Origin of the sequence: Aromatoleum toluclasticum ATCC 700605 (genome assembly GCF_000378245.1) — a bacterium.
Classification (GTDB): domain Bacteria; phylum Pseudomonadota; class Gammaproteobacteria; order Burkholderiales; family Rhodocyclaceae; genus Aromatoleum; species Aromatoleum toluclasticum.
This window is the reverse complement of the sequence record NZ_KB899496.1, coordinates 226614-283174: the sequence shown is the minus strand read 5'-3', so window position 1 is coordinate 283174 and position 56561 is coordinate 226614. Positions and strand designations below refer to the sequence as shown.

The following is a 56561-nucleotide window of genomic DNA, read 5'->3' as shown; positions in this document are numbered from 1 at the left end:
CCCGTGGCGACGATGCTCAGGGCACGGGTGGTCGGGATACCCAGGTGATGCATCGCCTCGCTGCACAGGAACTCGCGGATGGACGAACGCAGCACCGCACGGCCGTCCGCGCGGCGCGAGTAGGGCGTCGGCCCGGCGCCCTTCAGCTGGAGCTCCCAGCGCTCGCCATGCGGATTGATCGCTTCGCCGAGCGTGATTGCGCGTCCGTCGCCGAGTTGCCCCGCCCAGTTGCCGAACTGGTGCCCGCCGTAGCAGGCGGCGTAGGGCTCCATGCCGGGCAGCAGCGCGTTGCCGCCGAAGACCTGCGCGAACTCTGCCGAGCGGACATCGGCCTCATCGAAGCCGAGCAGCCCGGCAACCTCGGGCGACCAGGCGATCAGGCGCGGCGCCGCGACCGGCGTCGGCATCACGCGGGAGTAGCAGGCGCCATGCACCTGGCGGACATGCGGCGACGCTTCCGGGTCACCCGGCAGTTCGCGCACGAAGCGGTTGTCGAAGTTGATCGTTTTCATTATGTGGTGATACGTGGGGTTGGGGGCTGCCCGTATGAGACGGCAGCGGCCGTGCTTGGTTCGCGGACACCGTCCGCGGCGCTCAGGAACGGCGCGGATCGAAGGCGTCGCGCACGACGTCGGCAAACAGGTTCGCGGAGAGCACCAGCACGAACATGAAGGCGAAGGCGGCCATCAGCGACCACCAAACCATGGGTTCGCGTGCGAGCTCGGCGCGCGCCGCGTTGATCATCGTGCCGAAGCTGATCGTGGTCGGATCGACACCGATGCCCACATAGGAAAGCACCGCTTCGGCCAGCACAAGACCGGAAAAGTCCATGACCAGCGCGATCATCACGATGTGCATCACGTTGGGCAACACGTGGCGGCGCAGGATGGCGGCGGTGCCGACCCCGAAGGCACGGGCCGCCTGCACGTATTCCAGTTCGCGCAGTTTCAGCGTCTCGCCGCGCAACAGCCGGCACAGCCCGGTCCAGCTCGTGATGCCCAGGATCAGGCACAAGGCCAGGAGCCGTGCGTCCGCACGCTCGGCTGCGGTCGCGAACCACTGCGGATGGGTGTCGATCACCACCTGCATCATCAGCACGGCGGCGGCGATCAGCAGCACGCCCGGAATGGCATTGAGCACCGTATAGATGTACTGGATCACGTCATCGACCCAGCCTCCGAGATACCCCGCCATGATGCCCAGCGCGACCGCGAACGGCAGCATCACGAGCGTCGTCAGCGTGCCGATGATCAGCGCGGTACGCACGCTCTTGAGCGACAGGTAAAGCACGTCCTGCCCGACCTTGTCGGTGCCGAAGACGTGGTAGTACGGCGCGAGCCTGATCGCCAGGATCGTCACCACGAGCACGCAGGCGAGCGTGAAGAGCGCAGCCCGCCACGCAAGCGCGGTCTCTCCCCGCCACAGGGCGCGCACCGCCTCGCTCATCCCATTCCCGCGCCTGCGGGCCAGCATGAGGACGAGGATCGCTGCCACGGCGATCCAGCCCCCCGCTGCTCCGGCAAGGCCGGTCGCGATCCGTCTTGCGACATCCGCATCGCGCTCGCCGGTCGCCTCACCCAGATGAGCCCCGCCCCACGCGAGCCGCGGATAGATGCGCGATTGCCCTCCCCCGGGAAGTTCGACGGTCTCGCGGGCGTACAAGGCCGTCGCGAAGGGGGCCGAATAGGTCTTCTCGACGCGTGTGCGCAAGGACGAGAGCAGGACATCCAGCGCGCTCAGCACCTCGGACGAGTGAGCGACCGGCGCACTCTCTGCCGCGCCGTTCGCAGCCGACAGCTGTGCGCGGAAATGGAGGCTGTCGGCGATGCCGATGACGAGGAAGGCGAGCAGGATCACTGCCGAAGCCATGCCGGCGGCGCGGCTCCCCACCCTGCCCCAGGCGGCGCGCAGCGGGGCCTCACGCCGGACATGGACGATTGTCGCGGCGCCGATCGCGAGCAGCACGAAAAACAGCGCATCGGTCCACAGCACAACGGGCAGGAATCCCATCGCCTACTCCAGCCTCACGCGCGGATCGACCAGCGTATAGGAAATGTCGGTCAGGATCAGGCCGACGATGTACAGCACCGAACCGATGAACACCATCGCCCGCACGACGGCGAAATCCTGCGCGTTGATGGCGTCGATCGTGTAGCTGCCCAGCCCCGGGATGCCGAAGAACGATTCGACCAGCAGGCTGCCCATGAACAGCAGCGGAATCACCACGACCACACCGGTCAGGATCGGGATCATCGCGTTCTTCAGCACGTGCCGGAACAGCACGACACGTTCGGACAAGCCCTTTGCGCGCGCCGTCCGCACGTAATCGCGCGAGATCTCCTCGAGGAAGATCGTCCGGTACCAGCGTGCATTCGAGCCCACGCCGGCGATCACGCTGATCACCACCGGCAGAACGAGGAAGCGCCACGCGTCGAGCCCCGGTGCGTAGCCCGAAATCGGCACCAGCGCCCACAGCTTGGAGATCAGCCACTGTCCGCCGATGATGTAGAAGAGGCTCGATATCGACATCATCGCCACGCACAGCACGACACCCCAGAAATCCAGGTAGCTCGCACGGAAGAACACGAGGATCAGCGCGAACGAGACCGATGCGAACAAGCCCAGCACGAAAGTCGGCAAGGCCAGAGCAAGCGATGGCCCCATGCGGTCGCGGATCTCCTGCGCGATGTCCCGTCCATCGTCCGCACGCCCGAAGTCGAAGGTGAACATCCGCAGGGACTTCCGGAAGAAGATCGTCTCCGTGACCTGCCCGCTCCCCTTCGCCGCGGTGTTGAAGAACAGCGGCCGATCGTACCCGCGCTCGACCTTCCAGCGCTCGATCGCTTCGGGCGTCACGCGCTTCACCCCGAGCTGCATGCGCGCCATGTCGTCGGGCGAATTGACGACAAAAAACAGCGCGAAGGTCACGAGATTGACGCCGATCAGGATCGGCACCGCATACAACAACCGGCGCAGCATGTAGGCGAACATCAGCGGCGCCCCCCCATTGCCGTCGCGCGCTCGCGCCGCCGGTAATGAATGAATGCCGGCGCAATCGCCGCCGCCATGAGCGCGCCAAGCAGCAGCAGCGGCCACACGACCGGCCGATTCCATTGCGCCCGCGCGGCGTCGCGCCGTTCGACATCGATGCGCTGGTACTTCAGCGTATTGCGCACCATGCTCCCCGTCTTGCGATTGAGCACCCAGCCGTGCTGCAGCGAATAGGCCTTCGGATGGAATCCGAAAATCCACGGCGCATCCTGCTGCAGGATCGCGATCATGCGATCGATGACCGCCTGTCGCTCGGGCCCGTCGGGCATGCTCTTCATCTTCTCGAACAGCCGGTCGTACTCCGCGTTCACGTAGTTGGCCGCGTTCTGGCCCGATTCCTTCACCTTCGCCTGCCCGCCATGCAGCAGGAACAGCATGTTCTCCGGATCCGGATAGTCGGCGTTCCAGCCGAAGAAGAACAACTGCGCGTTGCCCTCGCGGATCTTGTCCTGGAAGCGGTTGTAGTCGGTCGCGCGCACGACGAACTGCACGCCGAGTTCGCGGAACTGCTTCGCCAGCCAGTCGGAGCGCGCCTTGTCCCCCAGGCCGCCCGGCGTCGTGTCGAGGTTGAGGATCAGCGGCTCCCCGGTCTTCGCATCGCGCCCATCGGGGTATCCTGCCTCGGCGAGCAAGCGGCGCGCCTCGTCCTTGCTGCGCCGCACGGCATGGCCGTCCCGCCACTCATACACCACCGGATTGATGCCGGCTTCACCTTCCCGTGCGCCGAATATGCCCGGCGGAATCGGATGCATCGCCGTCACGCCGCGCCCGTTCAGAAAGATCGACACGAATTCGTCCATGTCCAGCGCGATCGAGATCGCCTGCCGCAGCTTGCGCGCCCGCGCCTGCCCCTCGGCACCGGTTCCGCCGCCGACGACACTGTCGAGCATGTTGAAGCCGAGGTAGAAGATCGACGGCGACACCGAGGTGAGCAGCACGATCCCCTGCTCGCGCATCTCGTCCGAAAGCGACACCTCGCCCTGGCTGGTCATCGTCACGGCTTGGTCGAAGTTGTCCGACGAAACGCCGGACGCATCGTAATAGCCCTGCAGGAACTTGTTCCAGTACGGGATGCCTTCGCGTTCGCGTGTGAACACGACCCTGTCGATGAAGGGCATCGTCTTGCCGCAATCTGCAAGCAGGCCTGCCTCCCGATCGCCCGCCTCGCCTTCGCACGGAAAGCTCTCGCCGCGGAAATTGGGATTCCGCGCGAGCACCATGCGTGCATTCGGATTGTTCTCCGACAGCATGTACGGGCCCGTCCCGATCGGCCACCAATCCAGCGTCAGGTTGCGCTCGGCCATGCCCGACTGGTCGTAGAAGCGATCGGCCTCGGGCGGCACCGGAGCGAAAAACGGCATCGACAGCCAGTACAGGAATTGCGGATAGGCGCCCTTCAGCGTGATCCGATACGTGTAGCGATCGACGATCTCGATGCCCGGAACTGCATGGCGTTCCAGATTGAGGGCGCCGGAGGTCCGGGCAGCCTCTTCGGCGAGCGCCTTCTGCAGGGTCTTCAAGCCCGGCAGGTACTCGGCGATCAGCTCGAAAATCGGCGAGTGCAGCCGTGGATGTGCGAGCCGCTTGATCTGATGAACGAAATCGCCGGCCTCCAGTTCGCGCGTGCCCGTTTCGGCAAAATCGTCGAGACCCCGGACGCCCTTGAGCTCGGCCGAGGACAAGGCCGCATAGCGCAAGGAGCCATCCGCCCGCCGCGCAAGCGCAGGATGCGGCTGGTAGAGGATTCCCGGCTGGATCCGGATCTCATAGACGCTCTTCGCAACCTGCGACGCCGGGGCGCTATCCGGGAGCTCGCGCCCGGCCTCGTCGAAGCGTCGCACCATCGGCATCGCCGCCGCGCTTCCCGGAACCAGCGTATAAGGCCGCTTCAGGTAATGATACTGAAGCGGCGGCTCATAGATCTGATAAAGGAAGGTCGCTTCGTCCTCACTGTACGACTGTACCGGATCGAGGTGCTTCGGACGATCCGTGAATGCCGAGTACATGAGATTGAGCCCCCGCTCCGACGCCGGATAGGGATCGTTCCACACCTGCCCGCAGGCGGCGAGGAAGGCGCAAAACACCAGCAGGGGCGGGAAACGGCGTAACATGGCAGTTGATTCTACCTGCAAGCCGGCACGCGTCGCGCCCCGAAGCAATACGATCGTGGTTGCGCACGTCGACCATCGGCGCCCATCGGCTATAATCCGCCGACCATCAAGACGGAGCACTACCGAAAATGGGCTTTCTCGCCGGAAAACGCATTCTGATCACCGGACTGCTCAGCAATCGCTCGATTTCGTACGGCATCGCCAAAGCCATGCACCGTGAAGGTGCTGAACTCGCCTTCACGTACCAGAACGAACGCTTCCAGGACCGCATAGCGAAGATGGCTGCCGAATTCGGTTCGGACCTTATCTTCGCGTGCGACGTGCAGAACGACGAGGAAATCACCTCGCTGTTCGACCAGTTGTCGCAGAAATGGGATGGCCTCGATGGTCTCGTCCATTCGATCGCCTTTGCCCCGGGTGACGCCCTGGAAGGCGACTTCCTCGAAGGCTTCTCGCGCGAAGCGTTCCGCATCTCCCAGGAAATCAGCGCCGGCAGCTTCCCGCTGCTCGCCAAGGGCGCACGCCCGCTGATGAAGGGCCGCAGGGGTGCACTCCTGACGATGTCCTACCTCGGCGCCGTACGCACGATGCCTAACTACAACATCATGGGCCTCGCCAAGGCCAGCCTCGAGGCCGCGGTGCGCTATCTCGCAGTCTGCCTCGGTCCGGAAGGCACCCGTGTGAACGCGATCTCCGCCGGTCCGATCAAGACGCTGGCCGCATCGGGCATCGGCAGCTTCAGCAAGCTGCTGTCGTTCAACGAGCACAACGCCCCGCTGCGTCGCAACGTCACGATCGAGGAAGTGGGCAACGCCGCGGCCTTCCTTTGTTCGGATCTCGCAAGCGGCGTTACCGGCGAGATCATGTACGTTGACGGCGGCTTCAACACCACCGCGCTCGGCAACTCGGAACAGCCCTGACGCCAGGTTCTCCGCAGGCCGCGCGATGCGCGGCGGTTGGAAGAAAAGAGAACGCCCGATGCGTGAGCATCGGGCGTTCTTGTTTTTGCCAGTGATGAGGGCCACGCCTCGGCGTGCCCTCGCGCGCGCTTACTGCTGCTGCGGCCGGACCGCGGCCGTATTGATGTTCACCGCGTAACGCCCACGCAGGGCGGTGAGGAAGGCATTGAAATCGCGTTCCGCAACCAGGCGCTGGTACTGACCTTCCAGGGTCTTGAGTCGCGGATCGTCCTTGGCGATGTCCATGCGGTTGACGCTCTCGATGCGGAAGACCGAATATCCGCTCCCCGCCATCGGTGCTCCGACGTAGGCAGGCAGCTTCGTGCTCGGCGCTCCGAATACTGCCGAAATTGCCGCCTGTGCCAGTTCCGGTTTCGCCCTCTGCACGGTGCGCACCGCGCTCCATTCGCCCGACACCGATTCCCCCTTCTGCAGCGACGCAAGGGCAGCTTCTCCACGCGCGACAGCCAGCTTTGCCGCCTGCTCCGTCTTGAGCTGCTGTTCGATGGACCCCTTCACCTGCTCGAACGGCGTCCGTTGAGCGGCCTGATGCTCCACGACGCGAGCGGACACCAGGGTTCCGCGCGACACTTCGACGGCCTCGACGTTACGCTGCTTCGTCATGGCCTCGTCCGAGAACAGCGCATTCAGCAATTTCTCGTTCGTGTAGTCGCCCACCGCACCGCCAACCCGCTCGATCCAGTCGGTGGTGCGAACCTGCAGTTTCAGCGCCTCCGCCACCGGTTTCAGGCTGTCCGCCTGCTCATACACTGTGTTCGAGAACACCTCGGCCTGCTCCGCAAACTTCTTGCTCGCCTCCTGACGCTTGAGCTCTTCGACAATCTCGCCCTTCACCTCGTCGAACGGGCGGGCGTGAGCCGGCTTGATGTCGGTGACTTCGATAATGTGGAAGCCGAAATCCGAACGCACGACTTCGCTGACCTGTCCCTTGCCGAGGCTGAACACTGCATCCTCGAAGGGCTTCACCATCGCGCCCCGCCCAAAGAATCCGAGGTCGCCCCCACGGGATGCCGAGCCGGGATCTTGTGATTCCGCCTTCGCCAGTTCAGCGAACCGCTTGGGATCGGCGCGCAGCTGCTTCAGGATCCCGGCAGCCTTTTCGTTCGCCTTGGTCACGGCATCGGCCGACGCATCCGCCGCGGCGGAGATCAGGATATGCCGCGCACTGCGTTCCTCGGGCTGGCTGAAACGTTCCGCATTCGTCTCATAGAACTTGCGAGCAGCCTCGTCCGACACGCTGACCTGACCGAGAACCGCGTCCTGGTTGAAGACCACATACTCCGCCCGCAGCCGGGCCGGACGCTCGAAGCGCTCTCCGTTCGCATCGTAGTACTGCTTCGCCGCGTCGTCCGCCAGTTTCACCTCTCCGATCAGGCGGTTCGCGGGAAACTGCAATTCGCTGATCTTCCGCTCCTCGAGCTGCGCCGTCAGGAAACGCCTGATCGACTCACGTGACGCGAACGCCGAATCACCGATGGCCTGTGCCACTTGCTGCATCCGCAAGTCCTGCGCGAGACGGGATTCGAACATGGCAGGCGTCATGCCTTGGGCACGCACCGCCGCCTCATAGCGCTCGATCGAAAAGCGCCCATCCTGCTGGAACGCGTCGACTCCCGCGATCACCTGCTGCAACTGCTGCGGCGTCACGATGAGCCGACTGTCGGCCGCATGCAGAGCCAGCAGACGCTGGTTCACGAGGTTTTCCACGACCGAGCGACGAATCGGCTCCGAATCGAGCAATGCCCGATCGACCTCCCCACCCATCGACTCCCGCAGCCGATCCTGCTGTTCACGCAATGCCTGATCGAACTCCGCTGTCGAAATCTTCGACTTGCCAACCGTAGCCACGTCCGTGCCCCCGGGACCATCCCGGAAATACGAATCCAGTCCGAAGAAAGCAAAGGGGACGATCAGCAGCGCAAGGATGATCTGCGCCGCGCGTTTGTTATTGCGAACTGATTCCAGCATCGTTGGCTTCCGTGTATTCCCTGGGGGTAAGCGAAGGCGGCGTCCGCCGCCTGCATAAGGCGAGGATTATCGCATCGCGCGGGCCGGCAGGCCAAACGCGATGCATCCCCGGCGTGCAGCCTACGCCATTCTCGATGCGCATCAAGGCCTTCCGATTGGCGCAGAACCGCGGGGAAGCCCTTGCCCCTCCCGCAGCGAGTGCGGAACCGGTCAGGCCTTTGCGAACGTGATACGCCCGCCCTCGACCCCGACCAGAATCTTGTCCTTCGCAGCAAACTGCCCTTCCAGGATAGCTCTGGCCAGCGGGTTTTCGATCCGCTCCTGAATCGCGCGCTTGAGCGGCCGCGCACCGAAAACCGGATCGAACCCGGCCTCCGCCATCTCCCCGAGAGCCTCGTCGGTGACCTCGAGCGCCATGTCCAGCCGCGCCAGGCGCTTCTCGAGATACTGAAGCTGGATGCGCGCGATGCTCGCGATATGGCGTGCGTCAAGGGCATGGAACACGACCACCTCGTCGATGCGATTGATGAACTCGGGCCTGAAGAACGTCTTCACCTCGGCCATGACGGCGAGCTTGATGACCTGATAGTCGTCGCCCGACATCTGCTGGATCATTTGGCTACCGAGATTGGAGGTCATCACGATCACGGTGTTCTTGAAATCGACGGTGCGCCCCTGCCCGTCGGTCATCCGCCCGTCGTCGAGCACCTGCAGCAGGACGTTGAAGACGTCCGGGTGGGCCTTTTCGACCTCGTCGAAAAGGATGACGCTGTAGGGCTTGCGACGTACCTGCTCCGTCAGGTAACCGCCTTCTTCGTAGCCCACGTAGCCCGGAGGTGCGCCGATCAGGCGGGCAACCGAATGCTTCTCCATGAATTCGCTCATGTCGATACGGACCAGATGCTCTTCCGAGTCGAACAGGAACTCGGCGAGGGTCTTGCAGAGCTCTGTCTTGCCCACGCCGGTGGGGCCGAGGAAGAGGAAGGATCCGTACGGGCGGTTTTCGTCGGACAAACCCGCACGCGAACGGCGGATTGCGTCCGACACGAGCCGTACTGCCTCGTCCTGACCGACCACCCGCGAATGCAGACGCTGTTCCATGTGCAGCAGCTTCTCGCGCTCACCCTGCATCATCTTGCTCACCGGGATTCCGGTTGCCCGCGACACGACTTCCGCGATCTCCTCGGTGCCGACCTGCGTCCTCAGCAGCTTGAATTTGCGCTCACCGCCGCCTGCGGTCTCGGCCGTCCTGAGTTGCGCTTCCAGTTGCGGAAGCTTGCCGTACTGCAGTTCCGCAAGCTTGTCGTACTGACCTTGGCGCTGCATCTCGGCCATCTGCGCGCGCAGCTTCTCGATCTCTTCCTTGATGTGCTGGCTGCCCTGGACGCTCGCCTTCTCCGCGCGCCAGATCTCGTCGAGGCTGGCGAAGTCGCGCCCGAGCTTGTCGATCTCGTCGCGGATGAGAAGGAGACGCTTCTGCGAGGCCTCGTCGGTTTCCTTCTTGACGGCCTCCTGCTCGATCTTGAGCTGAATGAGCCGGCGCTCGAGCTTGTCCATCGATTCGGGCTTCGAATCGATCTCCATCTTGATCCGTGCGGCGGCCTCGTCGATGAGGTCGATCGCCTTGTCGGGCAGGAAGCGGTCGGTGATGTAGCGATGCGAGAGTTCGGCCGCCGCGACGATCGCGGGGTCGGTGATATCGACCCCGTGATGGAGCTCATACTTTTCCTGCAAGCCGCGCAGGATCGCGATCGTGGACTCGACCGAAGGCTCGTCGACCAGCACCTTCTGGAAACGGCGTTCCAGGGCGGCGTCCTTCTCGATGTACTTGCGGTACTCGTCGAGGGTGGTGGCGCCGATGCAGTGCAGCTCGCCGCGCGCGAGCGCCGGCTTGAGCATGTTGCCCGCGTCGATGGCGCCCTCGGCCTTTCCGGCACCGACCATGGTGTGGATTTCGTCGATGAAGACGATGATGCGCCCCTCTTCCTGGGCGATCTCCTTGAGTACCGCCTTGAGGCGCTCCTCGAACTCGCCGCGGTACTTCGCCCCCGCGAGCAGTGCGGCCATGTCGAGCGACAGCACGCGCTTGCCCTTGAGCGTTTCCGGTACTTCACCGTTGACGATGCGCTGCGCCAGCCCTTCGACGATCGCCGTCTTGCCCACGCCCGGCTCGCCGATCAGGACCGGGTTGTTCTTCGTACGCCGCTGCAGGATCTGGATGGCGCGGCGGATCTCGTCGTCGCGGCCGATGACGGGGTCCAGCTTGCCGGCGCGTGCGCGATCGGTCAGGTCGAGGCAGTATTTCTTCAGCGACTCGCGCTGCCCCTCGGCGTCCTGGCTGCCCACGGACGCACCGCCTCGCACCGCCTCGATCGCCGCTTCAAGCGGCTTGCGCGAAAGTCCGTGTTCCTTGAGCAGGCGACCGGTATCGCCCTTGTCCTCGGACAAGGCGAGCAGGAACATCTCGCTCGCGATGAACTGATCCCCGCGCTTCTGCGCCTCGCGGTCTGCGAGGTTCAGCAGATTCGAGAGGTCGCGGCCGATCTGCACCTCTCCTCCGTGGCCCTCGACCCTGGGGAGGCGCGCGAGGAGCTTGTCGAGCGCAGTCTTGAGCGGCGGGACGTTGACGCCCGCTCGCTGGAGCAGCGAAACCGTTCCGCCATCTTCCTGGCCCAGCATCGCGACGAGCAGGTGGACCGGCTCGATGAACTGCTGATCGCCGCCGTTGGCGATGCTCTGGGCATCCGAAAGGGCCTGCTGGAATTTTGTGGTGAGCTTTTCGAAGCGCATGGGACCATCCGTTATCCGATTGGGGTTGACCGAGATATGGGGCCTTCGCCGGGCAATTCAACCTTCAGACCACCGGGATACGCTCCATTATGGTCGGCCGTCACGCGCTTGCCCCCAAATTCGGCATCGGCACTCTTGCTGCGTCGCAGCATTCGTGCTCCAATGGCCCGGATAAGCTTTCACTGGTACGGCTACATCCTGTCAGACGTGCTATGTTGAAAGAATTCACCGGAGGCACCAGCGGCCTCGATAATTTTTCAGCGCTCGTGGAGGAAGAACATGGCGATCAAGCAAGAACAGTTCAACGAAATCCAGAAGAAGAACTTCGAAGCGGCGATGCGCCTGGCGCAGATGTCGATCGAGAACTCGCAGCGCATCATGGAGCTCCAGGTCGCGACGGCCAAGAGCCTCTTCGAAGAGGGTGTGCAGAACGCCAAGGCTCTCTCCTCGGCCAAGGATCCGAAGGAAGTTCTGGAGCTGCGCTCGCACTACACCCAGAGCGCAACCGAGAAGATGCTTGCCTGTGCCCGCGAAATGGCGGAGCTGGCCAGCCGCACCCAGGCCGAGGTCGGCAAGCTCGTCGGCGAGCAACTGTCGACCGGCAGCAAGGACGTGTTCGAATCGATGCAGAAGATGTTCTCGGGCATGCCCATCACCGACCAGAACGCCATGTCCGCAATCCAGAACGCGATGGACACGACGCGTGCAGCCTTCGAACAGATGAGCCGTGCCTCGACCGAGGCCTTCCAGCTCTTCACGCAGCAGGGCAAGAAGTAATCCAGCCCTCGCGAAGAAAAACGGCGCCCGCGGGCGCCGTTTTCATTTCCGGGTGGTGGGCTAAGCCTGGCGGCCGCCCTGCTCCCAGCGTGCCGCAGCAGAGTCGTCGCTGTCGCGGGCATCGACCCAGCGCGCCCCTTCGGGCGTCTCTTCGAGCTTCCAGAACGGCGCACGCGTTTTCAGGTAGTCCATGATGAATTCGCATGCTGCGAAGGTCTCCCCCCTGTGGGCGCCGGCGACGCCGACGAACACGATCCGGTCGCCGGGCTCCAGCCGCCCGAACCGATGTATGACCCTGACGGCGTACAGCGACCAACGCGCGCGCGCCTGCACGACGATCTCCTCGAGCGAGGCCTCCGTCATTCCCGGATAGTGCTCGAGCGTCATCGCGCCGACGCTTGACCCGCCGCTCACGTCGCGCACCAGACCGAGGAAGGTCGCGACGGCACCGACTTCGTTGCGTCCGGCCGACAAGGCCGCGATTTCCGCACCGACGTCGAAGTCTTCAGCCTGCACACTCACCGTCATGATTCAGCCTCCCGTCACCGGGGGAAAGAAGGCAATCTCGTCGCCGGGCAACACGGGGTCGGCCGGCGCCGCCATGCGCTGGTTGCGCGCCGCGCGGACGTTTCGCCCCTCGCCGAGTGCCTTCCACTTCTCGCCACGGTCGGCAAGGAAGGAGCGCAGTTCACCGACCGTCGATACGCCCGAGGGGAGGACGAAGCTCTCCTCGGTGCATCCGAGTACTTCCTTGAGCGAGGCAAAGTAAAGGATCTTGACGGTCATGGTGTCAGTAAAGCAGTTGGCCGTATGGCAAAAAACGGATCATCTCACCCTTTCGGATGGGGGTATCGGCTGGCACGTCGGCCAGCCCCTCGGCCCACACGATGGAAGACAGCGCTGCAGCGCCCTGGTTGCCGTGGATCTCCACGCCACCCGAATCGTTGATGCACGCGCGAAGGAATTCGCGCCGCCGGTCGGGTCGCGGCCAGTCGAAATCGGCCCGCAGCGTCAGCGCCTTGGGAATCACCGCGGCGGCTCCCTGCGTGGCGAGGATGAAGGGGCGGACCATCAGCAGAAAAGTGACGAAACTGGACACGGGATTGCCGGGCAGGCCGATGAAGGCCGCGCTACCCACCTGACCGTAGGCAAGCGGTTTACCGGGCTTCATCGCAATCTTCCACAGATCCAGGGAGCCCTCGGCTTGCACCGCAGGCTTGACGTGATCTTCCTCCCCGACCGATACGCCCCCGCTGGTCAGGATCAGGTCGTGACCTTCCGCCGCCTCGCGCAGCACCGCACGCGTCGCATCCAGCCGATCGGGAACGATGCCGAAGTCGGTCACGGCGCAGCCCAGCTGTTCGAGAAGCACGCGCAGCTGAAAGCGGTTGGAGTTATAAACGCCGCCGGGCGGCAGCGGGTCACCCGGCATCACGAGTTCGTCGCCGGTGGAAAAGAGCGCAACCCGCATCCGCCGTAAGACTGCGAGCTGGGCGACACCGACCGACGCGGCCAGTCCGATCTCCTGGGCGCGCACGCGCGTGGCCGCGGGCAGGACCACATCACCGGCTGCAATTTCACTGCCGGCGGCGCGCATCGCCTCGCCGGCGCGGGGAGCATGATTGACGATCACGTCGTCACCGGCATGCTCGCACAGTTCCTGCATCACGACCGCGTCAGCTCCCGGCGGCAACGGTGCGCCGGTAAAGATGCGTGCCGCAGTACCGGGCTGCAGCGTGGTCCCCACGCTGCCCGCCGGTATGCGTTGGGATATCGGCAGACGCGCTCCGGCCGCCACGACGTCACACGTGCGCAGCGCGTAGCCGTCCATCATCGACGTATCGAGTGCGGGCACCGCGATCGGGGAGCGGACATCGGCCGCGAGCACGCGCCCACTCGCCACGAGCGTGTCGACCATCTCCATCTCGCGGATCGGCCGGACTTTCGCCAGCAGGGTCGCAAGCGCGTCGTCAAACGAAAGCATGTCAGGATTCATGACGGGCTGCGTATTCGATGATGAACTGGACGATTTCGTCGGGTTCGTTGAGCGGCAGGACGGGCACGGGGCAGTCCAGCGGAACGTCCGTAGCGACCGCGACAACATGGGGATTTTCCTGCCACAGGGGCGGCTTGCCATGCGCAGGGCGATGAACTTCGATCTTCGGCACCGGCGCGGCCTTGAACCCCTCGATCAGCACGATGTCGCATGGCGACAAGACGCGCAGCTGCTCTTCCAGCGTGGGCTCCGGAGCGCCCCTCAACTCATGCATCAAGGCCCAGCGGTCGTTCGAAAGCATAAGCACCTGGCTCGCTCCCGCCTCCCGGTGGCGATATGAGTCCTTGCCCGGTTTGTCGAGATCGAACCCGTGGTGTGCGTGCTTGATCACCGACACGGTGAGTCCGCGGGCGGAGAAGCCGGGAATCAGTGTTTCGATCAGGGTCGTCTTGCCCGAGCCGGACCAGCCGGCGATACCGAATACGATCATCGTGTTGGCGTCTTGCGTTGGCGGAAAGGAAGAATAACTCAAGCACCGCGTTGCGCGCACGGCAAGGCGACGACCGTTGCAAAACCGCCCCCCGGCGTGCGGAAGTTGGTCGTCTGCCCCCGGTACAGGCGCGCGGCCGCCAATTGCACCGCACCTCGAAAGGCGTAGAGCCGCAGGTCCATCTTGAGATCGGTCGCCACGCCCTCCACGGACAGGCGCCGGGCGCTCGGGGGAACGAGCTCCTGAGCGATGTAGTCGCCTGCAAGTATGCTCGCGAAGACGCTGCGGGTGAGCTTGTCCCCACGGTACGCGGCGCGGCTGCCGAAACCCGTCTCGGGCTTGAAGAACAGCTCGCGCCGGTGCTTCCACAGTGAATCGCCATCCTCCGCCCGCACGCGCACCGTGCGCGGAATGCCTTTCACAAGGGTGTCTCGTGTCGTGGTGTCTACGCCCAGCGAGCGCAGGAAATCGTCGTCGCACAGCAGCGCAAGATTGCCCTTGTCCGCATACAGCGCATGTGCGCGCGGGTGTGGCGTGATCACTGCAGCCTGTTCGTGCCACGCCGCTGCAAGCGCCGCCGAGGCGGGCTCGTCGAGGCTGAAATCGGTGAGCCGGTTATACACGAGGTCCACCTCTTCACCATCGAGCACGAGCCGCCCCCCGACAAAGCACAGTGCGGCCGGATCGCAAATCCACGCTTTCAGCCCGTGGCGCTCGAACAGGCGCTGGAACAGCAGGAATTCGGGCAGGAGATACTGGTCCTGCGGATCGCGGTCGACGATCGCAACCGTGCGCAGCGGTGCGTCGCCGCGGACCGCGCGCCACTCGGAAGCGAACATTTCGAAAAAAGCGCGCTCCGGGTCTTCCTCGCCCCGGGACGCCAAGGGCACCACTTCGGCGCAGCATGCGCGCTGCGCGCGGGCAAGGGCGACGTTCAGCAATCCGCCGCCGGCATTGGTGTTGATCTCGATGAGTCGCGGACCATCCGCCGCGAGATGGAAGTCGAAGCCGAGAAACACTCCGCTCGCCGCGCAATCGATGCGCGCGCTTGCTGGCGCGTGCTGCAGCACCGCGGACTGCCAGCCCGGCAAGCCGGCGACGCGCTCCACCGCCTCGACGACTGCAGCAGCGGCCTCGAGATGCCGCTCGGCAACGAACGCGACGGAGTCTGCAAAAAGGTGGGGCCGGGTCGCATTGATCGTCGAGAGCAAGGCTCCGTCGCGCGGATCGCGTTCGAGCTCGGCCTTCAAACGGGCGTGATCGAGCGAGACGCACTGGCAGCCGCGATTCATGCGTTCGACGATGTCCTCGCAGTCCCCCTCCGCGATCGCCTGGATGAGTGGGTCTCTTGCCAGTGCCGATATCGCAGTCATGTGTGTTCTCGGGTCGAAAGCAAATCAAACCCAGCCCGGGGGCGGGAGTTGCTCGAGGAAGGCGACGGCCTCCGCTTCCGCGCGGGTTCGCCGCATCGGTGGCAGGCTTCGCCAGACGATCTTGCCATATTGCTTGTCGATCATCCGCGGGTCGCAGATGCACAGCACACCCAGATCGCGCTCGCTGCGAATCAGGCGACCGGCCCCCTGCTTCATGTTGATCACCGCGCGCGGCAACTGGTAGTGCATGAACGGATTGTGCCCGCTCTTCTGCAGATGCTCCACCCGCGCAGCGAGCACGGGATCGTCCGGCGGAGCGAAGGGCAGCTTGTCGATGACGACCACGGACAAGGCGTCGCCGGGTACGTCGACACCCTCCCAGAAGCTCTGGCTCGCCACGAGAACCGCGTTTCCCAGCCGCCGGAACCGATCGAGCAACTCGCTGCGCGACCCCTCGCCCTGCAACAGCAGGGGCAGTTTTTCCCCTGCGCGCTCCAACCCGTCGGAGATCAGTCCATGGATGCGCTTCATTGCGCGCAGGGATGTGCACAGCACGAAGGTCCGCCCGCGCGCGGCGCGAATCAGGGGCAAGGCGACGCGCGCAACGGCCTCTGGGTACTCCGGGTGGTTCGGATCGGGCATTCCGGACGGCGCATACAGCAGCGCCTGCTTCTCGTAGTCGAAGGGACTCCCCCATACGGCGGTGACCGGTGGCGGCTCGATCCAGCTCAGCCCCATCTCGTTGCAGTAATGCGTGAAGTTCTGCCCGACAGCCAGCGTAGCCGACGTGAAAATCCATGCCCGGGGATGGCTCTCCAGCTGGCGCCGAAAAACGCCCGAAACATGGAGCGGCGTCGCATTGAGCGCCGCCGACTGTGGAAACACCTCGACCCAGCGGATGAACTCCCCCGCGTCCGGCGAGCGCCACCGGACAAGCCGCTCGCCGATCTCGGCCGTGCGGCGCAGGCAATTCGCGAGCCCTTCGCTGCGTTCGGCCTGCGTTTCGAGGATCGCGGCGAATGAGTCGATTTCACCGTTCAGCGCATCGAGGCTCTTTTCGAAATCCGGCAGCGCGGCAACCTGTGCCGCCGAGAGACGCGCGGGGTCGCTTCCGAAGGCCAGTCGGAAATCCCGCGCCGCCTTCTCCAGCGCGCGCGTGGCGTCGATGAGATCCCGGCAGTCACGTGCGCCGGCGAGGGTTTCCGATCGCGTGTCGCGCGCGAGTTCGAGGATTTGCGACGTAGACACGCTCTCGCCAAAAAACAGGCTGGCGGTTTCTGGAAGCTGGTGGGCCTCGTCGAAGATCACCGCGTTGCAGGACGGCAGCAACTCCCCCATCCCTTCGTCGCGCAACATCACATCGGCGAAGAAGAGGTGGTGATTAACCACCACCACGTCCGCATCCATCGCCGCGCGCCGGGCAGCCAGGACAAAACATTCCTTCACATCGGGACACTCCTGCCCCAGGCAGTTGTCTCGCGTCGATGTCGCAGCAAACCACGCGGGCGAATCCTCCCGCACTTCGCTGCATTCGGCCTTGTCACCGCTCTGGGTGACCTTGGCAAATCGCGCGATCGCGCGCAGATCCGCCGCGTCCTGCGCTGTGAGGAAACGCCCGTCGCGCGCATTGCGCTCCAGATGGTAGGGACATACGTAATTCGCGCGCCCCTTAAGCAGCGCGATCGTGACGGGAACCTTCAGGGCAGCCCGAATGTTCGGGAGGTCACGATTGAAAAGCTGGTCCTGCAGCGTCTTGGTCCCGGTGGAGAGGATGACCTTTCCGCGAGAGAGCAACGCAGGTACAAGATAGGCAAAAGTCTTTCCCGTGCCGGTGCCAGCCTCGGCCACCAGAACGCGGTTTTCCCGCAGCGCATCCGCGATGTGGCTGGCCATCTCGAGCTGCTGCGGTCGCGGGCGAAACGACGGAATCGCCGCTGCGAGGGGGCCGTCCGGCGAAAATGCGGTTTCCAGATCGGTCATCGTTGATCCACGGCTCCCGGATTGGCCGGTCTCGGGCTCAATCTGCGCGGTGACCCAGCGCAAGGTATTCACGGCTGCGCATCTCGATCAGGCGGCTTACCGTGCGGACGAATTCATGCGCGTTGTGCCCCTGAGTGTAGAGCTCCGCAGCGTCGACCTCGGCGCTGGCGATCAGTTTCACCCGGTAGTCGTACAACACGTCGATCAGCCAGGTGAAACGCCGCGCTTCCGAGGCGCTGCCCGCGTTCATGCGCGGGATTCCCGACAGGATCAATGTATGGTGTTCCCGGGCGATCTCGAGATAATCATTCTGCGAGCGGGGGCCGCCGCAGAGGGTCGCGAAATCGAACCAGATCACGCCGGTCGCATGACCGAGAACCGGCAGCCCGCGCTCGAACAGATCTATCTCCCCAGCAGCCGGCTCACTTGCAGCCAGATGATAGAAATCATCGCGCATCTTGCGCTGCGCCGCCTCGTCGGCCGGCACGAGGTAGATCTCCATCTGTTCGAGGGTTCGCAAGCGGTAATCGGTACCGTGATCGAGCTCGAAGACGTCGAAGCGCCGCTTGATCATCTCGATCGTCGGCAGGAAGTTGATGCGCTGCAAGCCGTTCGGATAGAGCCCGTCCGGCGGATAGTTCGATGTCATCACGAAGATGACCCCGCGCGCGAACAGCGCATCGAGCAGGCGCCCGAGAATCATCGCATCGGCGATGTCGGACACGTGAAACTCGTCGAAACACAATAGCCGCGTTTCCTTGGCAACGCGATCTGCAACGCGCTGCAGGGGATCCGGCTCGTTGTTGAATTGCCTCAGGTCGTTCTGCACCTCCTGCATGAAGGCATGGAAGTGCACCCGGCGCTTGCGCTGATAAGGCACCGAATCGTAAAAGCAATCCATCAGGAAGCTCTTTCCGCGCCCCACTCCACCCCAGAAATACACGCTACGCGGCAACTGCGGTCGCGTAAAAAGCTTGCGCAGGGTGTTACGCCGAGCCGCCTTGAACCCGACGAGATCGGTATAAAGCGTCTGCAATCGCTGTGCAGCGGTGCGCTGCTCCGGATCCGACTTGTATCCGCGAGCAGCGAGTTGGGCCTCGTAGGCCTCGAGCATCCCGTACTGCGGGACATTCAGGACGCGATGGGGCATGGGACCTGCCTGAAACCGTAATGCGAAAAAATGAGGGTGGTCCGGGATTATCCCGCACCACCCCGCGAGCGACCAGCCGAAAGGCCGATCAGAAATGCAGCGGACGCTTGTCCACCGCGAGGGCAGCCTCGTGCACCACTTCCGACAGGGTCGGATGGGCGTGGCAGATGCGCGCCAGGTCTTCCGATGCCGCACCGAACTCCATCGCGACGACCGCTTCCGAGATCAGCTCGGAGGCATTCGCACCGATGATGTGCACACCGAGGATGCGATCGGTCTGCGCGCAGGCCAGCATCTTGACGAAGCCGGTGGGATCGCCCGAACCGAGCGCACGGCCGTTGGCCATGAACGGGATCTTGCCGGCCCGGTAGGCAACGCCTTCGGCTTTGAGTTGCTGTTCGGTCTTGCCCACCCAGGCGATCTCGGGCGACGTGTAGATCACGCCCGGTACCATGTCCAGGTTGCAGTGGCCGGCCTGACCCGCGATGACTTCAGCAACCATGACGGCCTCTTCCATCGCCTTGTGCGCAAGCATCGGCCCGCGGACGACGTCGCCGACCGCATAGACGTTCGGCAGGTTGCTCTTGCAGTGACCATCGACAACGATCTGGCCGCGTTCATTCACGTTCAGGCCGACCGCTGCGGCATTCAGGCCATCGGTATTCGGGACGCGACCGACGGACACGATCAGGCGATCGCATTCGAGCTTCGCCTCCTTGCCGTCCTTGTCGGTGTAGGCGATCGATACGCCCTTCTTGGTGACCTTCGTGTCGCCGATGGTCACTCCCGTCTCGATCACGAGTCCCTGCTTCTTGAAGACCTTGAGCGCTTCCTTGGCCACATCCACGTCGGCGAAGCCCATGAAATCGGGCAGCGCTTCGAGCACGGTCACTTCCGCGCCCAGGCGACGCCACACCGAGCCCATTTCGAGGCCGATCACGCCGGCGCCGATGACGCCCAGCTTCTTCGGCACCGCATCGAAGTCCAGGGCACCGACGTTGTCGCAAACGATCTTGTTATCGACCGGAATGCCGGGCAGATGGCGCGGCTTCGACCCCGTCGCGATGATGACGTGCTTGGCTTCGACCGTTTCGCCGCCGACCTTGACGACATATCCGTCCGCACCGGCGCTTTCGAAGCTGCCATGCCCCGCGAGGAAGGTCACCTTGTTCTTCTTGAACAAGCCCTTGATCCCCGACGTGAGCTGATCCACGACCTTGTTCTTGCGGCCGATCATGGTCGGCACGTCGATGCTGACACCGCCACTCACCTTGATGCCCTGCCCTTCGAAGGCGTGCTCCGCTTCCTCGAACAGGTGGGAGGTATGCAACAGCGCCTTGGAAGGGATGCACCCCACGTTCAGGCAGGTCCCGCCGAGACGCGGCTCGCCCTTCGGGTCGGCATACGGATTGGACTCGGCACACGCCGTCTTGAAACCCAGTTGTGCAGCACGAATCGCCGCCACATACCCGCCAGGCCCGCCGCCGATGACGAGTACGTCGAATTGCTTGTCAGCCATCATTCACTCCGGAAAAACGAAAAACGTGGTGTCGCGCCGGACGCATTGCTCCGGCGCGGCACCACGCACAAGGTCTATTACACGTCGAGGATCAGGCGGGCCGGATCTTCCAGCGCTTCCTTCATCGTCACGAGGCCGAGCACTGCTTCGCGGCCGTCGATGATGCGGTGATCATACGACATGGCCAGGTAGTTGATCGGGCGGATCACGATCTGGCCGTTCTCGACCACCGGACGGTCCTTGGTCGCGTGGATGCCCAGGATGGCCGACTGCGGCGGGTTGATGATCGGCGTCGACAGCATCGATCCGAACACGCCCCCGTTGGAGATCGAGAAGGTGCCGCCGGAGAGTTCCTCGAGCGACAGCTTGCCGTCCTTCGCCTTCTGGCCGTACTCGGCGATCTTCTTCTCGATGTCGGCGATGGACATCTGGTCCGCATCGCGCAGGATCGGCACGACGAGGCCGCGCGGCGAACCGACGGCGATGCCGATGTCGATGTAGCCGTGGTAGATGATGTCCGTACCGTCAACCGACGCGTTCAGGATCGGGAACTTCTTCAGCGCCGCGACCGCGGCCTTGACGAAGAAGCCCATGAAACCGAGGCGCACGCCGTGTGCCTTCTCGAACTTGTCGCCATACTGCTTGCGCAGCGCCATGACCGGCGCCATGTTCACTTCGTTGAACGTCGTCAGGATCGCGTTTTCGTTCTTCGACTGGATCAGGCGCTCGGCGATGCGGGCGCGCAGGCGGGTCATCGGCACACGCTCTTCCGGACGCTCACCGGTCAGGGCGAGCGAAGCCGGTGCAGCCGCGGGAGCGGCAGCGCGCGGCTGGGCTGCAACCGCATCTTCCTTCGTCACACGCCCGCCACGGCCAGAGCCGGCGACGTCGGTGGTCGCAATGCCCTTCTCTTCGAGAATCTTGCGCGCGGCCGGGCTGGCAGCGCCGGCCGCAGCGGCCGACGGTGCTGCAGCGGGTGCCGCCGCAGCGGCCGGGGCAGCGGCAGGAGCCGCAGCACCGGCAGCGGCCTTGGCTTCGGTGTCGATCTGGGCGATCAGTTCGCCCGACGTCACGTTCTCGCCGCTGGCCTTCACGATCTTGACGAGCACGCCGTCGGCCGGAGCCGGAGTCTCGAGCACCACCTTGTCCGTCTCGATGTCGATCAGGTTCTCATCACGCGACACCGCGTCGCCTTCCTTCTTGTGCCACGAAACCAGGGTGGCTTCCGAAACCGATTCCGACAGTTGCGGAACTTTCACTTCAATCAGCATTTGATCTTCTCCCGAAGTCCGAGCTTGTGCTTATTAGTTGGGTGATTGTTGCGTCGTGTCCTGGATCGGACCGAAGGCGTTTTCCAGGACAGCCTTCTGCTGCGCGTTGTGCTTGGCGTAGTAGCCGACCGCAGGCGAAGCCGAGGCGGGGCGGCTGACGAGCAGCAGGCGGCGCTTGCCCAGCACGTTGACGAGGTGCTGGCGCGACGCGAGCCAGTACCAGGCGCCCTGGTTGCGCGGCTCTTCCTGGCACCAGACCACTTCCTTGGCGTTCGGGAACTGATTAATCGCGGCGGCGAAGGCGTCGGTGGGGAACGGGTAGATCTGCTCGATGCGGACAAGCGCCGTGTCGGTGATCTTGTTCTCGCGACGGTGAGCTAGCAGCTCGTAGTAGACCTTGCCCTGGCACAGAACCACGCGCTTGACCTTCTTCGGATCGAGCTTCTCGACTTCCGGGATGACCGTCTGGAAGCTGCCGCTGGCCAGTTCGTCGATCGTCGAGATCGCTTCCTTGTGACGCAGCAGCGACTTCGGCGTGACGATGATCAGCGGCTTGCGCAGCTTGCGCAGCATCTGGCGACGCAGCAGATGGAACACCTGGGCAGGCGTCGTCGGGACGCAGATCTGCCAGTTGTTTTCAGCCGCCAGGCTCATGAAGCGTTCGGGACGGCACGACGAATGCTCGGGACCCTGCCCTTCGTAACCGTGCGGCAGCATCATCACGAGCCCGCTCAGCCGGCCCCACTTCGCTTCGCCCGAACTGATGAACTGGTCGATCACTACCTGAGCGCCGTTCACGAAGTCGCCGAACTGGGCTTCCCATACGACAAGTTCGTTCGGCTCGGTCGTCGAATAGCCATACTCGAAGGCCAGCACTGCCTCTTCCGAGAGCACCGAGTCATGGCACTGGAATCCGGCCTGGCCGTCCTGGATGTGATCCAGCGGCTTGTAGATGCCTTCGTCCCAACGCTCGCGCTTCTGGTCGTGCAGCACCGCATGACGATGGAAGAAGGTTCCGCGGCCGACGTCCTCACCGGAGAGACGCACACGGTACCCTTGGGCCAGCAGACTTGCGTAGGCGAGGTTCTCGCCCATGCCCCAGTCGAGTGCCTGCTCACCACGTGCCATTGCCGCACGGTCATCGATGATCTTCTTCACGCGCGAATGCAAAGTGAAGCTCGCCGGGATCGTGGACAGGCGCTCGCCCAGCCGCTTGACCTCCGGGACGGGGATCGCGGTTTCCGCGACGTCGGTATACGCCTTCTTCAGGAACGGCGTCCAATCCACCGAGAACTGACGATTGTGGCCAGGCAGAACCGGATTCGACAGGAGCTCGCCACGATCGAGATGCTCGCGGTACTCTGCGATCATGCGATCGGGTTCATCCGCCTGGCACGTACCCTCAACGACGAGACGGTCGGCATACAGCTTGCGAGTACCCGCGTGCTTCTGGATGGTGCGGTACATCAGCGGCTGCGTCACCATCGGCTCGTCCTGCTCGTTGTGGCCGAGCTTGCGGAAGCAAATGATGTCGACCACCACGTCCTTCTTGAATTCCTGGCGGAACTCGACGGCCAGCTGTGTGACGAACGCAACGGCTTCGGGATCGTCGCCGTTCACGTGGAAGATCGGCGCTTCAACCATCTTGAAGATGTCGGTGCAATACAGCGAGCTGCGGTAGTCGCGCGGATCGGAGGTCGTGAAGCCGATCTGGTTGTTCACGACGATGTGAACGGTGCCGCCCGTGCCGTAGCCGCGGGTCTGCGAGAAATTCAGCATCTCCTGGTTCACGCCCTGGCCCGCGACGGCCGCGTCGCCGTGGATCAGGACAGGAATGACCTGCCCCTTGGCATCGTCGCTGCGACGCACCTGGCGGGCGTACACGGAACCTTCGACGACCGGGTTGATGATCTCGAGGTGCGACGGATTGAACGCCAGCGTGAGGTGCATCGGGCCTCCCGACGTCATGACGTCGCTGGAGAAGCCCATGTGGTATTTCACGTCACCCGCAGTCAGGTCCGCAGCAGCCTTGCCCTCGAATTCCGAGAACAGCATCGACGGCGACTTGCCGAGCGTATTCACCAGCACGTTCAGGCGACCGCGATGCGCCATGCCGATGACCACTTCCTGGGCGCCCAGGCCACCAGCGACACTGATCAGCTCGTCCATCGCGACGATCGCCGACTCGCCGCCTTCAAGCGAGAAGCGCTTCTGGCCGACATATCTCGTGTGCAGATAGCGTTCGAGGGTTTCCGCAGCGGTCGTGCGCTCGAGGATGCGCTTCTTCTTCGCAGCATCGTAACGCGGGGTCGCGCGCACGCTCTCGAGGCGTGCCTGGATCCAGCGCTTCTGCGAAATGTCGGAGATGTACATGTATTCCGAACCGACCGACCCGCAGTAGGTCTGGCGCACCGCTTCGAGGATCTCGCGCAGGGTCGCATGGTCGGTCGAGAAACCGTGGAACGAACCCGTATTGAAGCTGCGCGACAGGTCCGCCTCGGTGAAGCCGTAGTAAGAGGGCTCCAGTTCGGCGATGTGAGGCCGCTCGGTACGACGCAGCGGGTCGAGATTTGCCCAGCGGTTGCCGAGGAAACGGTAAGCGTTGATGAGTTGGAGCGTGCTCACTTGACGCTTGTCGCCACCTTCCGGGGCAACGGTGCGGATCGGGCCGCGCTTGGCCATCTCGGCGAAGGCCGCGATCACCGGGCCATGCGCCACGTCGCGCAACGCTGCGCCACTCTGCGACTGAAGGTTGTCGAAATAGGCACGCCACGATTCCGGCACCGACGCCGGATCGGAAAGGTAATTCTCGTAAAGCTCCTCGATGAACGGCGCATTGCTGCCGAACAAGTGAGAAGTGGATCGTTGCTGAATGGTCATTGTTATGCCACCTGTAGTCTTATTGCGTTGCTTGGGCTACTCGACGCTGCATGCCCGGCGTCTCCGAACAAAAACGGGATGGCCGCGTCGAACGACCATCCCGCGGAGATCATTGCCGGGATTCTCTCCCGCCCTTGATCATCAGTTACGGACGCTGGGCCAGTTCCGGAACGTTGCGGCGCGCCGAGCCGATGTACAGCTGGCGCGGGCGACCGATCTTGTATTCGGGATCGGTGATCATTTCTTCCCACTGGGTGATCCAGCCGACCGTGCGAGCCAGAGCGAAGATGCACGTGAACATCGACGTCGGGATACCCAGCGCCTTCTGGACGATGCCCGAGTAGAAGTCCACGTTCGGGTACAGCTTCTTCTCGACGAAGTACTCGTCTTCGAGCGCGATCTTCTCGAGCTCCTTCGCCAGCTTGAACAGGCGGTCGTTCTCGAGGCCCAGTTCGCCGAGGACGTCGGCGCAGACCTTGCCCATCAGCTTGGCGCGCGGGTCGAAGTTCTTGTACACACGGTGACCGAAGCCCATCAGCTTGAAGCTGTCGTTCTTGTCCTTCGCGCGCTTGATGTACTCGCCGACGCGCGACACGTCACCGATCTGCTCCAGCATGTTGAGGCAGGCTTCGTTCGCGCCGCCGTGCGCCGGGCCCCACAGGCAGGCGATGCCCGCCGAGATGCAGGCGAACGGGTTCGCTCCCGACGAGCCGGCGAGGCGGACAGTCGAGGTCGACGCGTTCTGCTCGTGATCGGCGTGCAGCGTGAAGATGACGTCGAGCGCGCGCACCAGCACCGGGTTCGGCTCGTACTTCTCGCACGGCGTACCGAACATCATGTGCATGAAGTTCGCCGTGTAGTCGAGGTCGTTGCGCGGGTACATGAAGGGCTGGCCCATGTTGTACTTGTAGGCCATCGCAACGATCGTCGGCAGCTTGGCGATCAGGCGGTTGATCGAGATGTTGCGGTGCGCCGCATCCGAGAAGTCCAGCGCCTCGTGGTAGAACGCCGACAACGCGCCAACGACGCCAACCATGACCGCCATCGGATGCGCGTCACGACGGAAGCCCGAGTAGAACTTCGTCATCTGGTCGTGCAGCATCGTGTGGTTCTTGATCGTCGTCTCGAACTCACCCTTCTGCGCGGTGTTCGGCAGCTCACCGTTCTTCAGGAGGTAGGCAACTTCGAGGAAGTTGCACTTCTCGGCCAGTTGCTCGATGGGATAACCCCGATACAGCAGCTCGCCCTTGTCACCGTCGATGAAGGTAATCGTGGACTTGCAGCTCGCGGTCGAAAGGAACCCGGAGTCGTAGGTGAAGAGACCGGTCTTGGCACCCAGGGTGCGGATGTCAATGACATCGTTCCCGTGGGTACCGGTCATCACCGGGAATTCGACGGTCTTGCCATCGACGGTAAGCGTTGCGGTGCGTTCAGTGCTCATAGGTCATCCCTTTTGCGTGCCCGTATTAACTACTAGCTCCCTGTAACGAGCGTCCTGCCGAGTCAGCGCTGACTCAGCAGTCCGATCATCTCCTTCCAGCGGTCGACCTCGCAGGCCGCGCTCCCGTTGACCATGGCCCACAGGTCATGGTCCTCGCAACGGAGCAGGTCCTCGAGGTCCGCCACCTGACCGTCGGTAAGACGGTCGAAGTCCCTTTCCAGAAAGCGTGCGAAGACGAGGTCGAGCTCCAGAAGAGCCCGACGACATTGCCAGCGCACGCGCCCCCGGTTGATGCTCATACAGCCCGGCTGACCATCATGTCCTTGATCTTGCCAATCGCGCGCGTCGGATTCAGACTCTTCGGGCACACGTCGACACAGTTCATGATGCTGTGGCAGCGGAACAGGCGGTACGGATCCTCGAGGTTGTCGAGACGCTCGCTCGTTGCCTCGTCGCGCGTGTCGGCGAGGAAGCGGTATGCCGCAAGCAGGCCCGCCGGCCCGACGAACTTGTCCGGGTTCCACCAGAACGACGGGCAGGACGTCGAGCAGCAGGCGCACAGGATGCACTCGTACAGGCCGTTGAGCTCCTCACGGTCTTCCGGTGATTGCAGGCGCTCGCGTTCGGGTGCCGGCGTCTCGTTGATCAGGTACGGCTTGATCGAGTGGTACTGCTTGAAGAACTGCGTCATGTCGACGATCAGGTCGCGGATCACGGGCAGCCCCGGCAACGGACGCAGCACGATCGGCTGCGGCAGACCGTCGATGTCGGTGAGGCACGCAAGCCGGTTCTTGCCATTGACGTTCATTGCGTCCGAACCGCAGACGCCTTCGCGGCAAGAACGGCGGAACGACAGCGAATCGTCCTGCGACTTCAGTCGAACCAGCACGTCGAGCAGTTTCTTGTCCGACGGTTCAAGTTCGAGGGTGTAGTCCTGCATGTACGGCTTGTCGTCCTTGTCCGGATCGTAGCGGTACATCTTCAATTGAATGGTGCGCTTGCTCATTTCAGTATTTCTCCCGCGCTCAGTAGGTACGCTTCGCGAGCGCGATCGGCTCGACATCGTGTGACAACGGCTTCATCGTCACCGGCTTGTATTCGAGCCGGTTCCCTTCGCTGTACCACAGCGTGTGCTTGAGCCATTCATTGTCGTTACGGCCATTCGGGAATTCCGACGTATCGGGTGCGTCATCGCGCACGTGCGCGCCGCGGGATTCCTTCCGGGCTTCGGCCGACACCATCGTCGCCTTCGCGACTTCGATCAGATTGTCGAGCTCGAGGGCTTCGGTGCGCGCCGTATTCCAGACCTTCGACTTGTCCTTGATCCCCGTGCGTTTGGCCCGTTCGGCCACCGCCAGGATCTGCGTGACACCTTCCTTCAGCAGGTTGTCGAAACGGAACACGCCCGCGTGTTTTTGCATCGTGCGACGCATCTCGAGGCCGACGTCGAACACGCTCTCGCCGTTGGTCTGACCTTCGAGGCGCGCGAGACGCGCGAGGGACATGTCTGCGGCATCGTCCGGCAGCGGCTTGAGGCTGAGATTCCCGCTAGTCAAATCCGCGACGACCGACTCACCCGCCGACTTGCCGAACACCAGCAGGTCGAGCAGCGAGTTGGTGCCGAGCCGGTTTGCTCCGTGCACCGATGCGCAGGCACATTCACCGGCCGCATAGAAACCGATGACCGGCGCGTTCGGATTGCCGCCCTTCGGTGCAACGACCTGGCCCTTGTAGTTCGTCGGGATACCGCCCATCTGGTAATGCGCAGTGGGCACAACCGGGATGGGAGCCTTGATCGGGTCGACGCCGGCAAACTGGATCGAGATCTCGCGGATGCCCGGCAGCCGCTTCATGATCGTTTCCGGCGACAAGTGCGTGATGTCCAGCAGCACGTGATCCTTGTCGGGACCGCAGCCGCGACCTTCATTGATCTCGGTGACCATAGAACGCGAAACGACGTCGCGCGATGCGAGGTCCTTGAGGTTCGGCGCATAACGCTCCATGAAGCGCTCGCCGGACGCGTTACGCAGAATGCCGCCTTCGCCGCGCACGCCTTCCGTAATCAGCACTCCGGCACCAAACACGCCCGTCGGGTGGAATTGCCAGAACTCCATGTCTTCGAGCGGAACGCCGGCGCGCGCTGCCATCCCGAGACCGTCGCCGGTGTTGATGAACGCGTTCGTCGAGCTGTGGAAGATGCGGCCGGCACCGCCAGTCGCGAAGATCGTCGCTTTGGCGTGGAAGATCGAGACTTCGCCCGTTTCCATTTCCAGCGCGGTCACGCCAAGGACGTCACCGTCCGCGTTGCGGATGAGATCGAGCGCCATCCACTCGACGAAGAACTGCGTATTGGCGCGCACGTTGCGCTGGTACAGCGCGTGCAGCATCGCATGGCCGGTACGGTCCGCCGCGGCACAGGAGCGCGAAACGGGCGACTGACCATAGTTCTGCGAGTGGCCGCCGAACGGGCGCTGGTAGATCTTGCCGTTATCGGTGCGGTCGAAAGGCATGCCGTAGTGTTCGAGTTCGACGACCACTTCGTTGGCCTTGCGGCACATGAATTCGATCGCATCCTGGTCACCCAGCCAGTCCGACCCCTTGACGGTGTCATACATGTGCCAATGCCAGTTGTCTTCCGTCGAATTGCCCAGCGACGCGGCGACGCCACCCTGGGCGGCGACGGTATGCGAACGGGTCGGAAACACCTTGGTCAGCACGGCGGTCTTCAGACCGGCTTCGGAAAGTTGCAGGGCCGCACGCAGACCGGCACCGCCGGCGCCAACGATAACTGCGTCAAAAGTACGCTTAGCGACAGTCACGCTCACAGCCTCCAAAGAATCTGCGCAGCCCAGCCGGCATAGCCGACGAGCAGGAAAATCGTTACAAGATGCAGGGCCAGACGCACACCGACCGGCTTGACGTAATCCATCCAGATGTCACGCACCCCGATCCAGGCGTGATAAAAGAGCGCGAGGAAGAACAGGAATGCGAAGAACCGCACGATGCCGTTACGGAACAGGCCGGACCAGACCTGATAGTTCATTTCCGGCAGGCCCAGCGCAGCGGCGGCAAAAAGGATGGTGAACACCACCATGAACAGCGCCGTTGCGCGCTGCGCGATCCAGTCGCGCAGCCCGTAGTGAGCGCCGACGACAATGCGATTTACCATAGCTTCACCCCAATCATCACGGTCAGCGCGATGCTGACAACCAGCACGATGCGCGAGCTGTTACGGGCCGACTGCAGGTCGATGCCCTTGTGAAGATCGAGCAGCAGGAAACGGATGCCGGCACAGAAGTGGTGCGTGTAGGCCCAGAGCAAACCCAACAGGAGAATCTTGACGAGCGGGTTGCCGACAACGCTCTTGTACGCCGCGAAGGACTCGGGCGAAGCGAGGCTGCGATCGAGCAGGTACAGGAGGAACGGCAGCATCAGGAACAGCCCTGCCCCGCTGACCCGATGAAGGATGGAAACGATACCCGGCAATGGGAGCCGGATTTCGTGCAGGGCCAGGAATTTGGGCCGCTGCTTTGGCGCTATGGCTTCTGACATATTGTTTACCCCTAATTTAGCGACGGTTGCCCGACGCGGTTCTCCCAACTTGCAAAGCGCGAGAATTATATACGCGGAATGTATTCATTCCGCCGCACCGCGCGCTCAATTCAGTTCATTCAGATAAAAATGCTCGGCCGTGGAATAAAGGCCGCGCCGCCATTCGACCGGCCTATCGCCATAGGTGTACGTCACCCGCTCGACCGACAGGAGCGGGGTACCTTCCTGTACCCGCAGCGTGTCGCTCGTCGACCGATCGGCCGCGACGGCACGAATCCGCTCTTGGGCGCGGATCATGCGCAACCCGAAGCGCGTTTCGAACAGGCTGTAGAGCGAGCCGTTCCAGCTCTGCAACACTTCGAGGGTCAGCCCCTGGAAAATCTCGCCCGGGAGATAGATCTCATCGATCACCACGGGCTTTTGCGCGAACCTCAGCAGGCGACGCACGATGATGATGGGTTCGCCCTGCTCGATGCCGAGCATGCGTGAAGCTTCCTGTCCCGCCTTGGCGCGCCAGCAGTCCATCGGCACGCTCTGGGGATGAGCGAGATCGCCATCCATCGGAACGAGACGCAGGAACCGGAACAGTGCGCGCGGGTCGTTATGCGACGCAACGAACGTGCCTTTGCCCTGCTTGCGCACGAGAAGGTTCTCGGCTGCCATCTCGTCTATCGCCTTGCGAACCGTTCCCTGGGAAACGCTGAATCGCGAGGCGAGCTCCTGCTCGCTCGGAATCACCTGCCCGGGGCGCCATTCGCCCGACTCAAGTGCCTGAAGAATCAGGCTCTTGATCTGCCGGTAAAGCGGACTGAAGGTTGGGGATTCCTGTGCCATGGGCGCATTTCATCACAAAATTTTCGAACCGTCCATTATCAGTCTGATGTCTTATATAAGACAAGTGACATTAATTGACACGCACCGGACTTGCTTCTACCATCCTCCCGCCCGGAACCCGCATTCAAGGTTTCCAAAGTCGAACGCCGAGCTGCAATCGCGGGCGCAACATCTACAATCAAAACCGTCTTCTCTTCAAATCGCTTTAGAGGGAGTACTCAGATGAGCAAAGCCCCCGTCCGTGTCGCTGTTACCGGCGCTGCCGGCCAGATCGGATACAGCCTGCTGTTCCGCATCGCCAGCGGCGAAATGCTGGGCAAAGATCAGCCCGTGATCCTGCAACTGCTCGATCTGCCGCAAGCCCAGAAGGCGGTCAAGGGCGTGATGATGGAGCTGGAAGACTGCGCCTTCCCGCTGCTCGCCGGCATGGTTGCGACCGACGACCCGAACGTCGCATTCAAGGATGCCGACTACTGCCTGCTCGTGGGTGCCCGTCCGCGCGGCCCCGGCATGGAGCGTGCCGACCTGCTGACCGCAAACGGCGCGATCTTCACGGTTCAGGGCAAGGCAATTGCCGAGAACGCCAAGGAGACTGTCAAGGTTCTCGTCGTCGGCAACCCGTGCAACACGAATGCCTACATCGCCGCTGCTGCTGCCAGGAAGGTCGGCCGCACCAACCCGAACAACTACCACGGCATGCTGCGCCTGGACCACAACCGCGCGCTGTCGCAGCTCGCCGCCAGGACCGGCCGTACGGTGTCGAGCCTGAAGAAGATGGTCGTGTGGGGCAACCACTCGCCCACGATGTACGCCGACTACCGCTTCTGCACGTCGAACGGCGATTCCGTCAAGGCACTCGTTAACGATCATGCCTGGAACAACGACGTCTTCCTGCCGACGGTCGGCAAGCGCGGTGCTGCGATCATCGACGCACGCGGCCTGTCGTCCGCTGCTTCGGCCGCAAACGCTGCGATCGATCACATGCACGACTGGGCCCTCGGCTCCGACGACTGGGTCACCATGGGAGTTCCGTCCGACGGTTCCTACGGCATTCCGGCCGGCGTCGTGTTCGGCTTCCCCTGCGAGTGCAAGAACGGCGAATTCAAGATCATCCAGGGTCTCGAGATCGACGAATATTCGCGTGAGAAGATCAACAAGACTCTCACCGAGCTCGAAGACGAGCGCGCAGCAGTTGCCGACATGCTGAAGTAATCCGCCGGCGCAAGCCTTCAGCGGAAAGCCGCGGCAATGCGCCGCGGCTTTTTTTTGCCCGCCAGTTTCAGCAGAATCGTGCTCCCGAGACATTTATGGACAAAGTCATGCAACACCCTGCCGACGTTCTTTTCGCCGGGGAAAAGCCCTTCCCCGCCCTCCCCGCCGTCGACCACTATGCCGGTTCTGAGAAGCTGATGCGCAAGGCCTTGCAGCTTCAGCAGGAACTCGGGCCGATTTTCGACGTGACGTGCGACTGTGAGGACGGCGCGCATGCCGGAGCGGAGGCCGAACACGCCACGATGGCAGCCGAAATGATCCTGTCGACGGACAATCGTTTCGGGCGCGTCGGAGCGCGCATTCACGACATCACCCACAGCCGCTGGAAGCAGGATCTCGAAATTCTCGTTGGACAGGCGGGCCGGCGCCTTGCCTTCATCACCTTGCCCAAGGTGCGCTCGGCGGCGGACGCAGGGGACCAGATTCAGGCCTTGCGCGAGATCGAGAAATCGAACGGAATCGACAAGCCGATTCCCGTTCACGTGCTGATCGAAACACATGGCGCACTGCACGAGGCGTGGGAGATCGCCGCCCTGGACAGCGTGGAGTCGCTCGATTTCGGACTCATGGACTTCGTGTCCGGACACCATGGAGCAATCCCGGGAAACGCAATGACTAGTCCGGGGCAATTCACTCACCCGCTCGTCGTCCGGGCGAAAGCGGAGATCGCGGCGGCGGCACTCGGCAACGGCGTCGTCCCGTCACATAACGTCACCACGGAACTCAAGGATCTCGAGTACATCCGCCGGGATGCCGAGCGCGCGCGCCGCGAGTTCGGCTATCTGCGAATGTGGAGCATCCATCCGAACCAGATCCGCCCCATCGTTGAGGCGATGCGCCCCGATTTTTCCGAGGTTGAAGCTGCCGTCGAGATTCTCGTCGGCGCCCAGGCTGTCGGCTGGGGTCCGACCCAGCACCATGGGAAGCTCCATGATCGGGCGTCGTATCGCTATTTCTGGGAACTGCTGTCCAGGGCCAAGGCGACGGGGATGACAATCGGGGACAACGCCGAGCAGCGCTTCTTTCGCTGAGGGCGCACGCGGGGCGTCCTCAGCGACTCGAGGGGAGAATTCAGCGCCCGCGAAACTGGCGGGGAGGCGGGGGAGGTGCGTCGCTCCGCTCTTCCTTGTGGCGGAAACTGATGCGGGCCTTCGTCAGATCGTACGGCGACAACTCGACGCTTACCTTGTCGCCGGCGAGAATCCGGATGCGATGCTTGCGCATTTTTCCTGACGCGTATGCCTGCACTTCCACCCCGTTCTCCAAGGTCACGCGGAAACGCGTATCGGGAAGCACTTCATTCACGACGCCTTCCATCTCCAGCAGTTCTTCCTTTGCCATTTCAACTCCTCGAAAACAGGCAATATCCGGCTGACCAACGGCCCATCCTCCGCACCCCGAGCGATCCCATTGCGAACGACTGCAATCAGGATGCACCGGAACGATCCAGACAAACGGAGCAATGCAAGACCGCAGGGCGACGACGTTTTCGCGGTGAGGTCGGGAATAACCGGCACAACCGGCAGAGCTTGCAACAGAACGAGTTTCCACCCGGAAACTTGTATGTGCAAATTATAGCGGAATGCTTCGCCACGCCCCAAATTGCGCCATTCCCGGGACGAATGTGCGTTGTGCACAGCCCGCTTTCTCTATAATGGAAAAATGACGGTCCCCGAAACCTTCCCCGAAACTTGCACGGTGTTCTTTGCCGACCTGGCCGGCAGCACCCAACTTTACGAGCGCGCAGGGGACGCCGCCGCTTACCGTCTTGTCGAGCAATGCCTGCTGGCGATGCGACAGGAGATTCAGGCCTGTGGCGGCCGAGTGATCAAGAATACCGGGGACGGACTGCTCGCCGTGTTCTCCGATCCGAACGGGGCGCCCGAGGCGGCGATAAGGATTCACTTCGTCGTTCAGGATCTTCCGCGCGCGTCCGGACAGAAGATGGCCGCTCGCGTCGCGTTCCACACCGGAACGGTGATAGTCAGCGAAGAAGATGTCTTCGGCGATACGGTGAATGTCGCGGCCCGTTTGCTCGAACTGGCGGCACCGGGGCGTGCGATAACATCGGAACAAAGTGCCCGGGAGCTGAAGCCCGAATGGCGCAATCTCCTGAACCCACTCCAGAGCAGAAGCTTGCGCGGCGTGTCGCGCCTGACGGCCCCATTCGAACTCGTCTGCGAATCAGTGGGTGATCTGACGGTCGTGCAGAGCGTGAAGCTCGACACCGAAGACGCGCCCGAATTGCGGTTGAGCATTGCGGACCGCGTGCTGACCCTGAATGCCCAAGTCCCGAGCGTCCGGCTGGGTCGTGGGGCCTCGTCGGAAATTCGCGTTACGGACACGCGGGCCTCCCGCGAACATGCCTACATCGAATTGCGCGGCGACAAATTCGTCCTCGTCGACCGGAGCAGCAACGGCACCTTTGTGGCCATTGACCGAGAACGTGAGTTCGTGCTCTCCCACGAGGAAGTGGTCCTGAGAAAACGCGGTCGTATCGCGCTGGGCCGATCGTCCTCCGAAAGTCACGACGTCATCGAATTCACCTGCCTGTAAGGTTCTCATTCGTGCGCTGACGCGCCCTCCCCGGCACCACCTCAGTGCTTGACGCAGTCGGCACGGCACGCCGCGCAGTCGCTCCTGTCCACCCGCTTTCCGAGCGCCTGCTGGAGCGCACACACTGACCGCCTGCAGCACACGACCGCTGCCCCTTCCTTGCTGGCCGCTTCGCGGAAGCGCTGCATCACGTTGTGCCCGAGGAAATCCGTAAAGAGGATCACCATGCCGATGCCGGCGGGCAGGGTCGCCGTACGGCGCTGGTGCGCGGTTTCGCGGCCGCTTACGTGCCCCGCAATGCGAATGCCGAATTCCGACAAGACATTTGGAATGTTGCCGAGGCGATCTGCTCCCACAATCAGTGCATCCATCTTATCCCTCATAGGTTATTGCGAATCATTCGCAACTATACTGCCCTCAATGGGAACTATTTGCAAGTAAGAATTGTTCTCGATAGTATTGCGCCATCGCCCCATGACAACGCAAGGGAACCACATGAACAAGACTCTCATCGCCTCCATCCTCACCGGCATCGGAGCACTCTCGACCCAGGCCATTGCAGCGGACGCAGAGCTCAACCTGTACTCGGCTCGCCATTACCAGACAGATGAGGCCTTGTATTCGAACTTCACGAAACAGACCGGCATCAAGATCAACCGGATCGAGGCCAAGGAAGACGAACTCCTCGAGCGCATCCGCAACGAGGGTGCGAACAGCCCGGCCGACGTTTTCATCACCGTCGATGCATCGCGCCTCGCGAAGGCCGACGAGCTCGGGATCTTCGCGCCGGTGAAGTCGAAGGTTCTCGAAGAGCGCATCCCCGCGAATCTGCGCGCCGAGAACTGGTACTCGTATTCGACGCGCGCCCGCGTGATCGTGTACAACAAGGACTCGGTCAAGGCTGACGACGTGCAGACCTACGAGAGCCTCGCTGCCCCCGCGCTCAAGGGCAAGGTGTGCTCGCGCTCGGGTAGCCACCCGTACAACATTTCTCTCGGAGCGGCTCTCGTGAAGCACAACGGAGCCGAAGCGACCGAGACCTGGGCAAGAAATGTGGTCGCGAATTTCGCTCGTGCCCCGAAAGGCGGCGATACAGACCAGATCAAGGCGGTGGCGGCAGGCGAGTGTGGCGTGACGATCGCCAACACGTATTATCTTGCGCGCCTGATGAACTCGGACAAGGCGGAGGACAAGGCCGTCGTCGCGAAGATCGGAACCGTGTGGCCGAACCAGAAGACGTGGGGCACGCACATCAACGTTTCCGGCGCGGGCATGCTGAAGAACGCCCCGAACAAGGGCGCTGCGGTGAAGTTCCTCGAGTACCTGGCGTCAGACGAAGCGCAGACCTACTTCGCCAACGGCAACAACGAATGGCCCGTCGTGGCAAGCGTAAAAGTCAGCAACCCGGCGCTCGACACGCTCGGCAAATTCAAGGCGGATGCCCTGCCCGTCGGCGAACTCGCCAACACCGCCGCCGAAGCGCAAAAAATCTACGACCGCGCCGGCTTCCGCTGATTGTCGGGCCTGCGACGGGGCGACCGCCCGTCGCAGGCTGACTGCAGATCAGAGGGCACGCAGGGAAAGGGCGACGCCTTCCGGTTTCCCCGGAAGGCGTCGTTTTTTTCATGCCGGCTTGGCAGCAACCTCAGGAAAATCCCGCTACGGACGGCGCACCTATTCGGACTGAGGCGTAGGCGTCGTGTTCGGCTTCGGGGAACGCTTGCGGAATTTACGCGCAGGCTTCTTGGCCGGGGCATCTTCGCCGGCTGGTGCCACCGCAGCAGCATTGTTCTTCGGCGGGCCTGCCGGCTTTTGCTGCGGGGGAGTCTTGCCTGGTCCGCCAGGCTTTTGCTGCCGCCCGCCCCCTGGCCGCGGGCCGCGGGAAGGCTTGGCCCCCAATCCCGTCGAGGGCGTCGGGCGCCTCAGGTTGGGGTCCGGAGCGCCTTCGCGATTTCCGGGGGCGAGACTGATCTCGAGTTCGTTGAGCTCGTCCCATTCGGCATCGGAGCGCTGATTGTCAGGAATCGCCAGCAGTTCCTGCAGGCGACGCCGCGGAGAAGTCGATTGCGGTGCATTCATTGTTGAATTATCCCATCGTTCGGGCGCGCCCGCTCCTGTTCTTGCTCAAAAAGTCTTGCCTGCAGCGGATACCCGGGACGCAGATCCCTTATGGCGAGTTCTTCACTTCGGGAAACGACGTGACACGCGCTCGACGATCGATCCTCGCGCCGCCACCTCGGTCGCCCCGGCCCGCTTTGCCGCCTCGAACGCCTCGGGGTCGTATTGCGGGCCAAAGACGATGATATCTACCAGGGGAAAGGTCGCGCGCAGCTGTGCAATGTGATCACACGCATTGCGTACCGCGAGATCCACCACGATGCAGTCGGGCGTTTCCGTGCCGCGCTTCTTGAGCATGGTCGCACCGGACGCCTTCCACTCGGACTCGAGTCGCATCCGGTTCATCAGATCATCACACCACAATAATATTTTAATTGGCATCCCGCGTCCTCACCTGTAACTTCATTGGAACCGCAATCTAGACTTCCGTCTCTTCAACCGTACGCCGGCTCCCGCGCGCGATCTGGCGCGAGATGATGAACATCGGCAACAGACCGACCGCAACGATCGTCACGGCAGCCGTCGATGCTTCGGCCAGCCGCTCATCCGATGCGAGCGTATGAGCCTGCGTCGCCAAGGTATCGAAATTGAACGGCCTCATCACGAGGGTTGCCGGCAATTCCTTCATTACATCGACAAAGACGAGCAGTCCGGCGGTGAGCAGGCTGCCGCGCAGGATCGGGACATGGATACGCTGCAGCGTGACCCACTTCCCGACGCCGAGGCTGCGGGATGCGTCATCCATGCTCGACGTGATCTTGCCCAGGCTCGTTTCGACCGTGTGCAGCGCGACGGAAAGAAAACGACCCAGGTAAGCATACACGAGCGCAGCGATGCCCCCGGTCAGGACGAGACCGGGGTTCACGCCCGTCACGCCCTGCCACCAGGCGGCGATCACATGATCGAGCCTCGTCACCGGAATCAGCACCCCGACCGCGATGACCGATCCCGGTACGGCATAACCGAGCCCGACGATGCGATTCAGCACGCGGGGCAGGCGCGTGCGTGCCAACCGCGCAGCGTAGCCGAGCAAGATCGCCAGCAGAACGGCAAGCAACGCCGTGACCAGCGCGAGCACAAAGCTGTTGCGCGCCAGTTGCACGAAGCGCGCGCCGAACTGGGCATCGCCGTCGACGATCGCCATGCGCACCAGCAGGAAGGCCGGCAGCAAGAAACCGAGAATAAGCGGCATCAGGCACGCGAGTGTCGCCACGAAGCCCAGCGGGCGCGACAGCTGGACGGGGATTGGCGTCATCTGCTGGCGCGAGGTGTTGTTGAACCGCGCCCGCCCGCGGCTTGCGTGCTCGAGAACCAGCACCAACACGACGAAGGCCAGCAGCATCGCGGAAAGCTGTGCTGCGGCGACGCGATCGCCAAGCGAGAACCAGGCGCGGTAGATGCCGGTCGTGAAGGTCTGCACGCCGAAGTAGGAGACCGTTCCGAAATCCGCGAGCGTTTCCATGAGTGCCAGAGCCGAACCGGCAACCACGGCAGGTCGGGCCAGGGGCAGCGAGACACGGAAGAAACTGGCCCAGGGCCCCAGGCCCAGCGAGCGCCCTGCTTCGAGCATTCCGGACGCGCGTTCGAGAAACGCGCTTCGTGCCAGAAGGTAGACGTACGGGTACAGGACGAACATGAACATCGCAACGGCACCGCCCACCGTGCGGACGTCGGGGAACCAGTAGTCGCCCGCCTTCCATCCGAAGACCTCGCGCAGCCCGCTTTGCAGGGGGCCCACGAACTGGAGGAAATCCGTGTAGACATAGGCCATTACGTAGGCCGGGACGGCGAGAGGCAGGACCAGTGCCCACTGGAAAAAGCGGCGCCCCGGAAACTCGGTCATGGTGGTCAGCCAGGCCGTCGCCACCCCTATCGTCGCCACACCCAGACCGACACCGGCACACAGGATCAGCGTATTGCGGATGAACTCCGGCAGAACCGTTGACGACAGGTGACTCCAGGTTCCGGCGGTCCCTCCGACGAGTACGTTCGAGAATACGGAGATCACCGGCATGGCGATCAACACGGAGATCAGCAGCGAGCCCGCAGTCAATGACGACCAGCGCTCGCGCAACCTTTCCAGCCCTTCCAGAAATCTCATCTCGCTCCCGACCGGGTCACGCCGCAAGGTCCATTCCGCGCGGCGGGCTATCGAGAATTATAATTCATCCCATTTCGGTTACCGCGATGCAATAATGGCCATCGCACTTTTCAACGCTGTATCGGATTCTCCATGTCCCATCTCGAGCTCGCCGGCATCGATCTGGCGTACGGCGGCCATCAAGTGGTCCGCAAGCTTTCATTCCGTCTCGAACAGGGCAGCATCGGCTGTCTGCTGGGACCCTCCGGCTGCGGCAAGACCACTGTCTTGCGTTGCATAGCGGGGTTCGAGCCCGTCATGGCTGGGCAGATCCGGCTCGACGGCAAGGCGGTGAGCGGGAGCGATCTGCATGTTCCGCCCGAGCGCCGACGCATCGGGATGGTGTTTCAGGATTACGCGCTGTTCCCCCACCTTTCGGTTTCCGACAATGTCGGCTTCGGCCTGCGCCACCTCGACGCGCAGCAGCGTCGCGAACGCATCGCCGAGTTGCTGCGCGTCGTGGGATTGGCCAGCCAGGGAAACAAGTATCCGCACGAGATGTCCGGAGGCCAGCAGCAGCGGGTCGCCCTGGCCCGCGCACTGGCTCCGCGCCCCAGCCTGCTGCTGCTCGACGAACCGTTCTCGAATCTCGATGTGGAACTGCGCGAACGCCTGTCCTTCGAGGTCCGCGACATCATCAAGGCGACGAACACCACAGCGATTCTCGTTACCCACGACCAGCACGAAGCCTTCGCGGTCGCGGACGAGATCGGGATCATGAACGAAGGGCGCATCCAGCAATGGGATACGCCGTACAACCTCTATCACCGCCCCGCCAATCGTTTCGTCGCCGATTTCATCGGACAGGGCGTGTTTCTGCAGGGGCTCGTGCTCAACGACCACCAGGTCAGGGTCGAACTCGGCACGCTGAACAGCGCCATCCCCGTGGAATGCGGCATCGGCTGCGGTAACTGCGACCGCGACTGCACGGTGTCGGTGCTCCTGCGGCCGGACGACATCGTGCATGATGACGCGAGCACCTTGCAGGCCGAGGTGGTGCATAAGGCCTTCCGGGGCGCGGACATCCTGTATACGCTGAAACTCGAGAGCGGCGCAAAGGTGTTGTCACTGGTGCCGAGCCACCACAACCATGCACTCGGCGAGCGGATCGGCATCCGGCTGGATGTCGATCACGTGGTGACCTTTCACGAGGGATCGGAAAACGCGGTGCAGGATCGGCCACTCGCCGGCCCCCTCCGGACGCAGTAATCCGACGTGATGATCCCCTGGCTCGCGGGCGCTCCACGATTTCCGCCGGTCGAGTCGGCGCTCGACGACCCGCCCGGCCTGCTCGCCGTGGGTGGCGATCTCGCCCCGGAATGGCTGCTCGCCGCATACCACCAAGGGATTTTTCCGTGGTACAGCGCAGGCGAACCGATACTCTGGTGGAGCCCGGATCCCCGGCTGGTGCTCGCTCCATCGGAGATGAAGATTTCCCGCTCACTGGGCCGGACCTTGCGCCAGCACCGCTTCGAGATCCGCTTCGATACGGCGTTCTCCGAGGTCGTCGCCGCATGTGCGGCACCACGCGGGCCCGGCGGGGGCACCTGGATCACCGAGGAGATGCAGGCCGCCTACCGCCGCATGCACGAACTCGGCTATGCGCACAGTGTCGAAGCGTGGTACGAAGGTTCGCTCGCGGGGGGGCTTTACGGCATCGGGCTGGGAAGGGCATTCTTCGGGGAGTCGATGTTCAGCCGTCGCACGGATGCGTCGAAGGTCGCCTTGGCACACCTGGCCCGCTACCTCGAGTCGAGGGATTTCGCCGTGATCGATTGCCAGATGACGACCACGCACCTGCTCTCGCTCGGCGCCTTCGAGATCGATCGCGCCGAATTCCGCGCCGGTCTGGAAATCTGGACGCGGCAGGGGGACGGACCGGGATGCTGGCCCGAAGACGCGGGCCGGGGATTGTTCTAGGCACACACTCGCAAACATGCAGAAAGACTATCCGTACGCACTCATCCAGTTTTACGCGACGGCGCCTTATGCTTGCTCTTACCTTCCGGAACGGGTGGCACGTTCCCAGGTCGCGACCCCCGGACACCTCATCGACACGGCCGTATACAGCGAACTCGTCCGTAACGGCTTCCGACGCAGCGGCATGTTCACGTACCGCCCCTACTGCGATCATTGCCGCGCCTGCGTGCCGGTGCGGATTCCGGTGGCTGCGTTTGTTCCCGATCGCAGCCAGCGGCGAAGCTGGGCGCGGCACTGCGCGCTCGAGGCGCACGAGCGGGATCTCTCGTTTTCCGAAGAGCACTATGCCCTCTATCAACGTTACCAGGGTTCGCGACACGCGGGCGGAGGGATGGACCAGGACAACCGCGAGCAGTACGCGCACTTCCTGTTGCAGAGCCAGGTCGACACGCGCGTCGTCGAGTTCCGCGAGCGGGGTGTCCTGCGCATGGTCAGCGTGATCGACCGCCTCAGCGACGGCCTGTCGAGCGTCTATACTTTCTTCGATCCGGACGACCCGAAGGCCAGTTACGGGACCTACGGCGTGCTGTGGCAGATCGAAGTGTGCCGCCGCCTGCGCCTTCCCTACCTCTACCTGGGATACTGGATCAAGAACAGCCGGAAGATGACGTACAAGATCCGCTTCCACCCCCTCGAAGGACGTATCCGGGGCGAATGGCGCCTCCTCGATCCGCTGACGGATTCGGAATCGGAATAGTAAACCGGATGCATGCCGGCCGCGGGCGGGCGCCGTCTTCGGAAATCCGGGGGGCGAGGTGCCGCGCGAAACGGTAGAATTCGCGGATGCTATACGATATCGCCCGCCCCATCCTGTTCTCGCTCGACGCGGAAACAGCTCACGAATTTTCCCTTGCCGCCCTCAACCTCACCGGCCGCTTCCTTCCGGCAGGCAGACCGGCGCAGTCCGATCCGGTCGAGGTCATGGGACTCAGCTTTCCCAATCGCATCGGCCTCGCAGCGGGACTGGACAAGAACGGCGAAGCCATAGACGGCCTGGCGCGCTTTGGCTTCGGTTTCATCGAGATCGGCACGGTCACCCCGCGGCCGCAGCCCGGAAATCCCCGCCCGCGGCTGTTTCGCCTGCCCGAGGTGCGCGGCATCATCAACCGCATGGGGTTCAATAACCACGGCGTCGACGCGCTGGTCGCGAACGTCGGTGCAGCGAAATTCAAGGGCATCCTGGGAATCAACATCGGCAAGAATTTCGACACGCCGATCGAGAATGCCGCCGACGACTACCTGGCCTGCCTCGACAAGGTATATGCGCTGGCGAGCTACGTGACGGTCAACATTTCCTCGCCGAACACCAAGAATCTCCGCCAGTTGCAGGGCGAGTCGGAACTGGACGACCTGCTCGGCCGGCTTAAGGAGCGGCAGGCACGATTGGCGGACAAACACGGCCGTTACGTGCCGCTGACTCTGAAGATCGCACCGGACCTGGAGCCGGCCCAGGTGATCAACATCGCCGACGCCCTGCGGCGCCATCGTATCGACGGCGTGATCGCGACGAACACCACGATCTCGCGCGAAAAGGTGCAAGGCGTGCGTTACGGCGAGCAGCAGGGCGGCCTGTCCGGCGCGCCGGTGTTCGAAGCCTCGACCGCAGTGGTCGCCCAACTGGCGCAGGCGCTCGCCGGCGAACTTCCGATCATCGCGGCCGGTGGCGTGCTCGACGGGCGTGCCGCGCGCGCGAAGCTCGATGCCGGGGCGAAATTGGTGCAGCTATACAGCGGCCTGATCTATCGCGGACCGGGGCTCGTGCAGGAGTGTGTGCGGGCAAGCTCGGATTTTGGCACGGACCGCTGACGCAGGCGCTTGATGCTGCTTCAAAGCATATGCCTATAACCCGCTCAGGCTTGAGCGGGACATAACGGCGGGACATAATCCCGCGGATACCAACCGGTTCTCGAACATGACCAGCTACATCTTCATCGTCATCGGCGCTGTTCTCGTGAATAACGTCGTCTTCGTCCGGATTCTCGGCCTGTGCCCGTTCATGGGCGTGTCCAAGAAGCTGGAAACCGCGATCGGCATGGGCGCGGCGACGACCTTCGTGCTTACCCTGGCATGCGGAACGAGCTACCTGATCGATCATTACCTGCTGGAACCGTTCGATCTCGCATTCATGCGCACCCTTGCGTTCATCGTCGTCATCGCGGCGATCGTGCAGCTCACCGAACTGGTCATCCAGAAGACCAGCCCGGTCCTTCACCAGGTTCTCGGGATCTATCTTCCGCTGATCACGACGAACTGCGCGGTGCTGGGCATTCCGCTGCTGAACGTCGGCCTCCGGCATAATCTGCTGGAGTCCCTTCTGTTCGGCTTCGGCTCGTCGATCGGCTTCACCATGGCCCTGATCCTGTTTGCGGGGATTCGCGAACGTCTCGACGGCGCTGACGTCCCCGTCCCGTTCCGCGGAACGGCCATCGCGATGGTCACGGCCGGATTCATGAGCCTGGCCTTCATGGGCTTCGCCGGACTGGACCGTTTTCACTAGAACTCGTCGTCGAACCCTCATCCCACTCTGACCCGGCGCAGGTGGAACATTCCGGCAACGGACTGCTCCCCGACGCTTCGAACTCGGCACTCACTCCATGTTGATCGCCATCCTCATCATGACAGGCATCGCCATCGTGCTCGGCGCAGCACTGGGCTACGCGTCGATCCGCTTCAAGGTCGAAGGCGATCCGCTGGTCGAGAAGATCGACGCCATTCTTCCCCAGACCCAGTGCGGTCAGTGCGGCTACCCGGGCTGCAAGCCCTACGCGCAAGCCATCTCGAACGGGGAAGCGGACATCAACCAGTGCCCGCCGGGCGGCGAAGAGGGAATCCGCAAGCTCGCCGACCTGCTGGGGCGTGAGGTCAAGCCGCTCTCCGAAGAACACGGCACGGAGAAACCGAAATCGGTCGCGCGTATCGACGAACAGGTGTGCATCGGATGCACCCTGTGTATTCAGGCCTGCCCGGTCGATGCGATCGTCGGTGCCGCAAAGCAGATGCACACGGTGGCGGCGGCGCTTTGCACCGGGTGCGAGCTGTGCATTGCACCCTGCCCGGTCGACTGCATCTCGATGGTGCCTGTTGCGGCGACCGTCGAAACGTGGAAATGGAACTATCCGGTGCATAAATTGAGGTCCGTGGCATGATCAACCGCCTTTTCGGTTTCAAGGGTGGAGTCAAGCCCGAATCGCACAAGGACGAGTCGTCCGGGGCTCCGATCCAGAAGGCGCCGCTGCCGAAGCGGCTCGTCATTCCGCTGCGCCAGAGCATCCGTTCAACTGCGCGATGTCTCGTCGAGCCGGGGCAGAAGGTGCTCAAGGGCGAGCACATCGGCGAAGGCGAAGGCGGCCTCGGGACGAGCGTGCACGCCTCCACCTCGGGCACTGTCGTGGAAATCGCGCCGTATCCCATGGCGCACGCCTCGGGTCTCGAAACCCTGTCGGTGGTGATCGAACCGGACGGGGAAGACCGCTGGATAGACCATACGCCGCTCGATTTGCGCACGGTGTCCCGCGAGGAAGCGCTCGCCTGGCTGCGCGGCTGCGGCATCGTCGGCATGGGTGGCGCAGGCTTCCCGACCCACGTGAAGCTCGGGGGCGGACGGGGAATCGACACGCTGGTCATCAACGGTGCGGAATGCGAACCCTGGATCACCTGCGACGACCGCCTCATGCGCGAGCGCGCACCGGAGGTACTGTCGGGAGCGATGATCCTGCGCGAGCTGATCGGGGCGAAGCAGGTACGGGTCGGCATCGAGGACAACAAGCCGGAAGCGATCGCCGCGATGCAGGCGGCGGCGAGCGGACTGGGCGACGCAGTCGCGGTGGTTCCGGTTCCCACGCTCTACCCGGCGGGGGGCGAGAAGCAGCTGATCCGGGTACTGACCGGCGTCGAGATCCCGCAAGGCAAGCTCGGCACCGATTTCGGTGTCCAGTGCTTCAACGTCGGGACCGCTCACGCCGTGCACCGCGCGATCCGCTTCGGCGAGCCACTCGTTTCCCGCGTCGTGACACTGACCGGCAACGTCGCGCGTCCCGGAAACTATGAAGTGCTGCTCGGCACCCAGGTTGCAGAGCTGCTCCAGCTGGCGGGCCCGAAAGCGGATACGGACCGCTACCTCATGGGTGGTCCGATGATGGGAACCGAGTTACAGAGCCTCTCGGTTCCGGTAACCAAGGGCACGAACTGCATCATCTCCGCCTCGCCTGCGCTCTTCCCGCCGCCGCCGCCCGAACTGCCGTGCATCCGCTGCGGCGCCTGCGCACGCGCCTGCCCGGCCGAACTTCAGCCGTTTGAGCTGTACTGGTTCTCGCGCGCGAAGAATTTCGGCAAGGCGCAGGAGTACCACCTGTTCGACTGCATCGAATGCGGCTGCTGCGCATTCGTGTGTCCTTCGCGCATTCCGCTGGTCGATTACTACCGCTTTGCCAAGGGCGAGATCTGGGCGCGCGAACGCGAACGGCAGGCTTCCGACCTGGCGCGCGAGCGCTTCGAGTTCCGCAATTTCCGCCAGGAACGCGAAAAGGAGGAAAAAGCCGCCAAGCTTGCAGCGAAGGCCGCCGAAACTCGCGCGAAACTGACCGAATCGGGGGAGACGCCGGCCCCGTCCGCCGAGCCCGAAGACCCCAAGAAGGCCTTGGTCGCCGCCGCGCTGGCCCGTGCCAAACAACAGCAGGCGGCGGTAACGCCCAGGAACACCGACGGCCTGAATGCGGACGTGCAGGCAGAGATCGCCGATATCGACGCGCGCCGCGAGAAGCTCAACCAGCAAGACGCCGACAAGGCGCCGTGACATGATCAATTCTCCGTACATCCGCAAACCAGCCAGCGTCCAGGGGGTGATGCTGGCGGTCCTCACCGCGCTGATCCCCGCGATCGTCGTATACGCGTGGCAGATCGCTGCGGTCGTGCTCGTCAACCTTGCAATCGCGACGATTGCGGCGCTGGCCGGCGAGGCACTGGTGCTCAAGCTGCGCGGCAGGCCCCTCGCACCCGCATTGTCCGATTTGTCTGCGGTGGTCACGGCGTGGCTGCTTGCGCTGTGTTTCCCCCCCATCCTCCCGTGGTGGGCCACCGTACTCGGCGTGCTGATCGCGATCGTAGCGGTGAAGCATCTCTATGGCGGGCTCGGACAGAACCCGTTCAACCCGGCGATGGTTGCGTACTGCGCAATGATCGTTGCCTTCCCTGCCCTCATGTCGAAGTGGCCCGCCGCCGGCCAGCTGGACTTCACGACGCAGCTGGGGCTGGTACTGGGCAGTGCACGCGAGCTCGACGCCATCACGAGCGCCACCGCGCTCGATACGATCAAGACGGGACTCCGGACCGCGGGGGCAACGGTTCAGTCCATCATGAGCCAGGGCAACTTCGGCCTCGTGAGCGGCCGAGGGTGGGAATGGCTAGCACCGGCGTACGCCCTCGGTGGCTTGTATCTGCTGGCGCGGGGAATCATCACCTGGCACATGCCCGCTGCCTTCCTCGGCGCGCTCGCGGCAATCTCGGCGGCATTCTGGGCTGCCGATCCCGCACATTACGCGTCGCCGCTGTTCCACCTCGCGAGCGGCGGCGCCATGTTGGGGGCGTTCTTCATCGTCACGGATCCCGTCTCGGGCGCGACCACCCCTCGCGGCAAGCTGATCTTCGCCGCCAGCATCGCCTTGCTCGCCTATGTCATCCGTGCCTTCGGCTCCTTCCCCGAGGGCGTCGCCTTTGCGGTGCTTCTGCTGAACATCTGCGTGCCGCTGATCGACATGAACACGCAACCGCGAGTCTTCGGACACAGGGGAGACAAGGCACGATGAGCGCCCGTTACACTGCGGCACGGACTTCCGTGCGTACGGCCGGCATCATGGTCTTGTTCACCATGGCCTTCACGGCGCTCATGTCGGGGACTTTCGAACTCACCCGTCCGGCGATCGAGGCTTCTGCGCTGGAAGGGAAGATGCGCCTGATCAGGGAGGTGCTGCCGCCCTCCTCCTACGACAACGTGCTGATCGAGGATTCCGTCGCGCTCGGCCCGACCCCGGAACTCGGTCTCGACCAGGGCGGACATGTTTTCCGCGCGCGCCTCGCCGGCCAGCCCGCCGCGCTGGTGATGGAGGTTGTCGCACCCGACGGCTACGCCGGGCGGATCCAGCTGGTGATGGCCGTCGGCGTCGACGGGCGCGTGAGCGGCGTCCGCGTCACGGGACACAGGGAAACCCCGGGCTTGGGCGACTACATCGATCCGAACAAGGACCGCAACAAGTCGCAACCCTGGATTGGACAATTTACCGGCGTCTCGTTTACGGACGTCGGGCTCGACAAATGGAAAGTCAAACGCGATGGCGGCATCTTCGCCTACCGCAGTGGCGCAACGATCAGCGCCCGCGCGGTGACGAACGCGACTGCGCGGGCCGTCGACTACGCAATCCGCCAACGCGATGCGCTGTTCGCCGTTCAGGCGGGCGGAAGACTCTGACGGAGAACGGTGAATGAATCTGCAAAGCTTTCGCGAAGCGGCCTGGAACGGCCTGTGGCGCCAGAATACGGGCCTCGTGCAGCTGCTTGGTCTGTGCCCCATCCTGGCCGTGAGCACGAGCATCGTGAACGCGGCGAGCCTGGGCTTGGCCACCGTGATGGTGATGGCGGTGTCGAACCTCGCCGTCGCATCGCTGCGTAACTTCATTCCCTACGAGATCCGCATCCCGGTCTTCATCCTGATCATTGCGGCGCTGACCACGGTCGTCGACCTCGCCTTCAACGCGTACTTCCACGAGCTCTATCTGGTGCTGGGGATCTTCATCCCCCTGATCGTCACGAACTGCATCGTGCTGGCGCGCGTGGAGGCCTATGCGGCGAAGAACGATCCGGTTTCCTCGACGGTCGACGGCATCATGATGGGCCTGGGTCTTGTTTCCCTTCTTTCCGTGCTGGGCGGACTGCGTGAATTGGCGGGCAATGGCACATTGTTCTCCGGTATCGAGATGATCTTCCCGGGACTTTCTCCGATCTCCGTGTTCGGCCCCGACTATCCGGGCTTCCTGATTGGTATCCTCCCCCCCGGAGCTTTCTTCGCTCTCGCCTGCCTGATCGCGTTGTCGAACGTAATCCGCAGCCGCGCGGCGAAAAGGAAGGCCAGGGCGCAGGGGCCGATGGAGCCGGCAGCCGACCAGCCTGCGTCCGCGGCCTGATTCCGGCGGCAGGAATGAAACGGGAGTCCATCCGCGAGTTCTTTCGCCGTCTCGCCGAAGCAAACCCGCAGCCAACGACCGAGCTCGAATACGGATCGCCGTTCCAGTTGCTGGTCGCCGTGGTCCTGTCTGCCCAGGCGACCGACAAGAGCGTGAATCTTGCGACGCGAGGCCTGTTCGCGGACGCCCCGACGCCGGAAGCGATCATCACGCTGGGCGAGGAAGGCGTCGCCGCGCATATCCGTACCATCGGCCTGTATCGCAACAAGGCGAGGAACGTCGTTGCGCTGTCGCACCTGCTGCTCGAACGCCATGGCGGCGAGGTGCCGCGCGACCGAAGCGCTCTGGAGGCGCTGCCCGGCGTCGGCCGAAAGACCGCCAATGTGGTACTGAACACGGTGTTCGGCGAGCCCGTGATGGCTGTCGACACGCACATCTTCCGCCTTGCGAACCGTACCGGGCTGGCGCCCGGAAAGGATGTGCTTGCCGTGGAGCATGCCCTGATGCGACGCGTGCCCAAGGATTATCTGCGTGACGCCCACCACTGGCTCATCCTGCACGGCCGTTACGTGTGCACCGCGCGCAAGCCCAGGTGCGGCGAGTGCCTCGTGCGCGACTTGTGCGACTTCCGCGACAAAACCGCCTAACCCACCACCGACCGAGACGAAATGTTCAATCCATCCCGCGATCAGGTCCGCACCTTCTTCATCGAGAGCTGGCGAAAATACCTCGCGAAGGAGGTTCTGACGCCGATCGAACACATCGCCAACGACCTCATCCTGCTCCACCCGGAATACCACTCGCTGCTCGAAGACCCCGAAGCGGTCGCCAGGGAATTTCCGCCCGAAGGGGGACAGCTCAATCCTTTCCTGCATCTCTCGCTACATCTCGCGATCGAGGAACAGCTGTCCATCGACCAGCCCCCAGGGTTGCGCGCCGCTTTCGAGTCGTGTCAGGCGCGACGCGGCGACCGGCACGCGGCCCTGCACGACGTCCTCGAGTGCCTCGGCGAGACGATGTTCGACGCACAGCGAAACAACCGGCAGCCCGACGGCGAGGCTTATGTCAGCTGCGTGCTTCGCCGCGCAGGTTGACGCAGTGTAGACTGCGCTGACGCAGCCCCCTTGCCGGGGCTCCAGGCGCCCCGCCGACCCTTGCGTTCCGCGGGTATGTTCCCGAGGAGTTCTGCCGCACATGGAAGCGCTACCCGAACTCTCGATCCTGCTCGTCGAAGACGATCTGCTCCAGGGCGAGCGCATGGTCATGCTGCTGCAGAGCCTCGGGCAGAAAGTCCGGCTCGTGGAATCGGGCGAGATGGCGCTCGACGTGTTCGCGGCGACGCCTGCCGATCTCGTGCTCATGGACGTCATGCTGCCGGGCGTGAACGGTTTCGAGACGACGCGGCGGATCAAGTCGATGTGCGACGGCCGCTGGGTACCCGTGATCTACATGACCGTACTCGGCGGTTGCGCCAACCTGGTCGAGGGCCTTCACGCCGGCGGCGACGATTACCTCGTGAAGCCCGTGGAGTTCGAGATCCTCGAAGCGAAGCTGCGATCGGCGATGCGCACCCTCGGGCTGTATCGCGACCTCGAACGGTCACGCGACGAGCTCGCGCGCACCAACGCGGCGCTGCGCGGAGTCAATCATGAACTGGAGTGTTTCACGTACGCGGTCGCACACGACCTGAAATCGCCTCTCCGTGCGATCAACGGCTACGGCAGCCTGCTTGCTTCGAGCGAAGCCACGCGGCTTTCCGGGGACGGGCGCGCCTCTCTCGAGCGGATACTGGAGGGCACCGAACGCATGGGCCTCCTGATCGACGATCTGCTCGAATACTCGCGCGTCGAACGCGCTCCGGTAGCCTTTGCGGAGATTGACGTGCGGAACTTGACGTCACGGCTGATCGCGGACTTCAGCGCCGAAATCGGCCGCAACCGCGCAGCGGTCGAGCTTGCGCCTTCCTGCGCCTCGATCCTGGCCGATCGCAGCGGACTGATGCATGCGCTGCGCAACCTGTTGGGCAACGCGCTGAAGTTTTCCGCCGGCGTGGCAAATCCCCGCATCGTGATCGCGTGCACCTGCGAAGCGGGCCGGTACCGCATCTCGGTGCACGACAACGGCATCGGCTTCGACATGTGCCACCACGAGCGCATCTTCGACATCTTTCACCGGCTTCACCGCGACGACGAATATCCCGGCACAGGGATCGGGCTGGCGATCGTGCGCAAGGCCGCCGCGCGCATGCAGGGCCGCTGCTGGGCCGAAAGCACCCCCGGACAGGGCGCGAGCTTCCATCTCGAATGGCCGATACCGGCGTGCGCGCCGAACTCGTAGTGTCCTGAGTTGGTGGAGCCCATATAATAGGCGTTCGCCAACGAAAGGAACCCCCATGCGCTTCGAAGGATCACGCGATTACGTTGCCACCCCGGACCTGATGCTCGCGGTAAACGCGGCGATCAAGCTGCAACGGCCGCTCCTGATCAAGGGCGAGCCCGGCACGGGCAAGACCATGCTGGCCGAAGAGGTGGCCGAAGCGCTGGGTCTGCCGCTGCTGCAGTGGCACATCAAGTCGACCACCAAGGCTCAGCAGGGGCTGTACGAATACGATGCCGTTTCGCGCCTGCGCGATTCGCAACTGGGCGACGACCGCGTCAAGGACATCGCCAATTACATCGTCAAGGGCGTGCTGTGGCAGGCCTTCGAATCCGAAAACCCGTGCGTGGTGCTGATCGACGAAATCGACAAGGCGGACATCGAGTTTCCCAACGATCTGCTGCGCGAGCTCGACCGCATGGAATTCCACGTGTACGAGACGCGCAAGACGATCCAGGCGCGCCACCGGCCCATCGTCTTCATCACCTCGAACAACGAGAAGGAGTTGCCGGACGCCTTCCTGCGCCGCTGCTTCTTCCACTACATCCGCTTCCCCGACCGCGACACGATGCAGCGGATCGTGGACGTGCACTTCCCGGACCTGAAGAAGGATCTCCTGCGCGAGGCGCTCGAGGTGTTCTTCGGGCTGCGCGACGTCCCGGGCCTGAAGAAGAAGCCCTCCACGTCGGAACTGATCGACTGGCTGAAGCTGCTGGTGGCAGAGGACATCCCCCCCGAGGCGCTGCGCTCGCAGGACCAGCGCGCGGTCGTGCCGCCCCTTGCGGGCGCGCTGCTGAAGAACGAGCAGGATCTCCATCTGTTCGAGCGGCTCGTGTTCATGGCGCGCAACAATCGCTGACGGGCAGGCGTCGATTCGAGATCAAGGGCCGAAGGGCGCGATGAAGGGCAAGGACCATGCTCATAGACTTTTTTCTGCATCTGAAGGCGAGCAAGCTGCCCGTGTCGACGCGGGAGTTCCTCACGCTGCTGGAAGGCTTGCGCGACGGCGTGTGCGGCCAAGCAATCGACGAGTTCTACTTTTACGCGCGCACCTGCCTGGTCAAGGATGAGTCGCGTTACGACCGTTTCGACCAGGCTTTCGCTGTGTACTTCAAGGGCGTGACGGAGATTCCGGGCCTGGACAAGGAACTGCCCGAAGAGTGGCTGCGCGCAATGATGAAGAAGCATCTGTCGCCCGAGGAAAAGGCACAGCTCGAGAAACTCGGCTGGGACAAGCTGATGGACGAGTTCCGCAAGCGCCTCGAGGAACAGAAGGGCCGCCATCAGGGCGGTTCGAAGTGGATCGGCACCGGCGGCAAATCACCCTTCGGCAACAGCGGCTATCATCCGGAGGGGATCCGGGTCGGCGGCGAGTCCGCCGGCAATCGCACCGCGATCAAGGTGTGGGAGAAGCGCGAGTACCGCAATCTGGACGATTCGCTGGATCTCGGCACGCGCAACATCAAGGTTGCGCTGAGACGGCTGAGGCGCTTCGCGCGCGAGGGCGCCGCTGAGGAACTGGATCTCGACGGCACGATCGCTGCGACCGCCCGCAATGCCGGCTGGCTGGACCTGATGATGCGGCCGGAGCGCCACAATGCGGTGAAGGTGCTGCTGTTCCTGGATGTGGGCGGATCGATGGACGACCACGTCAAGGCATGCGAGGAGCTGTTCTCAGCGTGCCGGGCGGAATTCAAGCATCTCGAGCACTTCTATTTCCACAACTGCGTGTACGAATCGGTGTGGCGCGACAGTCGCCGTCGCCACGCGGAGCGGATCCCGGTCCATGACCTGATCCACAAATATGGTCCGGACTACAAGCTGATCTTCGTCGGCGACGCGACGATGAGCCCGTACGAAATCCTGCACCAGCACGGATCGATCGAGCACATGAACCAGGAACCGGGCGCCGACTGGCTGCGCCGGCTGCTCGATGCCTGGCCGGCCGCAACATGGCTCAATCCGGAACCGGAGCGCCTCTGGCCTTATCGGCAGTCGATCGAGATCATCAACGGCATCATGGCCCAGCGCATGTATCCGATGACGCTCGAGGGGCTGGAACGCGCAATGCGGCAGCTGTCGAAAAAGACCTGAGCGCCCGATCGACGGCGCAGCGGAACGCGACGCTTATTCGGTGAAGGGCAAGGGCTGCATGCCGAAACCCTCGTCGAGCCCCTTGATTTGCTGCAACAGGCCGTCGAGTTCCTCCTGCAGGCGTGCCTGGGACGCGGCATCGAGCAGCCGCAGGGCCTCCGGCAGGACTCCGCGGGCGGGCGACGGCGCCCGGGCCAGCAGTTCGCGTCCGGCCGTCGTCAGCGACAGTCGCACGACCCGCTGATCCGCGCTGGTGCGTGCCTTTGCGACGAAGCCGTTGGTCTCGAGCTTGTCGATCATGTTCGAGGCGGTCGACTGATGCAGGGCCATCCGTTTGGCGAGCTCGCCGACACGCAGCTCTGGCTCTTCGAGCAATTCCTGCATCGCCCATAGTTGCGCGCCGGTCACGCCGCTCCGCTTTTCGACCCACTGGGAGTGACGCTGTGCCGTGCGGATGAGCACCCGGAAGCGCTGTAGGACGGACAGCGGGGTCGCCTGCACCGGTTGCTTGCGGTCGGTGGACTTGCTCACGATAGGAAACCCCTTTCTGCAACGCCGGGGACATCCCGGCAAAAACATTCGTGTAAATATTTTGGAAACACCGCGGGTTTCCCTATGGATTTTCGGGATATCGTAGCGGAAACGCCGGCCGATCCCAACAAGACCGGCAGTTGCGGATCTCAACTCCAACAAGCCATCGTGTCATCCAAGCTCCCGCCAACCGATGCGAAGCGTTCGACTCGCACGTTCCAGCAGATCGTGCGATCGGGCCGCCGCTATACGAATCCCCTGATCTCGGTCGGCCACTGGCGCCGCCGCGCCCTCCTCGTCGGTGCAGCGCTCCTTGCGGGACTCATCGCAATCCTTTTCGCGATCGGAGCCGAGCACGCGATCGAGTTCCACACACGGATCATTTCGACCTCGCCCTGGCTGTCACTCCTTGTCGCTCCTGCCGGATTTGCCGCCATGGCGTGGGTCGCCGGCCGTTTTTTTCCCGCAACCCAGGGCAGCGGGATCCCGCAGACGATCGCCGCTTCGCTCAGCCCCGACGCCGAGGTGCGCGGACGGCTGCTGTCGCTGAAAATCGCAGCCGCCAAGGTGATCCTGACCCTGGGCGGACTCCTCTCCGGGGCATCCATCGGTCGGGAGGGGCCGTCCGTCCAGATCGGCGCCTCGGTGATGCATGCGCTGGCCGGAAGGCGTTTCGGCCGCATTGCGTCCAGCCGCAATCTGATCGTTGCGGGCAGCGGAGCGGGTATCGCCGCTGCGTTCAACACGCCCCTCGGCGGAATAATGTTTGCGATCGAGGAGATGTGCCGCCATCACGCCTTCCGCGCGAACAGCGCGACGCTGACGGCGGTGATCTTCGCCGGGCTGATGTCGCTCGGCATCCTTGGAAACTACACGTATTTCGGCCGCACTCCCGCCGCTCTCGGTTGGCCGGGCGGCATCTGGCCGGTGCTGATGTGCGGCGCGGCAGGCGGCATCCTGGGCGGCATGTTCAGCCGGCTGCTCGTTGCTTCCGCACGCGGTCTGCCGGGCCGCGTGGGTGATTTCGCCGCGGAGCGCCCGATCGCCTTCGCGGCCGGCTGCGGACTCGCGACAGCCATTGTCGGACTCGTGACGGGCGGTGCCACCTACGCCACCGGCTATGCGGAGTCCAAAGCGGCCCTCGAAGGAAGCGCCCCGCTGCCGTTTTACTTCTTCGCGGCGAAAATGCTGGTGCTCTGGCTGGCCTTCGTCAGCCGCATCCCCGGCGGGATCTTCGCCCCGGCACTTGCGGTCGGGGCAGGCCTGGGATCGGCCCTCGCCGGCCTGAGTCCCGGGGATGCTGCGCCGGCACTGGTGATCCTGGGGATGGTCGCCTTCCTTGCAGGCATGACGCTAGCCCCGATCACGTCCTTCGTGATCGTGATGGAGATGACCGCAAATCACGAGATGCTGATCCCGCTGATGGCCGCATCCGTCATCGCATACGGTTTTTCCAGATCGGTGTCGCCTCGTGCCCTCTACGACACGCTCGCGATTCCTGCGCTGGAGCGCGCGCAAGCTCAGGTCGTGCACGGTTCCGCCGGCGGCGAAAAACGTTCGGAACCGTGAACGAAAACCGCCCGCAAAGCGGGCGGCTTCGGTGATGCCGGAGTGGCGGCCGGTGCGAATCAGTTGCCGCTCATCGCCATCATCAGCTGATTGATGCGCTTGACGAAGGTCGCCGGGTCGTCGAGCGTGCCGCCTTCGGCGAGCAGCGCCTGGTCGAAGATCACCGCGGCCCAGTCATCGAACTGCTTGTCCTCGTACTTGAGGCGCATCACGGCCGGGTGATTCGGGTTGATCTCGAGGATGGGCTTCGAGACCGGCGCCTGCTGGCCCGCGGCCTTCAGGATGCGTGCGAGGTTCATCCCCATGTCGTGCTCGTCGGCGACGAGGCAGGCCGGCGAATCGGTGAGGCGGTGCGTGACACGCACTTCCTTGACGCGCTCGCCCAGGCTCGCCGTCATCTTTTCGAGCAGTTCCTTGTACTCGTCGGCGGCCTTCTCGGCTTCCTTCTTCTCGGCCTCGTCCTCCAGGCTGCCCAGGTCCAGGCCGCCCTTGGCGACGGACACGAGCTGCTTGCCGTCGAAGTCGGTCAGGTTGCCGATCACCCACTCGTCGACACGGTCGGAGAGCAGCAGCACTTCGATGCCCTTCTTGCGGAAGATCTCGAGGTGCGGGCTGTTCTTCGCGGCGTTGAAGGTCTCGGCGGTGACGAAGTAGATCTTGTCCTGGCCTTCCTTCATTCGGCCGATGTAGTCGGCGAGCGACACGGTTTCGTCGGGCGTGTCGTCCTTCGTCGAGGCGAAGCGCAGCAGGCCGGCGATCTTCTCCTTGTTGGCGTGGTCTTCGCCGACGCCTTCCTTGAGCACCTTGCCGAATTCCTTCCAGAAGGTTGCGTACTTTTCCTTCTCGGCGGCGTCCTCGCTCGTCGCGAGGTCTTCGAGCAGGCCCAGCACCTTCTTCGTGCAGCCGGCGCGGATGGTGTCGATGTCCTTGCTTTCCTGCAGGATCTCGCGCGAGACGTTGAGCGGCAGGTCGGCCGAATCGACCACGCCGCGCACGAAACGCAGATACATCGGCATCAGCTTCTCGGCGTCGTCCATGATGAACACGCGCTTCACGTACAGCTTGATGCCGTGGCGGGCGTTGCGATCCCACATGTCGAACGGGGCGTGCGCGGGGACGTAGAGGAGCTGCGTGTATTCGTGGCGGCCTTCGACACGGGCATGCGACCACGCGAGCGGCTCGTCGTAGTCGTGGCCGACGTGCTTGTAGAAGGCCTTGTACTCGTCGTCGGTGATGTCGCTCTTCGCGCGCGTCCACAGCGCGTTGGCCTGGTTGACGGTCTCGTCCTCGTCGGTCGTGACCTGCTCGTTCTTGTCCTGGTCCCACTCTTCCTTCTTCATCAGGATGGGCTGGACGATGTGGTCGGAGTACTTGCGGATCAGGCTGCGCAGCTTCCAGCCGGAGAGCAGGTCTTCCTGGTCGTCACGCAGGTGCAGGGTGATCTCGGTGCCACGGCCGGCCTTGTCGACGGCCTCGACGGAGTATTCGCCGGCTGAGTCGCCGACCATCGAGCATTCCCACTTCACGCCGTCCGCGGCGGGGAGGCCTGCGCGGCGGGTGACGACGGTGACCTTGTCGGCGACGATGAAGGCCGAGTAGAAGCCGACGCCGAACTGGCCGATGAGGTGGGCGTCCTTCTTCTGGTCGCCGGTGAGCTGCGAGAAAAATTCCTTGGTGCCGGACTTGGCGATCGTCCCGAGGTGCGCGATCGCTTCGTCACGGCTCATGCCGATGCCGTTGTCGGCGACGGTGACGGTCTTCGCGTCCTTGTCGAAGGAGATGCGAATCGCGAGCTCTCCCTCGCCTTCGAAGAGCTCCGGCTTGTCGAGCGCCTCGAAGCGCAGCTTGTCGCAGGCGTCCGACGCGTTGGAGATCAGCTCGCGCAGGAAGATCTCGCGGTTGGAGTACAGCGAGTGGATCATGAGGTGAAGCAGCTGCTTCACCTCGGCCTGGAAATTGAGGGTCTGGGCGCCGGCGGCGGTCGTCATCGGTTGAAACTCCATTTACAGAGGAACGCGCCTGCATATGGGGCGCGTTCCGGGAATTTCAAGCGCCGCTCACGGCGATCATTCGTAGCGGATCTCGACGACCTCCATCTCGCGCGGTCCGGCCGGGCTCTGGAAGCGCACGACGTCGCCCTCGCGCGCCTTCATCAGGGCGCGCGCGAGTGGCGAGATCCAGCTGATGCGGCCGGCGCTCGCATTGGCCTCGTCGACACCGACGATCTGCCAGGTCTGCTCGCCCTCGCCACCCTCGTCCTCGACGTCGAGCACGGTGACGGTCGCGCCGAAGAAGACCTGCTCCATGCCCTGCTGGCGCTCGGGATCGACGACCTCGGCCGATTCGATGCGCTTGATCAGGAAGCGGATGCGACGGTCGATCTCGCGCAGCCGCTTTTTGCCGTAGATGTAGTCCCCGTTCTCGGAGCGGTCGCCGTTCGATGCTGCCCAGGCGACCGTCTCGACGAGCTTGGGCCGCTCGATGCGCACGAGCTGGTCGAGCTCGACCCGCAGCGCGTCGTAGCCGCGGCGCGTCATGTAGTTCTTGGTCCCGGGGGGCAGGCGCACCGCCGCAGGGACGTCTTCGTCAT

53 protein-coding genes (2 of these 53 cut by a window edge) are annotated in these 56561 nt (G+C 63.5%); 22 read left to right on the top strand and 31 right to left on the bottom strand.

All coding sequences use genetic code 11. The annotated features are described in order from the left end of the window. The 4 genes from F464_RS0112555 to F464_RS0112540 form a co-directional block, all read right to left on the bottom strand. On the bottom strand, positions 1-512 hold the beginning of the coding sequence (locus tag F464_RS0112555; RefSeq protein ID WP_018990172.1) for a protein adenylyltransferase SelO. The gene continues 1048 nt to the left of window position 1, outside the view; the window shows 512 of its 1560 coding nt (coding positions 1-512); it begins with the start codon at positions 510-512; its stop codon lies off the left edge, out of view. An 82-nt stretch (positions 513-594) separates the two neighbouring features. Then, positions 595-2010 (bottom strand): ABC transporter permease, encoded by a 1416-nt coding sequence (locus F464_RS0112550; protein WP_018990171.1) that lies wholly within the window; start codon positions 2008-2010, stop codon positions 595-597. A 3-nt stretch (positions 2011-2013) separates the two neighbouring features. Continuing rightward, complete coding sequence (locus F464_RS0112545; protein ID WP_018990170.1) at positions 2014-2991, bottom strand: ABC transporter permease; 978 nt, start codon at positions 2989-2991, stop codon at positions 2014-2016. Next, positions 2991-5162: an ABC transporter substrate-binding protein gene (locus F464_RS0112540; protein WP_018990169.1), complete on the bottom strand. Its 2172-nt coding sequence runs from the start codon at positions 5160-5162 to the stop codon at positions 2991-2993. Before F464_RS0112540 ends, F464_RS0112545 begins: the two co-directional genes overlap by 1 nt. A 128-nt stretch (positions 5163-5290) precedes the next feature. On the opposite strand from F464_RS0112540, the gene F464_RS0112535 reads away from it, so the two are divergent. Then, a complete protein-coding gene (locus F464_RS0112535; protein WP_018990168.1) occupies positions 5291-6082 on the top strand; it encodes an enoyl-ACP reductase FabI in 792 nt (263 codons plus the stop codon). Positions 6083-6211: 129 nt separating this feature from the next. On the opposite strand, the gene F464_RS0112530 is transcribed toward F464_RS0112535, so the two are convergent. Continuing rightward, positions 6212-8110, bottom strand: a complete 1899-nt coding sequence (locus F464_RS0112530; RefSeq protein WP_018990167.1) for a SurA N-terminal domain-containing protein — start codon at positions 8108-8110, stop codon at positions 6212-6214. Positions 8111-8320: 210 nt separating this feature from the next. After that, positions 8321-10900: an ATP-dependent chaperone ClpB gene (clpB, locus tag F464_RS0112525; protein ID WP_018990166.1), complete on the bottom strand. Its 2580-nt coding sequence runs from the start codon at positions 10898-10900 to the stop codon at positions 8321-8323. Between the two features lie 279 nt (positions 10901-11179). Here clpB and F464_RS0112520 point away from each other — a divergent pair, with 279 nt between their 5' ends. After that, on the top strand, positions 11180-11677 hold the full coding sequence (locus F464_RS0112520) for a phasin family protein (protein WP_018990165.1): 498 nt from the start codon (positions 11180-11182) through the stop codon (positions 11675-11677). A gap of 60 nt (positions 11678-11737) precedes the next feature. On the opposite strand, the gene moaE is transcribed toward F464_RS0112520, so the two are convergent. From moaE to F464_RS0112435, 17 genes are all read right to left on the bottom strand, one after another. Further along, positions 11738-12205 carry a molybdopterin synthase catalytic subunit MoaE gene (moaE, locus tag F464_RS0112515; RefSeq protein WP_018990164.1) on the bottom strand — a complete coding sequence of 156 codons (468 nt, stop codon included), beginning with the start codon at positions 12203-12205 and terminating at the stop codon, positions 11738-11740. A gap of 3 nt (positions 12206-12208) precedes the next feature. Continuing rightward, positions 12209-12463 (bottom strand): molybdopterin converting factor subunit 1, encoded by a 255-nt coding sequence (gene moaD / locus F464_RS0112510; protein WP_018990163.1) that lies wholly within the window; start codon positions 12461-12463, stop codon positions 12209-12211. A 4-nt stretch (positions 12464-12467) separates the two neighbouring features. After that, a complete protein-coding gene (locus tag F464_RS0112505; protein ID WP_026295957.1) occupies positions 12468-13673 on the bottom strand; it encodes a molybdopterin molybdotransferase MoeA in 1206 nt (401 codons plus the stop codon). Further along, positions 13663-14163: a molybdopterin-guanine dinucleotide biosynthesis protein B gene (gene mobB / locus F464_RS0112500; protein ID WP_018990161.1), complete on the bottom strand. Its 501-nt coding sequence runs from the start codon at positions 14161-14163 to the stop codon at positions 13663-13665. The genes F464_RS0112505 and mobB overlap by 11 nt, the downstream gene beginning before the upstream one ends. A gap of 38 nt (positions 14164-14201) precedes the next feature. Continuing rightward, the gene (locus F464_RS0112495; protein ID WP_018990160.1) at positions 14202-15536 is read right to left on the bottom strand and encodes a hypothetical protein; all 1335 of its coding nucleotides are present in this window, start codon (positions 15534-15536) and stop codon (positions 14202-14204) included. A gap of 24 nt (positions 15537-15560) precedes the next feature. Continuing rightward, positions 15561-17516, bottom strand: a complete 1956-nt coding sequence (locus F464_RS0112490) for an ATP-dependent DNA helicase (RefSeq protein WP_018990159.1) — start codon at positions 17514-17516, stop codon at positions 15561-15563. 37 nt (positions 17517-17553) lie between these two features. Further along, a complete protein-coding gene (gene zapE, locus F464_RS0112485) occupies positions 17554-18666 on the bottom strand; it encodes a cell division protein ZapE (RefSeq protein WP_018990158.1) in 1113 nt (370 codons plus the stop codon). An 88-nt stretch (positions 18667-18754) separates the two neighbouring features. Continuing rightward, positions 18755-20185, bottom strand: coding sequence for a dihydrolipoyl dehydrogenase (gene lpdA, locus F464_RS0112480; protein WP_018990157.1), 1431 nt, complete (start codon positions 20183-20185; stop codon positions 18755-18757). Positions 20186-20262: 77 nt separating this feature from the next. After that, positions 20263-21456, bottom strand: a complete 1194-nt coding sequence (gene odhB / locus F464_RS0112475) for a 2-oxoglutarate dehydrogenase complex dihydrolipoyllysine-residue succinyltransferase (RefSeq protein WP_018990156.1) — start codon at positions 21454-21456, stop codon at positions 20263-20265. A 33-nt stretch (positions 21457-21489) separates the two neighbouring features. Further along, positions 21490-24336 (bottom strand): 2-oxoglutarate dehydrogenase E1 component, encoded by a 2847-nt coding sequence (locus F464_RS0112470; RefSeq protein WP_026295956.1) that lies wholly within the window; start codon positions 24334-24336, stop codon positions 21490-21492. A 145-nt stretch (positions 24337-24481) separates the two neighbouring features. Beyond that, positions 24482-25777, bottom strand: coding sequence for a citrate synthase (gltA, locus tag F464_RS0112465; RefSeq protein WP_018990154.1), 1296 nt, complete (start codon positions 25775-25777; stop codon positions 24482-24484). Positions 25778-25839: 62 nt separating this feature from the next. Beyond that, the gene (locus F464_RS0112460) at positions 25840-26076 is read right to left on the bottom strand and encodes an FAD assembly factor SdhE (protein WP_018990153.1); all 237 of its coding nucleotides are present in this window, start codon (positions 26074-26076) and stop codon (positions 25840-25842) included. After that, positions 26073-26783, bottom strand: a complete 711-nt coding sequence (locus tag F464_RS0112455; RefSeq protein WP_018990152.1) for a succinate dehydrogenase iron-sulfur subunit — start codon at positions 26781-26783, stop codon at positions 26073-26075. The genes F464_RS0112460 and F464_RS0112455 overlap by 4 nt, the downstream gene beginning before the upstream one ends. Before the next feature lie 19 nt (positions 26784-26802). After that, entirely contained in the window at positions 26803-28596 is a 1794-nt protein-coding gene (sdhA, locus tag F464_RS0112450) for a succinate dehydrogenase flavoprotein subunit (RefSeq protein WP_026295955.1), read from the bottom strand. A gap of 2 nt (positions 28597-28598) precedes the next feature. Next, positions 28599-28946, bottom strand: coding sequence for a succinate dehydrogenase, hydrophobic membrane anchor protein (gene sdhD / locus F464_RS0112445; RefSeq protein ID WP_018990150.1), 348 nt, complete (start codon positions 28944-28946; stop codon positions 28599-28601). Then, the gene (gene sdhC, locus F464_RS0112440; protein ID WP_026295954.1) at positions 28940-29329 is read right to left on the bottom strand and encodes a succinate dehydrogenase, cytochrome b556 subunit; all 390 of its coding nucleotides are present in this window, start codon (positions 29327-29329) and stop codon (positions 28940-28942) included. Before sdhC ends, sdhD begins: the two co-directional genes overlap by 7 nt. A 105-nt stretch (positions 29330-29434) precedes the next feature. Beyond that, positions 29435-30163, bottom strand: coding sequence for a GntR family transcriptional regulator (locus tag F464_RS0112435; protein ID WP_018990147.1), 729 nt, complete (start codon positions 30161-30163; stop codon positions 29435-29437). Positions 30164-30385: 222 nt separating this feature from the next. Here F464_RS0112435 and F464_RS0112430 point away from each other — a divergent pair, with 222 nt between their 5' ends. Beyond that, positions 30386-31375, top strand: a complete 990-nt coding sequence (locus tag F464_RS0112430; protein ID WP_018990146.1) for a malate dehydrogenase — start codon at positions 30386-30388, stop codon at positions 31373-31375. Positions 31376-31470: 95 nt separating this feature from the next. Further along, complete coding sequence (locus F464_RS0112425) at positions 31471-32466, top strand: HpcH/HpaI aldolase/citrate lyase family protein (RefSeq protein WP_018990145.1); 996 nt, start codon at positions 31471-31473, stop codon at positions 32464-32466. A 40-nt stretch (positions 32467-32506) separates the two neighbouring features. On the opposite strand, the gene infA is transcribed toward F464_RS0112425, so the two are convergent. Beyond that, on the bottom strand, positions 32507-32776 hold the full coding sequence (gene infA / locus F464_RS0112420; RefSeq protein ID WP_018990144.1) for a translation initiation factor IF-1: 270 nt from the start codon (positions 32774-32776) through the stop codon (positions 32507-32509). A 321-nt stretch (positions 32777-33097) separates the two neighbouring features. On the opposite strand from infA, the gene F464_RS0112415 reads away from it, so the two are divergent. Next, positions 33098-33991: an adenylate/guanylate cyclase domain-containing protein gene (locus tag F464_RS0112415; protein WP_018990143.1), complete on the top strand. Its 894-nt coding sequence runs from the start codon at positions 33098-33100 to the stop codon at positions 33989-33991. 41 nt (positions 33992-34032) lie between these two features. Here the strand turns inward: F464_RS0112415 and F464_RS0112410 are convergent, their stop codons facing one another. Next, the gene (locus tag F464_RS0112410; protein WP_018990142.1) at positions 34033-34362 is read right to left on the bottom strand and encodes a DUF2325 domain-containing protein; all 330 of its coding nucleotides are present in this window, start codon (positions 34360-34362) and stop codon (positions 34033-34035) included. A gap of 124 nt (positions 34363-34486) precedes the next feature. On the opposite strand from F464_RS0112410, the gene F464_RS0112405 reads away from it, so the two are divergent. Beyond that, on the top strand, positions 34487-35506 hold the full coding sequence (locus F464_RS0112405) for a Fe(3+) ABC transporter substrate-binding protein (RefSeq protein ID WP_018990141.1): 1020 nt from the start codon (positions 34487-34489) through the stop codon (positions 35504-35506). A 159-nt stretch (positions 35507-35665) separates the two neighbouring features. Here F464_RS0112405 and F464_RS30335 read toward each other — a convergent pair whose 3' ends face one another. The 3 genes from F464_RS30335 to F464_RS0112395 form a co-directional block, all read right to left on the bottom strand. Then, positions 35666-36070: a hypothetical protein gene (locus F464_RS30335; protein ID WP_084600488.1), complete on the bottom strand. Its 405-nt coding sequence runs from the start codon at positions 36068-36070 to the stop codon at positions 35666-35668. 102 nt (positions 36071-36172) lie between these two features. Next, on the bottom strand, positions 36173-36406 hold the full coding sequence (locus F464_RS0112400) for a hypothetical protein (protein WP_228216519.1): 234 nt from the start codon (positions 36404-36406) through the stop codon (positions 36173-36175). Positions 36407-36527: 121 nt separating this feature from the next. Continuing rightward, entirely contained in the window at positions 36528-38210 is a 1683-nt protein-coding gene (locus F464_RS0112395; RefSeq protein ID WP_051092283.1) for an ABC transporter permease, read from the bottom strand. Between the two features lie 132 nt (positions 38211-38342). Here F464_RS0112395 and F464_RS0112390 point away from each other — a divergent pair, with 132 nt between their 5' ends. The 15 genes from F464_RS0112390 (at position 38343) to F464_RS0112320 (ending at position 51871) form a co-directional block, all read left to right on the top strand. After that, entirely contained in the window at positions 38343-39458 is a 1116-nt protein-coding gene (locus F464_RS0112390; protein ID WP_018990138.1) for an ABC transporter ATP-binding protein, read from the top strand. Positions 39459-39467: 9 nt separating this feature from the next. Continuing rightward, positions 39468-40169, top strand: coding sequence for a leucyl/phenylalanyl-tRNA--protein transferase (gene aat / locus F464_RS0112385; RefSeq protein ID WP_018990137.1), 702 nt, complete (start codon positions 39468-39470; stop codon positions 40167-40169). A 16-nt stretch (positions 40170-40185) separates the two neighbouring features. Then, entirely contained in the window at positions 40186-40926 is a 741-nt protein-coding gene (locus tag F464_RS0112380) for an arginyltransferase (protein ID WP_018990136.1), read from the top strand. 86 nt (positions 40927-41012) lie between these two features. Continuing rightward, a complete protein-coding gene (locus F464_RS0112375; protein ID WP_018990135.1) occupies positions 41013-42035 on the top strand; it encodes a quinone-dependent dihydroorotate dehydrogenase in 1023 nt (340 codons plus the stop codon). A 106-nt stretch (positions 42036-42141) separates the two neighbouring features. Beyond that, positions 42142-42726, top strand: a complete 585-nt coding sequence (rsxA, locus tag F464_RS0112370; RefSeq protein ID WP_018990134.1) for an electron transport complex subunit RsxA — start codon at positions 42142-42144, stop codon at positions 42724-42726. Positions 42727-42823: 97 nt separating this feature from the next. Then, complete coding sequence (rsxB, locus tag F464_RS0112365; protein ID WP_018990133.1) at positions 42824-43375, top strand: electron transport complex subunit RsxB; 552 nt, start codon at positions 42824-42826, stop codon at positions 43373-43375. After that, complete coding sequence (rsxC, locus tag F464_RS0112360) at positions 43372-45021, top strand: electron transport complex subunit RsxC (RefSeq protein WP_018990132.1); 1650 nt, start codon at positions 43372-43374, stop codon at positions 45019-45021. Before rsxB ends, rsxC begins: the two co-directional genes overlap by 4 nt. Position 45022: 1 nt before the next feature. Beyond that, positions 45023-46030: an RnfABCDGE type electron transport complex subunit D gene (locus F464_RS0112355; RefSeq protein WP_018990131.1), complete on the top strand. Its 1008-nt coding sequence runs from the start codon at positions 45023-45025 to the stop codon at positions 46028-46030. Continuing rightward, a complete protein-coding gene (locus tag F464_RS0112350) occupies positions 46027-46689 on the top strand; it encodes an RnfABCDGE type electron transport complex subunit G (RefSeq protein WP_018990130.1) in 663 nt (220 codons plus the stop codon). Before F464_RS0112355 ends, F464_RS0112350 begins: the two co-directional genes overlap by 4 nt. A 13-nt stretch (positions 46690-46702) precedes the next feature. Beyond that, positions 46703-47401: an electron transport complex subunit E gene (locus tag F464_RS0112345; RefSeq protein WP_018990129.1), complete on the top strand. Its 699-nt coding sequence runs from the start codon at positions 46703-46705 to the stop codon at positions 47399-47401. Between the two features lie 14 nt (positions 47402-47415). Continuing rightward, the gene (gene nth, locus F464_RS0112340) at positions 47416-48048 is read left to right on the top strand and encodes an endonuclease III (RefSeq protein WP_018990128.1); all 633 of its coding nucleotides are present in this window, start codon (positions 47416-47418) and stop codon (positions 48046-48048) included. A 21-nt stretch (positions 48049-48069) separates the two neighbouring features. Next, positions 48070-48495: a DUF1841 family protein gene (locus tag F464_RS0112335; RefSeq protein ID WP_018990127.1), complete on the top strand. Its 426-nt coding sequence runs from the start codon at positions 48070-48072 to the stop codon at positions 48493-48495. Between the two features lie 100 nt (positions 48496-48595). Then, positions 48596-49738: a sensor histidine kinase gene (locus F464_RS0112330; RefSeq protein WP_018990126.1), complete on the top strand. Its 1143-nt coding sequence runs from the start codon at positions 48596-48598 to the stop codon at positions 49736-49738. Positions 49739-49793: 55 nt separating this feature from the next. Beyond that, positions 49794-50636 carry an AAA family ATPase gene (locus F464_RS0112325; RefSeq protein WP_018990125.1) on the top strand — a complete coding sequence of 281 codons (843 nt, stop codon included), beginning with the start codon at positions 49794-49796 and terminating at the stop codon, positions 50634-50636. A 56-nt stretch (positions 50637-50692) separates the two neighbouring features. Beyond that, the gene (locus tag F464_RS0112320; protein ID WP_018990124.1) at positions 50693-51871 is read left to right on the top strand and encodes a vWA domain-containing protein; all 1179 of its coding nucleotides are present in this window, start codon (positions 50693-50695) and stop codon (positions 51869-51871) included. Between the two features lie 33 nt (positions 51872-51904). Here the strand turns inward: F464_RS0112320 and F464_RS0112315 are convergent, their stop codons facing one another. Next, positions 51905-52402 (bottom strand): MarR family winged helix-turn-helix transcriptional regulator, encoded by a 498-nt coding sequence (locus tag F464_RS0112315; protein ID WP_018990123.1) that lies wholly within the window; start codon positions 52400-52402, stop codon positions 51905-51907. Between the two features lie 84 nt (positions 52403-52486). Here F464_RS0112315 and F464_RS0112310 point away from each other — a divergent pair, with 84 nt between their 5' ends. Further along, the gene (locus F464_RS0112310) at positions 52487-53971 is read left to right on the top strand and encodes a chloride channel protein (protein WP_018990122.1); all 1485 of its coding nucleotides are present in this window, start codon (positions 52487-52489) and stop codon (positions 53969-53971) included. A 59-nt stretch (positions 53972-54030) separates the two neighbouring features. Here the strand turns inward: F464_RS0112310 and htpG are convergent, their stop codons facing one another. Beyond that, positions 54031-55959 (bottom strand): molecular chaperone HtpG, encoded by a 1929-nt coding sequence (gene htpG, locus F464_RS0112305; RefSeq protein WP_018990121.1) that lies wholly within the window; start codon positions 55957-55959, stop codon positions 54031-54033. A 78-nt stretch (positions 55960-56037) separates the two neighbouring features. Then, on the bottom strand, positions 56038-56561 hold the 3' portion of the coding sequence (greB, locus tag F464_RS0112300; RefSeq protein WP_018990120.1) for a transcription elongation factor GreB. 40 nt of this gene lie beyond the right edge of the window; the window shows 524 of its 564 coding nt (coding positions 41-564); the start codon falls outside the window, past its right edge; its stop codon occupies positions 56038-56040.

Excerpts from the sequence above, each read along its gene's own strand:
- F464_RS0112550 (WP_018990171.1), bottom strand. The coding sequence starts at position 2,010 with ATGGGATTCCTGCCCGTTGTGCTGTGGACCGATGCGCTGTTTTTCGTG.
- F464_RS0112545 (WP_018990170.1), bottom strand. The coding sequence starts at position 2,991 with ATGTTCGCCTACATGCTGCGCCGGTTGTTGTATGCGGTGCCGATCCTG.
- F464_RS0112540 (WP_018990169.1), bottom strand. The coding sequence starts at position 5,162 with ATGTTACGCCGTTTCCCGCCCCTGCTGGTGTTTTGCGCCTTCCTCGCC.
- F464_RS0112535 (WP_018990168.1), top strand. The coding sequence starts at position 5,291 with ATGGGCTTTCTCGCCGGAAAACGCATTCTGATCACCGGACTGCTCAGC.
- F464_RS0112530 (WP_018990167.1), bottom strand. The coding sequence starts at position 8,110 with ATGCTGGAATCAGTTCGCAATAACAAACGCGCGGCGCAGATCATCCTT.
- clpB (WP_018990166.1), bottom strand. The coding sequence starts at position 10,900 with ATGCGCTTCGAAAAGCTCACCACAAAATTCCAGCAGGCCCTTTCGGAT.
- F464_RS0112520 (WP_018990165.1), top strand. The coding sequence starts at position 11,180 with ATGGCGATCAAGCAAGAACAGTTCAACGAAATCCAGAAGAAGAACTTC.
- moaE (WP_018990164.1), bottom strand. The coding sequence starts at position 12,205 with ATGACGGTGAGTGTGCAGGCTGAAGACTTCGACGTCGGTGCGGAAATC.
- moaD (WP_018990163.1), bottom strand. The coding sequence starts at position 12,463 with ATGACCGTCAAGATCCTTTACTTTGCCTCGCTCAAGGAAGTACTCGGA.
- F464_RS0112505 (WP_026295957.1), bottom strand. The coding sequence starts at position 13,673 with ATGAATCCTGACATGCTTTCGTTTGACGACGCGCTTGCGACCCTGCTG.
- mobB (WP_018990161.1), bottom strand. The coding sequence starts at position 14,163 with ATGATCGTATTCGGTATCGCCGGCTGGTCCGGCTCGGGCAAGACGACC.
- F464_RS0112495 (WP_018990160.1), bottom strand. The coding sequence starts at position 15,536 with ATGACTGCGATATCGGCACTGGCAAGAGACCCACTCATCCAGGCGATC.
- F464_RS0112490 (WP_018990159.1), bottom strand. The coding sequence starts at position 17,516 with ATGACCGATCTGGAAACCGCATTTTCGCCGGACGGCCCCCTCGCAGCG.
- zapE (WP_018990158.1), bottom strand. The coding sequence starts at position 18,666 with ATGCCCCATCGCGTCCTGAATGTCCCGCAGTACGGGATGCTCGAGGCC.
- lpdA (WP_018990157.1), bottom strand. The coding sequence starts at position 20,185 with ATGGCTGACAAGCAATTCGACGTACTCGTCATCGGCGGCGGGCCTGGC.
- odhB (WP_018990156.1), bottom strand. The coding sequence starts at position 21,456 with ATGCTGATTGAAGTGAAAGTTCCGCAACTGTCGGAATCGGTTTCGGAA.
- F464_RS0112470 (WP_026295956.1), bottom strand. The coding sequence starts at position 24,336 with ATGACCATTCAGCAACGATCCACTTCTCACTTGTTCGGCAGCAATGCG.
- gltA (WP_018990154.1), bottom strand. The coding sequence starts at position 25,777 with ATGAGCACTGAACGCACCGCAACGCTTACCGTCGATGGCAAGACCGTC.
- F464_RS0112460 (WP_018990153.1), bottom strand. The coding sequence starts at position 26,076 with ATGAGCATCAACCGGGGGCGCGTGCGCTGGCAATGTCGTCGGGCTCTT.
- F464_RS0112455 (WP_018990152.1), bottom strand. The coding sequence starts at position 26,783 with ATGAGCAAGCGCACCATTCAATTGAAGATGTACCGCTACGATCCGGAC.
- sdhD (WP_018990150.1), bottom strand. The coding sequence starts at position 28,946 with ATGGTAAATCGCATTGTCGTCGGCGCTCACTACGGGCTGCGCGACTGG.
- sdhC (WP_026295954.1), bottom strand. The coding sequence starts at position 29,329 with ATGTCAGAAGCCATAGCGCCAAAGCAGCGGCCCAAATTCCTGGCCCTG.
- F464_RS0112435 (WP_018990147.1), bottom strand. The coding sequence starts at position 30,163 with ATGGCACAGGAATCCCCAACCTTCAGTCCGCTTTACCGGCAGATCAAG.
- F464_RS0112430 (WP_018990146.1), top strand. The coding sequence starts at position 30,386 with ATGAGCAAAGCCCCCGTCCGTGTCGCTGTTACCGGCGCTGCCGGCCAG.
- F464_RS0112425 (WP_018990145.1), top strand. The coding sequence starts at position 31,471 with ATGGACAAAGTCATGCAACACCCTGCCGACGTTCTTTTCGCCGGGGAA.
- infA (WP_018990144.1), bottom strand. The coding sequence starts at position 32,776 with ATGGCAAAGGAAGAACTGCTGGAGATGGAAGGCGTCGTGAATGAAGTG.
- F464_RS0112415 (WP_018990143.1), top strand. The coding sequence starts at position 33,098 with ATGACGGTCCCCGAAACCTTCCCCGAAACTTGCACGGTGTTCTTTGCC.
- F464_RS0112410 (WP_018990142.1), bottom strand. The coding sequence starts at position 34,362 with ATGGATGCACTGATTGTGGGAGCAGATCGCCTCGGCAACATTCCAAAT.
- F464_RS0112405 (WP_018990141.1), top strand. The coding sequence starts at position 34,487 with ATGAACAAGACTCTCATCGCCTCCATCCTCACCGGCATCGGAGCACTC.
- F464_RS30335 (WP_084600488.1), bottom strand. The coding sequence starts at position 36,070 with ATGAATGCACCGCAATCGACTTCTCCGCGGCGTCGCCTGCAGGAACTG.
- F464_RS0112400 (WP_228216519.1), bottom strand. The coding sequence starts at position 36,406 with ATGCTCAAGAAGCGCGGCACGGAAACGCCCGACTGCATCGTGGTGGAT.
- F464_RS0112395 (WP_051092283.1), bottom strand. The coding sequence starts at position 38,210 with ATGAGATTTCTGGAAGGGCTGGAAAGGTTGCGCGAGCGCTGGTCGTCA.
- F464_RS0112390 (WP_018990138.1), top strand. The coding sequence starts at position 38,343 with ATGTCCCATCTCGAGCTCGCCGGCATCGATCTGGCGTACGGCGGCCAT.
- aat (WP_018990137.1), top strand. The coding sequence starts at position 39,468 with ATGATCCCCTGGCTCGCGGGCGCTCCACGATTTCCGCCGGTCGAGTCG.
- F464_RS0112380 (WP_018990136.1), top strand. The coding sequence starts at position 40,186 with ATGCAGAAAGACTATCCGTACGCACTCATCCAGTTTTACGCGACGGCG.
- F464_RS0112375 (WP_018990135.1), top strand. The coding sequence starts at position 41,013 with ATGCTATACGATATCGCCCGCCCCATCCTGTTCTCGCTCGACGCGGAA.
- rsxA (WP_018990134.1), top strand. The coding sequence starts at position 42,142 with ATGACCAGCTACATCTTCATCGTCATCGGCGCTGTTCTCGTGAATAAC.
- rsxB (WP_018990133.1), top strand. The coding sequence starts at position 42,824 with ATGTTGATCGCCATCCTCATCATGACAGGCATCGCCATCGTGCTCGGC.
- rsxC (WP_018990132.1), top strand. The coding sequence starts at position 43,372 with ATGATCAACCGCCTTTTCGGTTTCAAGGGTGGAGTCAAGCCCGAATCG.
- F464_RS0112355 (WP_018990131.1), top strand. The coding sequence starts at position 45,023 with ATGATCAATTCTCCGTACATCCGCAAACCAGCCAGCGTCCAGGGGGTG.
- F464_RS0112350 (WP_018990130.1), top strand. The coding sequence starts at position 46,027 with ATGAGCGCCCGTTACACTGCGGCACGGACTTCCGTGCGTACGGCCGGC.
- F464_RS0112345 (WP_018990129.1), top strand. The coding sequence starts at position 46,703 with ATGAATCTGCAAAGCTTTCGCGAAGCGGCCTGGAACGGCCTGTGGCGC.
- nth (WP_018990128.1), top strand. The coding sequence starts at position 47,416 with ATGAAACGGGAGTCCATCCGCGAGTTCTTTCGCCGTCTCGCCGAAGCA.
- F464_RS0112335 (WP_018990127.1), top strand. The coding sequence starts at position 48,070 with ATGTTCAATCCATCCCGCGATCAGGTCCGCACCTTCTTCATCGAGAGC.
- F464_RS0112330 (WP_018990126.1), top strand. The coding sequence starts at position 48,596 with ATGGAAGCGCTACCCGAACTCTCGATCCTGCTCGTCGAAGACGATCTG.
- F464_RS0112325 (WP_018990125.1), top strand. The coding sequence starts at position 49,794 with ATGCGCTTCGAAGGATCACGCGATTACGTTGCCACCCCGGACCTGATG.
- F464_RS0112320 (WP_018990124.1), top strand. The coding sequence starts at position 50,693 with ATGCTCATAGACTTTTTTCTGCATCTGAAGGCGAGCAAGCTGCCCGTG.
- F464_RS0112310 (WP_018990122.1), top strand. The coding sequence starts at position 52,487 with ATGGATTTTCGGGATATCGTAGCGGAAACGCCGGCCGATCCCAACAAG.
- htpG (WP_018990121.1), bottom strand. The coding sequence starts at position 55,959 with ATGACGACCGCCGCCGGCGCCCAGACCCTCAATTTCCAGGCCGAGGTG.